This window comes from Ruminococcus flavefaciens MA2007 (assembly GCF_000621845.1).
Taxonomy (GTDB): Bacteria; Bacillota; Clostridia; order Oscillospirales; family Ruminococcaceae; genus Ruminococcus; species Ruminococcus flavefaciens_E.
Genome location: NZ_JHXF01000001.1, coordinates 1 through 55,223 on the forward strand (window position 1 = coordinate 1; position 55,223 = coordinate 55,223).

Genomic DNA, 55,223 nt, shown 5'->3' on the forward strand with positions numbered 1-55,223 from the left:
AGAGTGATAAATCTTTGATACACAGATCATGCGGTCCATGTATGTTATGAGGTATTACCATCCGTTTCCAGAAGCTATCCCTCTCTCCAAGGCAGGTTGCTCACGTGTTACTCACCCGTCCGCCACTAAGATATCCTAAGTAAACTCAAAATATCTCCGTTCGACTTGCATGTGTTAAGCGTGCCGCCAGCGTTCGTCCTGAGCCAGGATCAAACTCTTTATTAAAGTTGTATATTTAAATCTCTCGATTTAGATATCTGATCCAGTTCATAACGCTTGCGTTATTACTCGTTTTTAAAAGTGTTTTTTAGTCTTTTCTTGACTTTCTTTACTAAGTTCTTAAACTTAGCAAAGGAATCTCAAGGGTCGTTACTTTTTCTTCGCATTGTTCAATTTTCAAGATGCTGTTTCCACTATCTCTTTTTGAGACAGCTTTAATATTATATCACAGAAACTTTTCTTTGTCAATACCTTTTTGAAAATTTTCTGAGATTTTTTGTTGTCACTTTCGAGCGAGTTATCCATGCTGCGCCAGCAGGCTTACTGTTTCGCTCTCTCGTCCGACAGCTTTTATATTATAGCACCATTTTCAGCCTTTGTCAACTAAAAAAAGCGCCGTTGAATCGGGCGCTTTTTATGTATAATTTCCCATATTGTGTTTTTTATATATCGCTATAGTCTGTTAATGCAGGTACGAATATATAAATCTCCCTGCAAACAGCACCGCCATTGCCACAAGGGCTGCTGCTATGGTTATATGCTTTGTGACGTCTTCCTCGAACTTGAACTTCTCGGGCTCTTTGGGATCGCAGAGGATAAGGTGAGTCGAGCCCACCTTTAAGGGCTGTGTGTAGCCAGCCTTGTCCTGAACCTCGTAGGTCTTGCCGCCGATGTCGTACTTCATGATATGGACGTAGTTATCAACGCGGCTGCTCTTGAACGCCACACTTTCCAGAATAATGCCCTTTTTCTTTATTACCTCTTTGGCTTCAAGCACCTCGGCTTTTGCGATAACGCCGAACTTCTTATAATAAAGAAGCCGCGCAAGATAGACGCACCCTGCTGCGGCTGTTACTATGCCAATGCAGGCAAGTATTATATCTCTCATGTTTCACCTCATGGTCAGAATATGCTCTCGGGCTGTACATAGCCCTTTGCCTTTTCGGGATAAAGGCGCTCCGCATAGCGGTATATCTGCATTATCTCAAGCTTGCTGGACTCGCCGTCCATACATCTCCTGATATCCTCGCGGCCTATCTTGGTGTTGAGCTTGTAGCAGTCCTCAACGCCGTTCTCATTATAATGGAAGCACACGTCAAAGGAGTAGCTGTGGGCTCCTGCAAGATGAGAGCCTATGGAATAGGAAAAATTCTCGATATTTTCAAGGTTTATCTTCCATTTATAAAAGAGATATTTGCAGTTTATGACGCTTCCGCTGCCAAACTCCACCGTAGTGCCCATATTTGAAATGGCTACATAGGCGACGAGTCCCAGCAGTATGCCTACGGGCAGACCTATCTCGTCTGTGAAGTACACAACTGTACAGACTACAGCTGCCCATATCAGTATAGATATCTTTATCGCCAAAGGCGGTATATACGATACTTTCAGCTTTTTCATAATCTCCCCCGCTTTAATTACCAAAAGCAAACATTCCCTTACTGTTCCTATAATGAAATAATACCATTTTTGCGGCGATTTGTCAATAAAAAAGCGGATATCTTAATGATATCCGCTGAATTTTATTCACTTACATAATCCATTCGTAAGATTATCAAAGGACGCCCTCTCTTGCAGGGCGTCCCTCTTTCAAAAACAGTCCACTGGACTGTTTTTGAAATTCACCCTTGCGGAGCGCTTCGTAACTGTGGGGGCTTTGCCCCACACCCCACCAGAGGCGCCGCCTTTGGAATCCCGTTTATATGCTCAGCCGATTTTCAGCTAACGGCTCAGTTCGCCATGAGCTTTACCATTACTGCCTTCTGAGCGTGGAGACGGTTCTCAGCTTCCTCGAATATCTCGTTTGCGTGAGCCTCGAATACCTTCTCTGTTATCTCCTCCTCACGGTGTGCAGGGAGACAGTGAAGAACCATTGCGCCCTCGTTTGCCTGTACCATGAGCTCGTCGTTTATCTGGTAGCCTGCGAAAGCCTTCTTGCGCTTCTCGGCTTCGCCCTCCTGTCCCATAGAAGCCCATACGTCTGTGATAAGTACGTCTGCGCCCTTTGCAGCCTGCATAGGTACGTTTGTCATCTCGAACTTGTCGCCGTAGCCCTTTGCAAAGTCAAGTATCTCCTTTGGAGGCTGATAGTCGTCAGGACAAGCGATAGACACGCTCATGCCAACCTTTAAGCAGCCTACGATAAGGGAGTTTGCCATGTTGTTTCCGTCGCCGATGAAGCACATCTTCAGACCGTCGAAGCTGCCCTTGAACTCACGGATAGTCATAAGGTCGGCAAGTACCTGACAAGGGTGGCAGAAGTCTGTAAGACCGTTGATTATCGGGATAGAGCCGTATTCTGCAAGGTCCTCGACCTCCTTCTGCTCAAATGTACGTATCATGATACCGTCAAGGTAACGTGAGAGAACTCTTGCTGTATCCTGTACAGGCTCTCCGCGTCCTATCTGGAGGTCGTTTGAGGAGAGGAACAGCGGATATCCGCCCAGCTGGTACATACCTGTCTCAAAGGATACACGGGTACGTGTGGAAGCCTTCTGGAATATCATTCCGAGAGTCTTGCCTTTGAGGTGCGGATGCGGGATACCGTGCTTGAGCTCATACTTGAGCTGGTCAGCAAGGTTAAGTATCTCGATTATCTCTTCTGTGCTCAGGTCGAGCATTTTAAGTAAGTGTTTCATATTTTCTATCCTTTCTAATCAAAAAATCATCTGTTCATTTCTGTGAACGCCTTATCTATAGCCACTGCAAACAGCGGTATATAATCGTCAAAAGCCTTGTTATCCACGTTTATATGGAACTGCATCTCGCCGTTTACTCCCACAAGGCTCTGGATATGACCTACATTGTTTCCGTCGAGGATTATGTCGAATTCCTTTCTGTCCTTGCTGGATATCTCAAAGCGCATGGTCTTGTGTCTTACCTTAATGGTAGGATCGAGGAACATGGACGTACACTCCATTGTCATGAAAACGTTGTCATTGAGGATTATTGTGAAGCTCGGTCTCTTTGCGTCGCCTGTCTGAACGAGAGTATAGAGGTTGTAGTTGCTTGCGTCCATGAGATTATAACGGGCACCGAAGCCTTTTTTCTTGATATTATAGAGAAGGCGGTCATCTTTGTCTACTACAGTATATTTTGCGCCTTTACCGATTACTTTTAGCTCCATGATCATTCCTCCAGTATCTCTATCAGAATTTTCAGTCCGTCCTTTAGCTCGTCGTAGGATATAGTCAGCGGTGGAAGAAGTCTTACCTTTTCCTTGGCAGTGAGTATCAGAAGCCCTCTGTCAAGAGCCTTTTGTGCCACATCGTGAGCGTCCTTGCTTTTCAGCTTTATGCCTACCATGAGACCGATACCTGTAACAGCCTCTACCTCGCTGCACTTTTCAAGCTCAGTCCTGATAAGCTCGCTCTTTTTGCACACATCGTCGAGGAAGCCCTCGCTCTCTATCCTGTCGAGCACTGCAAGACCGCCTGCACAGGCGATAGGATTGCCGCCGAAAGTAGAGCCGTGAGTACCTGCTGTGAGAACTCCGCTGCATTTTTCATTGACGAGACAAGCTCCCATAGGCAGTCCGCCTGCGATGCCCTTTGCCAGAGTAGTGATATCGGCTTTTCTGCCGAAGTTATCTCCTGCAAGGAATTTGCCTGTACGTCCGACGCCTGTCTGTATCTCGTCGGCTATAACAAGTATATCCTTGGGAGCGCAAAGCTCATACACCGCGTCTACGAACTCCTTATCGAGCTTATTGACGCCGCCCTCGCCCTGAACGTATTCAAGCATTACCGCACAAACTGTCTTGTCCTCAAGCTTAGCCTTCAGGTCGCTGATGTCGTTTGCCTTTACGTTCACGAAACCGTCTACGAACGGAAAGAAGTAATTATGGAATACGTCCTGACCTGTAGCGGAAAGTGTAGCGATAGTTCTGCCGTGGAAGGAATTAACAAGGGTAATGATAGTATGTCTGCCCTTGCCGTATTTATCGAAGCTGTACTTCCTTGCCACCTTGATAGCGCACTCGTTTGCCTCTGCGCCGCTGTTGCAGAAGAACACCGACTTGTAGCCTGTGATGTCACAGAGCCTTTCGGCGAAATCTGCCTGAACCTTTGTGTAGTAGTAATTTGAGCTGTGCTGGAGTGTTCTTACCTGAGCGCATACAGCGTCAGCCCATTTTTCGTCGCAGTAGCCGAGGGAATTGGTACCGATACCGCTTCCGAAGTCAATGTATTCCGTGCCGTTTTCGTCCTTACAGCGTCTGCCGCTGCCCTGCTCCATAACGAGAGGGTAGCGTCCGTAGGACTGCATAACGTGCGAGTTGAATTTATCTATGGTATTCATAAAATTCCTCCTTGGGGCAGACTGCCTTGGAGTTACAGAACTTTTCAGACACACTATTATTATAGCGCTGAAAGGCAGTCGCAATCAATCAAACAATACTTATAATAAGTAAATTTTTTGTATACAAGTAAATAATTTTACAGAGAGTTGTAAATATAGAACCTAATTATACAAACTGTGTACCGATTCCTTCGTTGGAAAGTATCTCGATGAGTATCGAGTGAGGTACTCTTCCGTCGATGATAACAGTCTTGCTTACGCCGCGTCTTACAGCCTCTACGCAGCAGTCTATCTTTGGTATCATGCCGCCAGAGATGATACCCTGCATTTTCAGGAAAGGCACCTCGCTGACGTTTACCTCGGGGATAAGTGTGGACGGATCGTCCTTATCGCGGAGAAGTCCTGCGATATCTGTCATAAGGATAAGATTCTCTGCGCCAAGCTCGGCAGCTATTCTTGCAGCGGCTGTATCGGCGTTGATATTGTAGGTGTTGCCCTCCTCGTCGGTAGCAACTGTAGCTATTACGGGGATATTGCCGTTAGCCAAAGCGTCTGTGATAGGCTTAGTATTTACCTTTGTTATCTCGCCTACCCAGCCAAGGTCCTGACCGTCGTCGGTCTTTTTCTTTTCAGCCATGAGCATTTCGCCGTCGATACCGCAAAGACCTACTGCGCTGCCCTTGTGCTGTGCAAGAAGCTGTACCAGCTCCTTGTTGACCTTGCCAGAGAGCACCATTTTTACCACGTCAACAGTTGCGTCATCGGTGTAGCGCAGACCGTTCACGAAGCGGCTCTCGATATTGAGCTTCTTGAGCATATCGCTTATCTCGGGACCGCCGCCGTGTACCAGAACTACCTTTACGCCTACCAGCGAAAGGAGAACGATATCTGTCATAACAGCGTCCTTGAGCTCCTTGTTTGTCATAGCGTTTCCGCCGTACTTGATAACAAGTATCTTGTTATTGTACTTCTGGATATAAGGCAGGGCATCGATAAGCACCTGCGATTTATCGTTGTTTGAGATCTTTTCCATCTTTCTTTACTTCCTTTTTATTTTAACCTTGAGACAGGTTTGATTTATACTTTGCAACAGCGTCATCAATTATCGCCTTAACTCTGTAAGGATCATTGACCTTTGGGATCACATAACTATAATTTGTCGGCATGCCAAGATCACGGCAAGCTTTTATAACGATCTTTCCTGTATTATCGCTGTTCTGATAAACTATCGTATCGGTAACAGTCTTTAACGAGAACTGTTGTAAATTCTTATACTGTATAAACAGTACTCTTTGGTCGGTTATTACATAATTTACTTCATCACGACTTTTTGCGGAATATATAAGCGAGAATATTATCAATCCAATTACTACCAAAGGCATAGAACAAAATAAAACTGAAACTGTAAAACTTGCGATAATATCAGGTCGTGCTAAAGCCGCGCACAGTATGACACCTATAATGAACAGAACTAATATTGCTATTCTCAATATATAGGCTTTATACCTCACCTTCATTGCTTTATCACTTTTTAAAGGATCTTCCTTATCGCCTTTTCCGCTTCCGACAACGCAGACCACCTTTTCATTCCTTTTCAGATAAGGCTTGAACATTTCCAATATGTAGTCATTGCTTGAATATTCTTTGTAAAGGTATTCATCATCGGCGACCTGTCCATAGTTTTCCTTTTGAAAGTAGCCTTCAGTACCGATATATTCCCAGTTTTCTTCCTTTTTCTTTCCGAACATTCAGATCACCTGCCCTGAGTTCCATTTGCAATTGCGCCGTGAACGGCGTCCTGAAGTATCCTTTTGACTCTCTGGGGATCGTTTATGCCTGTCATGCCCGATCTGTACTGACCGTTCTGCATAGGCTGTCCTGCACGAACGGGACGTCTGGTGGAATAATTTATGTATCCCTTGTTATTGCTGCCTGTAACAGCACTGATATTGTATATCTCCGCAAGGAAAACGAACTGCGGTCTGTTGTTCTTGATATTGATGACTCTGATATCGGTAATGGCGTGGACTCCCGTCTGGAAGCCTCCCGACGCCGCGATACTTGTCAGCATGAACATCACAAGACCTATCATGAACAGCGGACACACCTTGATTCCTGTGACCATAAGCACAAATGAGATTGTTATCAGTATGGCATTGCGCTTTTTGTCGGCTTTCCGCTCCTGAGGGGGCTTGGGGGACAGCTTGTCGTATCCGCCCACCCAGAGCAGATGCTCGTTTGGTGCGAGATACGGCTGAAAGCGGCTTTCAAGAGAAGTATAGCTGTCGTAGGAGTGCTGTTCGGAGTCCGCGTCATTGTAGGTCTGTTCGTGACTGTGGTCACATTCCGCAACTGTATTTATATTGCTGTAGGACTGCTCATGGCTGTGTTCGCACTCCCTGCGGTATTCCTTTTTGGGAGCAATATAATCGTCGTCGTACTTAGCGGCGTACCTTTCATTATATTCATCGTAGTCCTCTTCTTTTCTTCTTCCGAACATCTATGCACCTCCTCCGCTTATTTTCTTCGTTTCATGCGACTTAAACGCCGTGAGCCATATGTATGCACCACTTTGCCTGTATCTTCGGGAACGATATCCTCCAGACCGTTGTCTCTTTTGACTATGGATATCTGCTTGCGGGCTATCCTGTCAGCCATGACAGGCGAATCTATCGCATAGAACTCAACAAGCTCTATTTTGTGCGCCGCAATATCAAATTGGGTAAAAAGTCTCAGCAAGCCGATGTTCTTTTCCTCGTTCAGCATATATATCTGAACGCTGAGTACGTCCTTCAGATAGACATATCTCGGACGTCCTTCATTTTCAAGAGAAATTCCGCGGATATTGGTTATGGCATATGCGCCCCGCTTATTGCCCGCAGAAAAGCCTGTCATCATATAAAGACCGACAATAATAAATATCATCATAAAGAAATAACAGATAGGATGATTATCATGGCTGAAAAGGTTTATCAGAATAAATATTATTCCAACTGCCACAAAAGACAGACCGCTTTTAAATTCTCTGTTCTTTGAGGGCGGCTCGATGACTCTTCTGTCGGTCAGCGAAGCTTTTTCAGAGGTGGGCTGACACCAGATGATGTACTCCCCGTCCATGAGATATCCGGAGAAAAGCGACTCGATATCTGTGCCGTAAAGCTTTTTCTTGTTCATAGAAGTTTTAGCTTCTGTAGTCTCCGTTTATCTTGACGTAATCATAGGTAAGGTCACAGCCCCATGCAATGGCTCTGCCCTTGCCGTCGCCGAGAGATACCAGTATCTTTATCTCCTCTTCCTTAAGGATACGCGCTGCAAGCTCCTCTGAGAACTCTATAACGCAGCCCTTTTTGCCAAGCTGGATAACTCCGCCGTCAGAAGCCATTTCGATATCTACCTTTGAGATGTCGAAGTCAGCGTCGGAATAGCCCAGAGCGCAGAATATTCTGCCTGCGTTGGCGTCTTCGCCGAATATCATAGCCTTGATAAGGCTTGAACCGATAATGGACTTTGCAACCTTTTCGGCTACAGCGTCTGTATCGGCGCCCTTAACTGCGCACTCGATGAGCTTTGTAGCGCCCTCGCCGTCACGAGCCATCATACGTGCAAGGTTCATCATGATAGCGTAGAGAGCGTGTCTGAATTTCTCGAAATCTCCGTCGTCGTTTGTGACAGGCTTGTTGCCTGCGTCGCCCGAAGCCATGATGCATACCATGTCGTTTGTTGAAGTATCACCGTCAACGCTTGCTCTGTTGAGAGTTACCTTTACGATATCGCTGAGGGCACGCTGTATCATCTCGGAGGAGATAGCGGCGTCAGTTGTAAGGAATGTAAGTGTTGTAGCCATATTCGGATGTATCATGCCGCTGCCCTTGAGCATACCGCCCATAGTGCAGGTCTTTCCGCCCAGCTCGAACTGTACGGCAATTTCCTTTTCGGCTGTATCTGTAGTCATGATAGCTTCGAGAGCTCTCTTGTTGCCGTCATAGGTAAGTCCCTCTGCAAGACCGTCCATAGCGTTTGCGATAGGCTCGATAGGGAGCACCTGACCGATAACGCCTGTAGAAGCTACTATAACGTCCTTCTCGTCGATACCAAGAGACTTTGCAGCCAGCTGACACATCTTGACAGCCTTTTCAACGCCGTCGGGATTGCAGGTGTTGGCATTTACCGAGTTCACGATAACAGCTCTTGCCTTTCCGTCGCGGATATGCTCCTTTGTAACAAGTATGGGAGCGCCCTTTACCTTGTTTGTGGTGTATACTGCGGCAGCCTCGCACATCTTATCTGCAACGATGAGTGCAAGGTCGTTTTTCTTCTTTGCTGCGGGGATAGCGTTGTTTGCAGCCGCATTAGCCTCTGCCATTTCGCCGAGAGGCTTGTGCGCAAGACCGCACTGTACGCCGTTAGCCTTAAACCCCTTGGCAGCGCAGACGCCGCCCTCAACAAAGGTTATGCCCTTAACTTCAACAAGCTTCATTATCTGTTTCCTCCTTGATCTTCTGCGCAAATTTCGCAATTATGTCCATATATTCGGTCCTCTCCTCCTCGGAGCCCCAGTGGTGGGACTTAGCCATAAGACCTGCGTTCTCCAGCATTGGTCTCATCTGCTGATAGAAGAGCTTGAGGTATTTTTCCTTTCCAGCATAGAGGTTGTACATCAGCTGTCCCTCGAACATCTCGCCGATAAACGGATCGTCGTTGAGGAACTCAATGGCTCTCTTTATAGCCACGCGTGAGCATATCTTCTGACGAAGCATACGGCTGACATCTGATACTGTAAGCTGATCCTTTGTTTTCGCCATGATAGTGTTGAACCACTCATCAACGGTGTAATCTATGCCGTCGTCCTCGATGAGGTCATACTCATAGATCTCTTTAAGTGTTTTGCTCATTTTACTTCCCCCCGATATAATTGAAATAACATCATACGGCTCAGACAAGTCCTGTTGTCTCGTCTATGCCCATCATTATATTAAGGCACTGTACTGCAGCTCCGCTTGCACCCTTCCCGAGGTTGTCAAGGCGTGAGCAGAGTAATATCTGTTCGTCGTTTCCGAATACGAAAACCTGCATTTTGTTCTGTCCGCTGAGAGTGTTTGAAGCAAGGAAGAACGCCTTCTGCTCGTCTGCGGACATAAGAGGCATTACCTCTATCATATTAGCTCCTGCATAATGCTTTGCGTACATCTCGTGCACCTGCTGTGCAGTCACTTTCTTGTCAAGCATTCTTGTCTGTATTGGCACGCTTACTACCATGCCGCTGAAATAGTCGCACACCATAGGGTTGAACATAGGTGTGTAGGTAAGTCCCGATACGGCTTTCATCTCAGGCAGGTGCTTGTGCTGCTGAGAGAGTGCGTACTGACGTGGACTGTTGAACTCGAAAGGCTTGTCGTCGCCCTCGTAAACTGCGATAGCCTTTTTGCCTGCTCCGCTGTAGCCCGAAGTAGCATAGGCGAATACTGGGAAATCAGCAGGTATGATGCCGTTGCTCACCAGCGGATAAACTATTGAAGCAAAGCCGCTTGCATAACAGCCGGGAACTGCGACTCTGTTGGACTTGATTATCTTTTCCCTGTGAGCAGGTGAGAGCTCGGGAAAACCGTAAGCCCAGTCTGGATTTGTGCGGTGAGCTGTAGAAGCGTCGATTATACGGACATGGTCGTTGTCCTTGTCGATAAACGAAACAGCCTCGATAGAAGCGGCGTCGGGCAGGCAGAGGAATACATAGTCTGCACTGTTTATAAGACGAGCACGCTCCGCAGGATCTTTTCTCAGCTCCTCGCTGATCTTCATTATCTCAAGGTCTTTTCTGTCCTTGAAACGCTCCTGTATTTTAAGACCTGTTGTACCTTCCTGACCGTCTATGTAGATTTTTACTGACATATTGTTTTCCTCCGTTTTTTCAAGAAGTTGGATAGCCCATGAACGGGATTCCAAAGGGACTGTGTTCCTTTGGCAGAGTCCAGAGGCAGCGCCTCTGGTGGGGTGTGGGGCAACGCCCCACAGTTACAAAGCGCCTCGCAAAGGGTGAATCGAAAAACAATCCGGTGGATTGTTTTTCGAGAGGGAACGCCTTGCAAGAGAAGGCGTTCCCTTATCGGGCGGATAATATCCGCCCCTACAAATTCTTAGTTCTTTTTGCGCTTATTGACCTTGCGCTCGTACTTGGCACGCTTGGGATCTTCAAGGTCTGAATTGTCCTCTATCATTGAGTGCCATACGCTTACGCCAAGGGTTATTATAACTATCAGTGCGAACCAGAATATATGGGCGCTGGGGACAACTGCAAGCCACAGTCCCATTACAAGCTCGCCCACAGCCCATATGACTCCCATAAGAATGGTAAGTCCTATGGTAAAGGTCACGTCTTTTTTCTTCATATCAGAGTCCCAGTGCCTTTTCTGCAAGAGCTATCTGCTCCCTGACAGCGTCAGGTGACGGACCGCCCTCGGACTTTCTCTCGCGGACGCAGGTATCAAGGCTGATAGCCTGATATACGTCCTCGTCAAAGAGTTCTGTCATTGCCTTATAATCGGCAATTGGCAGTGTTTCAAGAGTAAGTCCCTTTTCTATGCACTGAGCAACGAGAGTTCCTGTTATCTTGTATGCGTCACGGAAAGGCATACCCTTTTTAACGAGGTAGTCAGCACAGTCCGTAGCGTTTATGAAGCCTCTTGCTGCGGCGTTCCTCATGTTGTCCTTGAGAACGCGCATTGTTGCAAGCATGGGAGTGAATGTCTTTACGCAGAGCTTTACGTTGTCAACTGCGTCGAAGATAGCCTCCTTGTCCTCCTGCATATCCTTGTTGTATGCAAGGGGCAGACCTTTCATCATGGTGAGGAGAGTCATGAGGTCGCCGTTTACTCTGCCTGTCTTGCCGCGGATAAGCTCTGTAACGTCGGGGTTCTTCTTCTGGGGCATTATAGACGAGCCTGTAGCGAATGCGTCGTCGAGCTCAACGAACTTGAACTCCCACGAGCACCAGAGGATTATCTCCTCGGAAAATCTTGAAAGGTGTGTCATGAGCAGTGACAGTGCGCAGTTAAGCTCCACGCAGTAGTCTCTGTCGGAAACGCCGTCAAGGCTGTTGGGCATGGGAGCCGTAAAGCCGAGGAGCTCCGAGGTCTGCCTGCGGTTTGTTTTATATGTAGTACCTGCAAGAGCGCCGCTGCCGAGAGGGCAGTAGTTCATTCTCTTTGCGGTATCCTGTAATCTTTCCATATCGCGGAGAAGCATCCACACATACGCCATAAGGTGATGTGCGAGAGTTATTGGCTGTGCTCTCTGCAAGTGAGTATAGCCTGGCATTATGGTCTCGGTGTGCTCCTTAGCCATTTTCACCAGAGTAACGGCGAGCTCCTTTACCATAGCGTATATCTCGTCTATCTCGTCGCGGAGATAAAGTCTCAGGTCAACTGCCACCTGATCGTTTCTTGAACGTGAGGTGTGGAGTCTCTTTCCTACGTCGCCGAGGCGCTTTGTAAGCTCAGCCTCAACGAACATATGGATATCCTCGGCATTGGGATCGAGCTCCAGCTTGCCGCTGTCAATATCGGCGAGTATGCCTTTCAGTCCCTCGATGATCTCAAGGCTGTCCTCCTTGGTGATAATGCCGCAGTCTCCCAGCATAGTAGCGTGGGCGATACTGCCCTTTATATCGTGGCGGTACATACGTCCGTCAAAGGCAATGGAAGAGTTGAAAGCGTTTACGCCCTCGTCCACCTGCTTGGAAAATCTTCCTGCCCACATCATATCTGCCATGTTTTTCTCTCCTTGTTGTAGCCATTCGCTTTTGTAGGGGACGGCATCCTCGACGTCCCATAATTACGTTATTTATCAACGGGGCGATGTAGGCATCGCCCCCTACATTTACGGTTGTCCCGATTTATTGCTCACTGACGGGCGCACACTGTGCGCCCCTACAAGTTAATAATGCTTCTTATTCTTTATTGCCGCATACTCCTTGAATACCTCAAGGCATTCCTCACGGTGGAGCTCCTCCGAGATATCCTCGGGAGCTTCATAGAACTGCTTGTCACGGAAGCCGATACTGTCGGTATCGCTGACATTGCAGCCGTAGTATACCTTTCTGATATTCGCCCACATTATAGCTCCTGCGCACATGGGACAGGGCTCTGCGGTGGTATACAGCTCGCAGCCCGAAAGGTCGTGGCTGCCTGTCTTTTTGCAGGCGTCGCGGATAGCCATCATCTCGCCGTGACAGGTAGAGTCGTGCCTTTTCACGACTTCGTTGTGTCCCTGACCGATTATCTCGCCGTCTTTGACGATGACACAGCCGAAAGGACCGCCGTGACCTGCGTTTATGCCTGCTCTCGCCTCATCAATGGCGAGCTTCATGAATTTATCCATAGTTTTTATATTTCAATATATTTGTTGCGGTAATACAAGTCCTCGCGGACGGTGAAGCCCATATGCTCCCAGAACTGATTTCCGTTTTCGTTGTGTGTGAACACCACCAGCAGGACTTTCTGTATCCCCTCTTTTCTGAGAGCCTCCATAGCGCTTTCCACCAGCATTCTGCCGATGCCCTGTCCGCGGCGGTCGGGAGCTACTACAACATGGTGAAAGATACCGCGTCTGCCGTCGTGACCTGCGAGGATAGTGCCGATTATCCTGCCGTTTTCCTCGGCAACGAAGCTCGTTGCAGGATTGCGTCCGAGATATCTTGCGAAGCCCTCGGGACTGTCGTCCACGGGATTTGTGCCCTCATGCTCTTTCCAGCACTCGTTTACTCCGTCCCAGTCATTGACGGTCATAACTCTTACCTTTACCATGCTGCCCTCCTTTTTGGTTGAGAGTTTAGAGTTTAGAGTTGAAAGTTAAGGAGTCGCCTGCGGCGACATTATTCAGATCATGTGAGCGGAGCGAACACATTGATTCTCAACTCTCAACTCTCAATTCTCAACTTGAAAAAAATCGTAACAGGCAGGAGATAGGCTCCCCTGCCTGAAACTGCTGCTTATTCTGATGTCAAGAATGAATTACTTGTTGTTTCTCTTCTTGTCCAGCTGAGCTCTTACCTTTATCGGGAGACCGAAGAGGTTGATGAAGCCTGCTGCGTCAGCCTGATTGTAAACCTCGTCCTCATCGAATGTAGCAACTTCCTCATCGTAGAGTGTGTATGGTGAAGTTACGCCTGCATTGATGATGTTGCCCTTGTAGAGCTTGAGCTTAACGTCGCCTGTAACTCTCTCCTGTGTCTTGTCAACGAAAGCTGTGAGAGCTTCACGGAGAGGTGTGAACCACTGACCGTTGTATACGATATCAGCGAACTTGATGCCGAGGTACTGCTTGATACGTGCAGTTTCCTTGTCAAGAGTGATCGTCTCGAGAACCTCGTGAGCGTGATAAAGGATAGCACCGCCTGGAGTCTCATAAACGCCTCTTGACTTCATACCAACGAGACGGTTCTCAACGAGGTCTGCAAGACCGATACCGTTCTCGCCGCCAAGCTTGTTGAGAGCTGATACCATTTCAACGCCGTTGAGCTTCTTGCCGTCCAGCATTGTAGGAACGCCCTTCTCAAAGTGAATTGTGATATATGTAGGCTTGTCAGGAGCGTCGATAGGAGATACGCCCATTTCAAGGAAGCCTTTCTTCTCGTACTGTGGCTCGTTTGCAGGATCCTCAAGGTCGAGACCTTCGTGTGAAAGGTGCCAGATGTTCTTGTCCTTTGAGTAGTTTGTCTCTCTGTTTATCTTCAGAGGAATGTTGTGAGCCTCTGCGTAGTCGATCTCCTCGTCACGGCTCTTGATGTCCCATTCTCTCCATGGAGCGATGATAGCCATTTCAGGTGCGAAAGCCTTGATAGCAAGCTCGAATCTTACCTGATCGTTGCCCTTTCCTGTGCAGCCGTGGCAGATAGCGTCAGCGCCTTCCTCGAGAGCGATCTCAGCGATACGCTTTGCGATGATAGGACGAGCAAAGGAAGTACCGAGCATATATCTGTTCTCGTAAATTGCTCCTGCCTGAACTGTAGGATAAACGTAGTCCTGAATGAACTCTTCCTTGAGGTCAGCGATGATGAGCTTTGAAGCGCCTGTCTTGATAGCCTTCTCCTCGAGTCCGTCAAGCTCTGTGCCCTGTCCTACGTCGCCTGAAACAGCGATAACTTCGCAGTTATTGTAGTTTTCCTTGAGCCACGGGATAATGATAGAAGTATCAAGTCCGCCTGAGTATGCAAGAACTACCTTTTTGATATCCTTTTTGTTAGCCATTGTAATTACCTCCTGAATATAAACGCTGCTTTTCAAGCCGCGCGGATTTGCGATATAAGTATATTATACTACTTAACAAAATATTGTCAAGGGTATTTGCATAAATATTCATTATTTTTGAAAATATTCGCATTTATACGTATATTATTCAATCTACAGGTGAAGCGCCTATTTTTCGGAAATTGCCCTGCCAATTAGTCCCGAAGTTAAAAAGACTTGTTAAATCCTGCGGCGTTTTGTATGAATTTCCGATTTTTATTCTAATCCTGTTAATTTGCTTGATATTTTTTTATCTACCGTTTATAATAAGTTATACATATAGCTCTATAAAGTGCTAAAGAAAGATAAATAATGAATTTTGGCTTAATAAACTGGGAGGTTTACATTATGGCTGAGAAAAACGGAACAAAGATAACTATACTCGGCGCAGGCAACGTCGGCGCTTCTATTGCTTATACATTCGCTGTAGCAGGCACCTGCTCCGATATCGTTCTTGTTGATATAAACAAGGCTAAGGCTAAGGGTGAGGCTATGGATATCCGTCAGGGCGTTTCCTTCGGTGAGAACGTCGAGATATTCGACGGCGAGTACGAGGACGCAAAGGACTCCGATATCGTTGTTGTTACTCTCGGTATCGCAAGAAAGCCCGGTCAGACACGTCTCGACCTTGCACAGATAAACGTAAACATCATCAAGGAGGTAATGCCTCAGATAGCTAAGTATGCTCCCGACGCTATATACGTAGTTGTCAGCAACCCTGTTGACGTTCTTACATACACTATCCTCAAGTGCACAGACCTCAAGCCAAATCAGGTAATCGGCTCGGGTACAGCTCTTGATACTTCAAGACTCCGTTCCATCATCGCTGACCACGTAGGTCTCAGCCCTAACAGCATTCACGCTTACGTATTCGGCGAGCACGGCGATTCCTCATTTATCCCATGGTCTATCATGAACATCGCAGGAGTTCCTGTTGACGAGTACTGCGCAGATCAGGATCACGCAGACCTTGACGAGGACGAGATACTCGACGAAGTCCGCAAGGCAGGCGCAGAGGTCATCAAGAGGAAGGGCGCTACATTCTACGCTATCGCAATGAGCGTAAACAAGATATGCGACACTGTTCTCCGTGACTCAAAGAACATTCTCACAGTTTCTACAATGATAAACGACAGATACGGCATCAACGACGTATGTCTCAGTCTCCCATGCGTTATCGGAAGCAACGGTATCGAAAGAGAAGTTTCACCTAAGCTTTCCGACTCAGAGATAGAGAAGCTTCAGGCAAGTGCAAAGGCACTGAGAAGCGTTATCGACCAGATACAGTTCTGAGAAGCCGCAAATAAGCATTTACGCGGAGAACTCACTGTTCTCCGCTTTTTTGAAATAATAACTGAAAGGACATATAACCCATGAATTACGCAGAAGAATCACTTAAAAAGCACTATGAGTGGCAGGGCAAGATAGAAGTTATCTGCCGTGCTCCCCTCGAAACAAGAGACGACCTCTCACTGGCTTACACCCCCGGCGTTGCACAGCCCTGTCTTGAAATACAGAAGGACGTTGACAAGAGCTATGAGCTCACACGCCGTTCCAACCTCGTTGCTGTAGTTACAGACGGTACAGCAGTTCTCGGTCTCGGCGACATCGGTCCTGAGGCAGGTATGCCTGTTATGGAGGGCAAGTGCGCACTCTTCAAGGCATTCGGCGACGTTGACGCAGTTCCTCTTTGTGTTCGTTCAAAGGAAGTTGACGACATCGTAAATACAGTTCGTCTCCTTGCAGGCTCATTCGGCGGCGTAAACCTCGAGGACATCTCCGCTCCCCGCTGCTTCGAGATAGAGAAGAAGCTCAAGGAGTGCTGCGATATCCCGATATTCCACGACGACCAGCACGGTACAGCAGTTGTTACTCTCGCAGCTATGCTCAACGCTCTCAAGGTAGTAGGCAAGAAGCTGGACGAGATAAGAGTAGTTACAAGCGGTGCAGGCGCAGCAGGTATCGCTATCATCAAGCTCCTCATCTCTATGGGACTTAAAGACGTTGTTCTCTGCGACAGAAACGGCGCTATCTACAAGGGACGTCCCGAGGGCATGAACCCAATGAAGGACGAAATGGCTGAGATAACCAACCAGCAGATGAGAAAGGGCAGCCTTGAAGAAGTTATCAAGGGCGCAGACGTATTCATCGGCGTATCGGCTCCCGGCTGCGTAACTCCCGAAATGGTAAAGAGCATGGCTGACAAGCCTATCCTCTTCCCCATGGCTAACCCCACTCCCGAGATAATGCCCGACCTTGCAAAGGAAGCAGGCGCAGCAGTAGTCGGCACAGGCAGAAGCGACTTCCCGAACCAGATAAACAACGTACTCGCATTCCCGGGTATCTTCCGCGGTGCACTCGATGTTCGCGCAAGCGATATCAACGACGCTATGAAGATAGCTGCTGCCAAGGCTATCGCTTCATTCGTTACAGACGACAAGCTCAGCGCTGATTACATTATCCCAAGCGCACTTGACAAATCAGTAGCACAGGCAGTTGCAAAGGCTGTTGCTCAGGCTGCAAAGGATACAGGGGTTGCAAGACTTTAATGTCTGATCGGAGCATTGATTTGTGCATTGTGATAAATCTCTAAAAATTTTTCACAAAAATGTTGATTTATTGAATTAAAGGTGCTATAATAGAGCCGTACAGCTTTTGCTTTGCGGCTCTTTTGACCTGAAAGTCCACAAACGAAAGCTGACAGTTATGAAGTACTTTAACCGTTAGCTTCATCATAAAAAAACTATGATATAAGGAGAAAAGCATTATGAAAAACACATCTGTATTATTTCTGATCGCTTTGGTCGGAGCAATTGTAAGCGTTTTAACACTTATTGTTGCAATAGCTACAAAAAGCTACATACTGGCACAGGTAGCCTTCGGAATAGCTTGTGTATTCTGCGTAGCAACAGCTATAACTGCAAATAAAAAGATCAAAAAGAACTAACTTATTTTAAACAGCGAAAGATTTTCAGCTATGAATTGTCCGGAATGCGGAAAAGAATGCCGCAAAGGTTTTATCGAAGCAAAAGAGATCGGAAGCATCACACAGTTTTTCACATCGGTGATATGGTATCCCGAAGATGAAAAGGACAAATGGATAAGAAATAACACAGTACATCTTTCACTGCACGGCGAAGGATATTACTGCGATGAGTGTATGAAGGTATTTGCTGCTTTTGATGAAAAATAATAATCACGTATTTAATGAAACTCGGACGTTCAATTACAGTCCCGAGAAGCTAACGGTTCGTGGGCGGCGTAAAGCCGCCCTCTTTTTTGAACTGCAGCCGCCGCAGAGGAACAGTTTTTTGACCGCGAATATTGTCATTTTGAGCATTGTGTGATATAATTGAGCCGTGGAGCTTTTCGCTCTGCGGCTTTTTAAGTTGAGAATTGAGAGTTGAGAATTATGCAGATAAGGAAATACAAAACAGATGACATACAGCAAATGATAACCATATGGAACGAAATAGTTGATGAAGGCATTGCTTTTCCGCAGGAAGAGCTGCTTGACGAAACAACAGGAGAACAGTTCTTTTCGTCGCAAAGCTATTGCGGCGTTGCAGCAGATGAAAACGGAAATATTTTCGGACTGTATATCCTGCACCCTAACAATGTCGGACGCTGCGGACATATCTGCAATGCAAGCTATGCGGTCTCATCTTCATGCCGCGGACAGCATATCGGTGAAAAGCTGGTCAGGGACTGTATACGGAAAGCAAAAGAATGCGGATTTCTTATATTGCAATTCAATGCTGTTGTAGAAACAAACGCCCATGCAAGACATCTGTATGAAAAAATGGGCTTCAGGCAGCTCGGAGTTATCCCTAACGGTTTCAGAATGAAGGACGGACACTATGAAAACATATGCCCGTATTACATAGAGCTGTAATAACATGATCTATCGGGGCGCCGTCCCCTACTGAATAAAAAGGAATGATAAATATGAGTTTGAATGATACACCCTCCTCGGAGAGAATACACATCGGCTTCTTCGGACGGAGAAACGCAGGAAAATCCAGCGTTGTCAACGCTGTTACGGGACAGGAGCTGTCCGTGGTCTCCGACGTCAAGGGCACTACAACAGATCCCGTCACCAAGGCTATGGAGCTTCTCCCGCTCGGTCCTGTGGTGATAATCGACACTCCGGGCTTTGACGACGAGGGAGCTCTCGGCGAGCTGAGAGTCCGCAGGACAAAGCAGATACTCAACCGCACTGACCTTGCTGTGCTGATAGTTGACGGCACTGTGGGACTTACCGACACGGAAAAACAGCTCATCGGCATTTTCAAGGAAAAGGATATCCCCTATCTCACGGTATACAACAAGTCCGACATCGCCGAAAAGCGCGTCTGTCAGGACAACGAGTTTGAAGTCAGCGCCCTTACAGGCGAAAATATATACGAGCTGAAAGAGCGCATTGCCGCCCTTGCGAAGCTCCCCAAAGAGGAAAAGCGCATAGTGGGCGACCTGCTGAGTACAGGTGATATGGTCGTGCTGGTAACTCCTATCGACGAGTCAGCTCCCAAGGGACGAATGATACTGCCGCAGGTACAGACGCTCCGCGACGTCCTGGACGCAAACGCAATGGCAGTATTCACCAAGGAGCACCAGCTTGCGGAAACTCTCGGAAAGCTGAGCTCTCCGCCCAAAATGGTCATCACCGACAGTCAGGCTTTTGCAATGGTGAGCAAGATAGTCCCCGAGACCGTTCCCCTCACCTCTTTCTCGATACTTATGGCACGTTACAAGGGCTTCCTCGAAACATCGGTAAAGGGCGCAGCCGCAATAAAGACGCTGAAAGACGGGGATACCGTTCTCATTTCCGAGGGCTGTACTCATCACCGTCAATGCGGAGATATCGGCAGTGTTAAACTGCCTGCCCTGCTGAAAAAGACAACAGGCAAGGAGCTGAATATAGAGCTGAGCTCGGGACGTGAATTCCCCGAGAACTTGTCAAGATACAGCCTTGTGATACACTGCGGAGGCTGTATGCTCAATGAGCGCGAAATGACCTACCGCCGCAAATCAGCCGAGGACCAGAACGTGCCCTTCACCAATTACGGCATTGCCCTTGCCCTCATGAACGGCATATTAAAGCGCAGTCTGGGCATATTCCCACACCTTGCAGGAGAGATAGAATGAAAGCCCGTCTGCCCTATATCATCGGCTTTCTGCTCCTTGTGGCAGTGGAGGTCTGCATAGGCGTGTTCTATTTCAACTTCTTCATACGCGCTTATGTAGGCGACGTCATCATAGTATGGGTGCTGTACTGCCTGTTCCGCTCATTCATGCCCAAGAAGTTCGATTCATACGGCGTTGCACTGGGTATACTGGCGTTTTCATTCGCTGTGGAGTTCCTGCAAAAGGCTCATATCGCCGATATACTCGGCGTGAAAAACGAGCTTCTCCGCATAATCATCGGCACGAGCTACGCTCCCGAGGACCTATGGTGCTATGCCGTTGGAACTGCCGTTACACTGCTGGAGATATTCTTATACCGACAACTGAAAAAGAGGAAAACAAATGACTGAAAAACAAACCAAAAATGACTCTCATCTCGGCGCAATTGACGGTCTGAAAGGCATCGGCGCCTGTATCATAGCTTTTTTCTGGCACTATCAGCACTTCAAGCCACAGAACGGCTCCCCTTTCTTCTCGATATTTCCCATGTCATACAAACACGGCTCATTCATGGTGGAGCTTTTCTTCATGCTGTCGGGCTTCGGTATGATGCTGGGCTACTCGGAAAGGATAATCGGGCACAAAATAAGCTTCCGCGATTTCATCGTAAAGCGTCTGCGGAAGATATATCCGCCTTTCCTTTTCTTCACACTGGTCACAATTATACTTGAACTCGCCTATTATCACAGGTGCGGAACTACCTTTGTATACGGAAATTTCGACATTCAGCACCTGATATACAATCTCCTGCTCATGCAGGACGGCTTCTTCGGCAAAGACTGGTCGCTGGACGCTCCCTCGTGGTGCATAAGCATATGTATGCTGTGCTATCTGCTGTTTTACCTGATACTTTACCGCGTCAGGAACGAGCGCCACGGCTGCTATGTATTCTTCGGAGCAGCTCTTCTGGGCACGACTATCACTCTTTCGGGAGTGGACTATCCCCTGTGGAACAGTCTTGTGGGACGTGGTATCGCCTGCTTTTTCATAGGCGCTATACTCTGCACGTTATACAGGAACAGAGAAAAATTCAGATATCAGCGTCTGGGCTATGTTTGTCTGGGAGCTGTGATAATAAGCTACCTTGTGCTGCGCTTCAAGCCCGAATTCATGGGAGATTTCCGCATGGCGTTCATACTCGGTATCGCTCCTGCGCTGATACTTGCAGTGCTGTTCATACCGTGGCTGGGAGCTGTACTCGGCATACGTCCTCTGACGTATCTGGGCAGCCTTTCCATAGTGATATACCTTGTGCATTTCCCCGTACAGTGCGCAATACGCACCATAGACGAATACGCAGGGCTTGGACTTGATTATTCCACAAAGGCGGTATGGCTCAGCTATGCAGCAGCCGTACTCATATCGTCCGTGGTATACAGACTTGTGATCGCAAAGGCAGCAGAAAAGGCTGTATTCGGCTTTTTCAGCAAAAAGGAGACAGCTCCGCAGAAAAAAACGGCATGAGCAAAAGCTCTCCCGAAAGCATATAATGAAATGAAGTTGTATAAACTGAGCCCCAAGGGCAATAATAAAGTCATCAGCTGAAATTCATCATATATCGGGAGAAATACTATGTCAGTCAAACGCGGAGAAATATACTACGCCGACCTCAGTCCCGTTGTGGGTTCTGAGCAGGGCGGAGTCAGACCTGTACTTATAGTCCAGAACGATGTGGGGAACAAGCACAGTCCCACGGTCATCGCCGCGGCTATCACCAGTCAGCGCGACAAGAACCACCTGCCCACACACATCGAGGTAGAGGCGGACAAATGCGGACTTGCAAAGGACAGTATCGTGCTTCTGGAGCAGATACGCACTATCGACAAGCGCCGTCTCAAGGACAAAATGGGCGAGCTTGACCTCAACGCAATGGATAAGGTGGACACAGCGCTGTCTATCAGCTTTGGTCTGGAAATATAATACGCCAAAAGCCTTAGAGAAGCAGATGCTTCTTTAAGGCTTTTTATTTTTTAGTGAATAGTGATCAGATAATTCAAAGCATTTTACGGGCGGATAATATCCGCCCCTACAATCTTAGTTCTTAGCTCTTAGTTCTTCTTTCCGATCACTCCAAAAGAATATTTGTCCCACAATGGACATATCCTGTAAGGACAACATCTGTGAAAGGGTGAAAATATGGGACTTACAGAAAACGAAGCCGCAGAAAAACTGAAAACCGAGGGTGAAAACGTCCTCGCCGAAAACAGTCAGGCAGGTCCTGTGAAAATATTCATAGGACAATTCAAGGACATCATGGTGATGATACTCCTCGGCGCTACGGTAATATCAATACTCCTCGGAGAGATATCCGACGCCGTGACTATCATACTCATAGTGCTGCTCAACGCCATTCTCGGCTTTATACAGGAGTACCGCACCGAGCACACGCTGGAGGCTCTCCGCTCCATGACCGCTCCAACGGCTAAGTGCTGGCGTGATGACAAGCTGAAAGAAATCGAGGCTTCAAAGCTTGTTACGGGAGACATTATCGAGCTTGAAGCAGGTGACCGCATACCTGCGGACTGCGCCGTTTTAAAGGCGGCAGGCTTCTTCTCCGACGAAGCCATACTCACGGGAGAATCCGTGGCTGTCAGCAAGTCGGCAGGCTCTCCCGAGGATACCGACAATTCCCTCAACAAGCCCAATATCGTCTACTGCGGAGCCTCCGCCACCAAGGGCGTTTGCCGCGCAAAGGTCATAGCCACGGGCAAAAATACTCAAATGGGCAAGATATCGGAAATGCTCACCGATATAGACAGGGAGCCTACTCCCCTGCAAAAGCGGCTCGGGGAGCTTGGCAAAGCCGTCGCCGTGATATGCCTTATCGTCTGCGCCGCCGTTTTCGGGGCAGGAGTGCTCCGCGGCGAGAACGTGTTCGATATGCTGATGACGGGCATAACCATTGCCATTGCCGCTATCCCCGAGGGACTGCCTGCAACGGTGACTATAGCTCTTGCTCTTGCAGTCAGCCGTATGCTGAAGCAGAAGGCTCTTGTGAACAAGCTCCACAGCGTTGAGACTCTGGGCTGTACCTCGGTGATATGCTCCGACAAGACGGGCACTATCACCGAAAACAAAATGACCGTCACGGAGCTGTCTACTGTCTCGGCGGACTACTATTTCAGCGGCATGGGCTACCGTGTCAGCGGAGCAGTCACAAAGGGCGATGACAATATTGCCGTGAATCCAACCGCCGAAAAGGCTCTCACGGAGGCTCTGCGGTGCGGAGTTCTCTGCTCTACGGCGGAGATAAGCACTCAGGAAGTCCCCAAAAGCCGCAACAGAGGAGCTCTTGCAGGCAGGGGCGAATGGCAGGTGACGGGAGACTCCACAGAAGCGGCTCTGCTCATTGCGGCGGCAAAGGCAGGCATAACAAGGGAGTCCCTTTCGGGGAGCTGCCGCGTTATCGGGGAGCACCCCTTTGACAGCGAGACTCGTTTTATGGCGGTGCTTTGCTCCTGCGGCAGCGACAAGCGTATGTATTTCAAGGGCGCCGAGGAAGTCCTCCTGCCGCGCTGTTCTCAGTATATCAGCGAAAACGGTGCTCCCGTGCCTATGAGCTCCGCTGTACGTCGGGAGCTTGCCGAAAAGGCGGCGGAAATGTCAGACAGGGCGCTGAGAGTTCTTGCGCTGGCGATGTGCAGCTCCGATACTCTTGAACCCAACCGCGGAAATCTGGTATTTCTGGGCTTTGCAGGCATGACCGATCCGCCCCGAGAAGAAGCCAAAACTGCCATTCGCAAGTGCGCGGCGGCTTCGGTGAAAACCGTCATGATAACAGGCGACCACAAAAACACCGCCGTGGCAGTTGCAAAAAAGGCAGGTCTGCTCAAAGGCGGCTTGGCTATGACGGGTGCGGAGCTTGACGCACTATCCGACGAGGAGCTTGACCAAGTTATCGGCAAATACACGGTGTTTTCCCGTGTCGAGCCCGTACATAAGCTGCGTATCGTGCGGAGCTTCAAGCGCCGCGGCGAGATAGTCACCATGACAGGCGACGGCGTAAACGACGCTCCTGCGGTGAAAGAAGCCGATGTTGGCGTAGCTATGGGAGTTACAGGCACCGACGTTACAAAACAGGCTGCCGACGTGATACTCATGGACGACAACCTTGCCACACTGGTCAGCGCCGTTGAGCAGGGGCGCTGCGTTTATGCCAATATAAGGAAGTTCGTGCGGTATCTGCTGTCCTGCAATATAGGCGAGGTGCTGACCATGTTCCTCGGCATACTCATGGGTATGCCCGTGGTGCTGCTGCCCGTACAGATACTTCTGGTGAATCTTGTCACAGACGGGCTCCCTGCGGTGGCTCTCGGTATGGAGCCGCCCGAAAAGGACATAATGAACCGACCGCCGCGGCGCTCTGCGGAGGGCTTTTTCTCGGGCGGTCTCATGTGGAAGATAGTCATTCGGGGCGTGTTCATAGGGCTGTCAACGCTGGCAAGCTTCACCACGGTCATGCGGCTGGGAGGCTCCCTTGAAGCCTGCCGCACCGCCGCTCTCATAACACTGGTGGTGTCGCAGCTGATACACGTTTTCGAGTGCCGCTCGGAGCACCGCAGCCTGTTCCGCATGAACCCATTCGGCAATATGAAGCTGGTCATCGCAGTGGTGATATCCGCCGCAGTCCTTGCCGCCGCAGTGATTCTGCCACAGCTGCAAATGGTGTTCAGCACCGTAGACCTCAGCACACCGCAGCTGCTGACGGCGTTGGGATTCAGCGCGGCTGTGCCTGTGATAAGTTCGATTTTTAGCAAGAAGTAATATGTAGGGGCGGCGTTTCGCCGCCCGTTTTCATATGTTATATTGGGATAATGTAGGGGGCGATGCCTACATCGCCCCGTTTGGTTTGGAAATATTGTCGGGCTGATGTGGGCATCAGCCCCTACATATGGTCATTTGGAGTTGTTTCGTTAGACTCGGGCGGCGAAACGCCGCCCCTACATTTATAGCTTGTCTTTCTGCTTGAACAGCAGCGAAGCTATAAGCCCGAACAGCAATGCCGCTGTCACACCGCCTGCGGCGGCGGTAAGCCCCCCTGTGAATATGCCGAGGAATCCGTCCCTGCCTATGGTCTTTCTTATGCCCTCCGCAAGCAGATGACCGAAGCCCGTCAGGGGCACTGTAGCTCCTGCTCCTGCAAACTCGGCTATGGGCTTGTACAGTCCCACCGCCGATAATACTACTCCCGTAACAACGTAGCCTGTGAGTATCCTCGCAGGCGTTAATTTTGTGAAGTCGATGAGGACCTGTCCCACGGCGCAGAGCAGTCCTCCCACTAAAAATGCCTTTAGTATATCTATTATCATGCCTGCTCCTTTCTCAGATGAACCAGATGTGATATCGAGGGTATGCTCTCGCCCTGCTGCAATGACATGGGCGACATGAGCGCTCCTGTGGCGGCAAATAGTATATTTTGAGCCTCGCCGCGCTCCAGCATTGGCAGGAAATTACCGCAGAGCACGCTTGCTCCGCAGCCGCAGCCCGAACCGCCGCAGTGCATATCCTGCTTCTCCACGTCGAATATCATAGCTCCGCAGTCACGGTGCTGAGCGGTTATATCCACGCCCTGCTTCAGCAGGAAGTCCCTGAGAAGCTCGCTCCCCACCACGCCAAGGTCACCTGTGACGATGTAGTCATAGTCCTCGGGAACTGTCCCCGTTGCCGACAGATAGCGCATTATGGTGTCCGCAGCCGCAGGCGCCATAGCGCTGCCCATATTGTTGATGTCGGTTATCTCAAGGTCGGATATCTTGCCGATACAACCGCCAGCTACGCCGATATTTCCGCTGTCACGGGAGACTATCACTGCTCCCGAAGCGGTACAGGTCCACTGCGATGTGGGAGTTCGCTGACCGCCGTAGGACAGAGGAAATCGGAACTGCCGCTCTGCCGTGGAGAAATGTGATGAAGTCACCGCCGCAGCCTGCTCCGCGATACCGCTGTCCGTCAGCACAGAAGCGATGAGAAGCCCCTCTGCCATAGTGGAGCAAGCTCCGTAAAGTCCCAGAAAGGGCACGGCAAGCTCCCTGACGCTGTATGCCGAGCCTATGCACTGATTGATGAGGTCTCCTGCGCATATCACGTCGATATCCTCTCTTTGCAGACCTGCCTTGCGCAGTGCAAGTCCCACAGCTTCAAGCTGGAACTGCGTCTCCGCCTGCTCCCATGTGTCCTTTCCGAAGTGGCTGTCCGTCACCACCTCGTCGAAGCATTCCCCGAGAGGTCCCTCGCCCTCCTTTTCGCCTACTACTGCGGCGTAGCTCCTTATTCTTACGGGAGTATCCGTGCGGAAAACTCCCCTTGCTATTCGTTCTGCCATGCTGATACCTCGCTTTCGGAGATATTATGCGGCATTTTTACGGGAATATACAAAAAGGCGTGTCATTAATCATAATACTTATATAGAAGTTTTATGCTTATTATTGAGAGAACCCCTTTTGAAAAAGGGACCCTCTGACGGAGGACGTCCCCTCTGTCACTGCGTGACATCTCCCCGCACTGCGGAGAGTCACTCTCAAACTCTCTCCCTAAAACTTTCGTTTTGTTTTTTCTCAGATAGGGCGCTTCATAAAATAAAAAAAACCTGCAAAATGCAGGAGCGCCCTATCTGAGAAAAAACCAGATAAAAGTCTTTGGAAAGGGGTATGGGGAAGAACCTTTCCTCAGAAAGGTTTTCCCCATAATTAACTATAAACTTCTGTATAAGTGCTGTGGTTAGTCACGCCTGTGCCTTATTTTCCTTTGTAGCTTGCCTCATAGAGCTCATGTACGCCGTCGATATAGAGGTCCATAAGGTCAGTGTCCTTTCCTGCTCTTTTTACCGAGCCGTCGGCGCTGTATTTCATACCAGCCTTGTTTACCGAAGGATAAGTCCCGATAATGCCCTTATTATCGTTCCATTTGTCGGAAACGGCTAAATATTCCGTTTTTCCGTCATTTATAAAGATAAAATAGCACTTGTCGGAATACTTCGTATCCTCAGAAAAATACTTCCTGAACTTGTCGGCATCGAATGAACATATATAGCCGTCGATAGCCTCGTTGCCCGAGGTTATGATATTGACGCCCCTTATCTCCTCGCCGTCGGCTTTTACCCTTTGGAGAGCCTTATCTGCCGCTTCTGTCATCTCCTTAGCAGCCTTTGTAAGCTCTCTCTGCTTTCTCTGCTTGCCAATGCCCGACGATACAGGCAGAAGCGCCAGCGCGATAACAATGGCGATAACACAGAGCAGGGGTATGCCTATTGCAAACAGCAATGTATAGCTTTTCTTTTTCGCAGGTGGCAGGGGCTGTCCGTCATAGGCACAGCCCTGCGGATAGGGCGGCGGTGCTGACTGCATACAGCCGCAGACCTCGCCGTCATTGAGCGGTCTTCCGCATTTATTGCAGTATTGCATTTCAGCGCTCCTTATCGACATATGTGGCAAGCTTGTATAAAGCGTCCTTATACAGGTCATAAAGACTTGCCTTTTCACCTGCGCTACCGCCTATGCCGCCCGGATTATACTTCGTTATGTTCCTTGCAGTTCCGCCGGGATATGTACCCACATAGCTCTTCTTTGTCCAGCTTTCGGACAGAGCCGTATATTCTGCACAGCCGTCATTAATGACGATGAAATAATCATAATCCTTGACATCAGAAAAATATTTCTCGAGACCTTTATAAAACTCGCCTGTATCAAAGGGAACTCCGCTGTTTTTGCCCTTATCGGAGCATATGATATAGCGTCCTTTCACATTGATACCGCCATTGGATTTTTCATCGAGCTCAATCATCACTGTATTAGCCGCCTTACAAAGCGTATTTGCCTTTGAATGTAAGGACGACTGCTTTGAACGCTTGGTATAGCCCAGCATTGAAGGCACTAATATTGCGGCTAATATGGCTATTATCAGCAGAACAGCTATTCCCAGCGGGATAACTATAGCCAGTATCCACGCATTGCTCTTTTTCGGGGGCTGTGCCAGCTGCTGACCGAAATAAGGCGCAGGATAGCCCTGTGGATAGGGCTGGTTCGGATAGGGCTGTCCGTTATATGGATAGGGCGGCGGAGGCGGCTGCATTCCGCCGTTATAGAACTGACCGCCCTGTGGTGCAGCGCTGTTTGGCTGCTGCATGGGAGCTCCCTGTGCATTGGCAGTACAATTGCAAACCTCGCCCTCCTGTAAAAACCTTCCGCAATTTATGCAATATGGCATTGTCACCACTCCTTGTAATTTCGTTTTTTGATGTCGTCCTTGAATTTTTCTACAGCGTCATTGTAAATCTCATTCAGGGTATCGTTCTTTTCTATATGCTCTTTTTCGCCCTTCGGAGAATACTTCAAAGGTGAATAAGCTACCGCCGAGCCTGTATACTCGGCAGGATATGTGCCTATCCTAACCTTTTTGTCGTTCCAGCTCTCAGCGGCAGCCGAATATACTGCATGACCGTCCCTGATAACTATGAAATATTCCAGTTCATCGACTTTATCGAAGTAACGCTTCTCTTTTTCGTAGAATTTCTCCACGTCATAGGGAACTGCGATGCTCTTTGAGCTGTCAGAGCTTATGATATAATCGCCCTTTGTATCGACATCGTCCGAATCGAGGTCTACCAAGGAGGAATTTGCCCCCCTGTAGATACTGCTTGCCTTGTTGTTTATGCTCGTCTGCTTTGATTTCTCCTTGTAGCGCGAAAGCGACGGCACGAATATCGCCAGAAAAATCCCCATCAGTACAAGAGTTACTACGACAAAGGGTATGATTATGGCAAGTATCCACTTGCTGCTGGGCTTTGGCGGAGGCGGCAGAGCCTGTCCGTCGTAGGCAAACTGATAGTTCGGCTGATATGGGGAGGGCTGATTCGGGTATGGCTGTCCGTTCTGAGGATAGCCGCCGTAGGGCTGCTGCCCATAGCCCTGCTGTGGGGGTATCGGCTGAGGGGGCGGAGCCTGCTGCACGGGAGCTCCCTGCGCAGAGGCGGTGCAATTGCATACCTCGCCGTCATCGAGCTTTCTTCCGCAGTTTGTACAATAAGGCATTTATGTCACTCCTTTTTGAAGTTGTTTTCTTGAAACATAGCAAACGACAAAAATTTTTGGCGTTTGCTATTTGCCGATACGCACGGAGCAAACGTAAGTTTGCGAATGTGCGAGGCAATTTTTATCATTTATTATAGTGAACGTCAAATTTTTTTGATGTTCACTGTAATTATATATCATTTAGCAGTAAAAAGCAAGTGCCGATAAAATAAAAAGCGGACAGTTCATCTGTCCGCTTATATTATATGTTTCAGAAATTCTCGCCGTTCCATTAAGGGACGCCCTCTCTTGCAGGGCGTCCCTAATCGGGCTCGGCACCCTCTGTCAGCTTTGCTGACATCTCCCTGCACAGCAGGGAGTCACCCTCTCGAAAAACAATTCACTGGATTGTTTTTCGATTCACCCCTTGCGGAGCGCCTTTGTTTCTTTGGGCTCTGCCCAAACCCGCCAGAGGCGCTGCCTCTGGACTTCGCCAAAGGAACATAGCCCCTTTGGAATCCCGTTCGTGAGCTCGGCAAAATTCATCATCGCCCATAATCAGATATAACCTAATGATTTCAGCAGGAACAGCCAGCCCGTCAGGGTGAATGCGCTCAAAAGCGTGGTCAGCATTACCGCAAATGCCGTGATTACGCCCTTGTGTCCCAGATTCTTCGCCATTACAAAGCAGCTTCCCGTTGTGGCGCTTCCAAGCATTACCAGTATGGCTATGAGCTTCTCGCCGCGGAATCCAAGCTTTATTGCTATTGGCAGGAATATTCCGCAGAACAGCAGCAGCTTTATAAAGGCTATGCCCACCGTTGCAGGCAGCTTGTCCTTGGCTTCGCCGAATCTGAATGAAGCTCCCAGCGCTATCAGGGATAAGGGAGTCGCCATATTTCCAAGATATGTCACAGATTTCGACAGTATCACAGGCTGAGGTATCTTCAGCAGCGACCAGCCTATTCCCACGATTATTCCCAGTATTATGGGGTTCGTGGCTATGCTTTTGAATGTGCTGAGGAAAAGAGCCTTTTTGCCCCTGCTCCTGTCCTTGTCGGGAGATGTCAGCGCAAGAACTGTCACCGCCGCTATATTGTAAAGTGGCACAGTTCCCACTATCATAAGCGCCGCCATGGTGGAGTGTCCGTATATGTTGTTGACAAAGGCTATGCCCAGAACAGCCGCACTGCTCCGATAGCTCGCCTGTATTATCTCGCCCCGTTCTGCCCTGTCTTTGAACAATAAGGAGTACAGAACCGCTATGCCTACGCTGAGAAGCGTCGCGCATATGCAGAACAGCACGAATCTGCCGTCCCATACTGCACGGAAGTCCGCTGTGGACAGGTCCATGAACAACAGCGCAGGCAGAAGCGCTCTGAATACGAAGCGGTTTATCTGCGCTGTGGCATTGTCGTCAAGAAGCTTTATCCTGTGTACGAACCAGCCGAATACCATCATCAGAAATACGGGAACTGTGGCATTAAGGCTGAATATAAGATTTTTCAGAAACAATCTATCACTACCTGTTTATTTTATCGTCGAGCCGTGAAAATAGCAGTCGTATATCACAGCTCCCCTGTATTCTATGGTCTCATAGCCCTGAAACCACTCAAAATCTCCGCTTACTTCGCATTTGTAGGTATAGTCCCCGTAGGAATGCTCCTGCGGTCCGCGAAAGGGCTTCTCAAAAGGCACACGAAGAAGAGCTTCTTTGAGAAAATCGCCGCTGAAAGGAGTCCCTGTGACTCTGCCGACGTAATTCATGCTCCAGTAGGGAACGTCCCCTATCCAGAGGGCTTCTTCTCCAGCAAAGCGCTCGCCGCCGAGGAATGTGTCGAGGTACATGAGGTCGCCCTCTCGGTACTCAAGGTCGTGAGAGCTCGGGCGCGAGGACGCGGTCTCAGCTCCCTTGCCAGCGTATGTGGCGCGTTTGGCTCTCATGAGAAACTGAATTATTTCATCTCTTGTCATGATTATAGCTCCTGTTTTTGGTTTGATACTTAATTTTACTCCTTTTTGCCCGTCTTGTCAATACGGTCAGGCTATAATTTCACCAACAAGAGTCCCGTTTGTATGTGATAAATTGTGCGTGTCAACAAATTTCAGTGCATTTTTCTTTCTGTACTTGACTTTTTCATCGTTTTGTACTATAATAATTTAGTCGCAGGTGACGCCTGCTTATTTGTGGCGGCATAGCTCAGTTGGCTAGAGTACTCGGTTCATACCCGATTGGTCGTTGGTTCGAATCCTACTGCCGCTACCACATGGCCCGTTGGTCAAGAGGTTAAGACATCGCCCTTTCACGGCGGAATCATGGGTTCAATTCCCGTACGGGTCACCATGTCTATTTTACAAAATAGATATTTCACAAAAAATCCCCGATTTTTCGGGGATTTTTTGCATTCTTAGAGCCTGAAAATTTTTTCAATTTTCATAGATATATTTTCTGAAAAACTCCGATGTTACGGGAAGTGAACTCTTGAAATCAGCATTTCAGATGAGTTTGATCCCATTTTGGCATAAAAACAGCTTCAAAATCCATTGTTTATTTTTAACGAAGTTTTGTTTACTTTCTTATTCAATATGCCAACTAAATATATGATAAAAAGGCTGGATTTTTATGAGTCCAGCCTTTTTTATTATGGACTATTACTTTTTCCTGCGCTCATTGTCAGCTTCAACAGAACACTTCCAAGCCTTATTGAGTCCCTTTTCGGCTCTTATACTGCTTACAGCACAGTCAACGGCTTCGTAAAGAACTTCCGTACCGCAGCAGTCAGCATGATAATCAACTGCGTGTTCCGCGCTGATACCGATAGAGCCTGCTGTCTCAGCAGCATCGATATTGGCTCCGAGGAATATGAACTCCCAGCCCTTTTCCTCCTGCGCTTTTTCAATGAGCTTCTTCACGTCCTTGTGGCTGTACTTTCTGCTGGCGTTCTCCATACCGTCCGTTGTGATGACAAACAGCGTCTTTTCAGGAACATCTTCCTCACGGGCATACTTATGGATATTGGCGATGTGATGAACAGCGTCTCCCACTGCATCAAGAAGTGCAGTACAGCCTGAGGGCACATAGTCCCTGTCTGTAAGCTTGGGAACGTCTTCCAGCTTCACCCTGTCATGTATCACCTTGGAGCTGTTGCTGAAAAACACCGTTGATACAAGAGCTTCGCCCTCTTCTTTTTTCTGCTTTGCTATCAGGGAATTGAAGCCGCCGATAGTATCAGCTGTAAGTCCGCTCATTGAGCCGCTCTCGTCAAGAATGAATACCAGTTCAGTTAAATTCTTTTTCATAACAATACCTCCGTTTTGATGTTTTCTGCGGAACCGCTTTCGCGTTTCCTTTACTGTAATTACAGTATACATCATCACGGAGGTGTTTTGGTCGCTTTTAATGCGACAAATTATGAACCTATGAGACTCTGGTCAAAAGCAAACAGTGCTTCGTTTATCTCATAGATATTATAATTGCTGCGTTCAATAAAATAGCGGATTATCAGGTCAAACTTCAGGCTGTCTGACAGAGCAAAGCCCGCTTTTTTCAGCAGTTCCTCTGTTTCACCGAGGTCAAGTTCAAGGGCTACTGCAAAAGCAACTGCGGTCTGCTTTTTAGGCTTGTAGTTCTTGTCACTGCGTATTTTTGAAAAGAGCTTGCGGTCAATATTGGCTTTTTTATAAGTCTCCACATCGGTCATGCCTTTTTCATCTATGAGCCTGAGCAGGGCTTCCGAAAAGGATTCATCATGGGTTTTCAGCATATTTTCAAGGTCGGCGCTGGTTTCACAGCAGATATCTTCTTCGGGCATGATATTTGCGGAGCTTTCTTTCATGCTTTCCTTTTTTCTGCCGAATAATCCAATTGGTTTTGCGCCTGCAAGCTGGTACGTTCCGATTACCGAGGCGCCGCTCCTGTTTCTTCTGTCACGGTCAGCACATTTCTTTGCATAAGTATCGCTTATATACTGCCTTATCTCGCCGACTATGCCTGAGCTGACCTCAAAGGAGTCCTTATCGAATATGACAAGTGTGATATCCATATCATTTTCGTCAAGGAAGCTTCTGAATTCGGAAACAGCCACATCAAGAGCCTTGTCCTTCGGATAGCCGTATATTCCCGACGAAATAAGGGGGAAAGCCACGCTTTCACAGTCATTTTTCTTTGCAAGCTCAAGGGAATTCCTGTAGCATGAACGCAGGAGCTCTTCCTCACAGCGATCACCGCCGTGCCAAACAGGACCTACAGTATGTATGATATATTTACAGTCGAGAGCATATCCCTTTGTAAGCTTTGCTTCTCCTGTTTTACAGCCGCCGAGGGTTCTGCATTCCGCCAGCAGCTCCGGACCTGCTGCATGATGTATAGCGCCGTCAACTCCGCCTCCGCCCAGCAAAGATGAATTTGCAGCGTTAACAATAGCATCGACTTTGACCTTGGTTATATCGTTCCTGATTATCCTGAATGGCATACGAGCAACCTCCCCTTCACTCTTATTTATAAAATTATACCATACCTTATGCAGATTATCAATACTTACATAAAACAGGCTTTTTTGATCTGAAAGGGGGATATAAGTGAAAGAGCTTTCAAGTCAGGCAATACAACGCTATAAGGATATGTATCCTCCCGGAACAGGTATCTGTGTTGATAATATGCCAGAGGATCCAAGACCTATAGCTTCCGGAACCAAGGGTAAAGTTATAGCCGTAGATGATATAGGTACAATACACTGTGTTTTTGAAAACGGAAGACAGCTTGGGCTTATACCTGGTGTTGATACTTTCCATACTGTAAAAGAGGAACTATCCGAAACCCAGAATATTACAGAAGAACCGGAATTACAAATGAATATGACATAGTCCATATACGCCGTATTGTTTGATCAATACGGCTTTTTACATATATAAGGAAGGAGTTGTTGCCTACTGATAAAGTATTTCAATATATAAAGGAAATAGACGAGGAGATGAAAAATGCCTAATCATGTAACAAATGTAATTTCTTTCTCTGGCAATAAAAGCCGAATTTCAGCGATGCTAAAGGAAATACAAAATGACGAACACGGTATAGGTTCGGTTGATTTTGAAAAAATACTACCTATGCCGGATACCGTTTACAACGGCTCGCTGGGAATACGTGAAAGAGAGCTTTATGGCGAGAATAACTGGTATGACTGGCGAATTGGGAATTGGGGAACCAAGTGGAATTCCTATGGATATACTGAAAATACAACCTTTCAAGATGGTAAGATCAAATTCCTTACGGCATGGTCTGCTCCGCATCCAATACTGCAAAAGCTGTCAGAAATGTTTCCTGATGTTAAAATGGAGCATGAATGGGCTGATGAAGATATCGGTAGGAATTGTGGGCGTTACGTTTATTACGATGGTGAGCGCGTAGAAGAATACTTCCCCAAAAGTCAAAAAGAATGCCTTGAATTCGCCGCAAAAGTAATGGATGTAAGTCTTGAAGAGGATTACGCCTTATATCTGAACGCCAGTGAAACAGGATATGTCAATATCGAGTATGACGATGAATATGAGCTTATTGAGATTGAGGATCTGCCTGCTTTATTCACAAATGAGCGTATCACAGATGCTGATATCCCTAAAGGAATGTACTGTTATAATCTGAGACACGACGATAACGGTAACTTCTGCGCTATTGAAAAGAATGTTACTGTAAACCACGCAGGCTCTATCATAACTAAGGAACCTATAGAACTAGGAGAACAGGGATATATCTCTCTGAATCAAGACAACAGCCCCAACTTTCTCGGAGAAAATATGTCGATATATATGTTTAGGGAATATGATCCCGAGCAGTCAGAAGAAATGAGTATGGGAATGACGGAGGTATAATATGGGAGAAAAAAGGATAATAACGCAGGAGGAGCTTGATAATGCATGTTTGCTCCATAATAAATGGAATGAAGAAAATGAAGGTGAACGTGCAGTATTCGAAAACTGTATCTTTGACAGGCTAAATTTCGCAGGGAAACAGTTTAATGGCGCTATATTCAGAAACTGTGATTTCAAGTTATGTGATATCACAGACGCAGGTATGTGTTTTGCAGAACTTAAGAACATAAGTTTCACCTGCTGTGATTGTCATTTGCTTATTGCCGAAGAGGCAGCTCTCAGAAATATAGCCTTTGAAAACTGTAATCTCAAAAGCACTATATTCACCCATAGTTCACTGCGAAACGTCCAGTATCATAACTGTGATAAAAATGATATGAGTCTTGAAAGGTGCTATGAGCTCCCTGAAGCCGAAATAGTAAATATAAGTCCGGAAGATCTAAGAAATATGAGTGACAAAGAAGGACTGATATTACAAGGCTGCGGCGGAGATATTCAGGAATGGGCAGATGGCATAAATACTACACTGACAGACTCGGAAATACTGCTAAACGGCAGTATGTTCAGTAAACTGTATGTTTTTGAGACAGATGGACATACATGTATAATGTTCCCGTTTGAAGATATAGATCTGAATATCGGAAAGCTCGCAATATGGCGATTACAGACGTATGACCAGTTCAATGGTACATGGCTTTCCGACTACGTTCCTAATAAATTCGGAGGTTTTATAGAAAAAGAACAGTCGCAGGATCATAAAAAACCTGATTGTCCATTAATCGGTCAAGACGGGAATATCTTTAATCTCATGGGAATAGCATCAAAAACGCTTCGCCATAACCATATGGCTACAGAAGCAAAGGAAATGTGTGAACGCATAACTTCATCCGGCAGTTATGAAGAAGCACTTGGTATAATCGGAGAATACGTCAATATAACTTCAATTTATGAAGAAGAACCATCAGAAGAAATGGGAATGGAGATGATGTGATATGACCAACCTTTTCATCGGACTGCTGATAGGTATCCTTATCGGAGCCGCAGTAGGTTCCCTCGGAGTAGCAGTTCAGGCTCTTCGTCATGAAATACACAGACTCAACAAGGAACTAACGGAGGCACAAGATGAAAAAGAAACCTAACTACAGAGATATCTACAGACTGCCCGGTGGAGATATAACGGTAATACTACGCAGTACAAAGCCTTTACTGTCACAAAGACAGTATAAGGAACTGCTTAGGAAAGTAAACCTGTCGGGAAGCTATGAAAGCAAATTCAGAATCATATCAGAATATATTGAGAAACTCCTCTATAATGCATCATAATTAAGGTCGTTTTGCCGGCAACAGAAACCACTTCTGTTATCAGCAAAGCGGCTTTGCACTAGGATACTTTCTGTTGTCGGCGACAACAGAAAGGAACTCCAATGAACAGTTTTATGAGTTGGGTAGGCGGTAAAAAAGCACTTCGTGATGCTGTGCTGGCGCGTTTCCCTCCCTATTATGAACGGTATATAGAAGTATTCGGCGGTGCAGGCTGGATCCTGTTCCATAAGCCACCGGATATGGATTTTGAAGTATATAACGACTTCAACAGCAATCTGGTCAACCTGTATCGCTGTGTCAGGAACAACCCGAACAAGCTGAAATACAAGCTGAGATATGTTCTTAATTCCCGTGAGGACTTCGACTGGATATCAATGCTCCATAAAAAGCAACTTTTTCCTAAACTCAGGGATTACGACAGAGCTGCCAAATTCTATCAGCTGGTACGATACAGCTATGCAAGCGGGCTTGACAGCTTCGGCAGCCAGCCGCACTCTATATGGTCAGACTTTCCGATGATTGATATGGCAGCAAGGCGGTTGCAAAAGGTAATTATAGAAAATAAGGATTTTGAGAAGCTGATAAGGCAGTATGACCGCCCTGTCAGCTTTTTTTACTGCGATCCGCCATATTTCGCTACAGAAAGCTACTATAAGGATGTTGGATTCACCGCAAAAGACCATATAAGACTCAGAAATACGTTGCTCGAATGCAAGGGGAAGTTTCTTGTGTCATATAACGATTGTCCAGAGATAAGAGCATTGTGGGATAAACCGGATATAAAAATAGAATCTATCAGCCGCATAAACAATCTTGCACAGCGTTATGACAACGGTTGCATGTATGAAGAAGTGCTTATAAGCAATTACGATACTGCTGAAAGAAGAAACATGAACCGTCAACTGTCGTTTCTCGACAATGATATTTGTTTTCAGGAGGAGGAATAAGAATGAAGAAAAACACGATTCATACTAAGGGATATATCGATGATGACGGAAAAATCGCTGTCCCGGGAGTCTTTCTAGAAGACGGAGCTAAAGTTGAGCTTGAAATTACCGTTGTCCCTGGCAAATTTGAAATAGCAATGTATCCTTCAGAGGAAGGTAAAACTCACAGTGGAATATGTTATGACTGTGGTATTTCTGAAGAAGAGATCAACAACTGCTGCAACGCACACGATGACTGCGATGATTGTCCACTTAAAAATAATTGTATGGAGGATGATGATAATGAATAAGATATACCGATTTTTCGGCAAAAGAGGCCGTACTACAATACCACTTCCTATTCGCCATGCACTAAATATGCATACCGGTGACATTATCAGCTTTTCTATTAAAAAAGGAAATGTCGTAATTACAAAAGAAAAAATATGTGATAATTGCGGCATTAACAACGGTATCATTGAGCTTGCAGAACAAATGACAGAAAAAGAATGCGAGCAGATGTTAAATTATCTTATCGACAAAAGGAAGAGGAGAAAAGGTTCATGAGAATAAGGATATTCCAACCAAAGAGTGTTTATGCTATTGAAAGAAGAGATCCAAAAGACTACAATCTGGTTTACGGAGGAAAAGTTGAATGTAAGTCAATTGATGATATAGTATCTATATGTAATTCTGAATTCTCTCAGCCGCCAGGATTCTGCGGAGAAGCCGTTACAAATGGATATATCATAGAAATATGTGATGGAAGTCCTCTTAAAGGAACTTATCTTCTTAATGCAAACGGTTATGACGCCATAGACTTTAATACAGAAATGGCTGATAAAAGCAATACGATGACCGTTATGATCTTGGAGCCTTTGAAGAAACCATATACCGCTGAGATAAAAAATGACTATAAGGGTCTTCAATCTGTAGTTGGCGGCCTTATAGAGCCTGTTTATTTTGAACCTGCCAACGATGCTGTTATCTTCTGTAACGAGGAATTCCTGCTTAATGGCTCATTCCCTAATCGAATCGTAGGTGGAATTTGTATTCACGGAACATTCTGCATAACAGGCAACGGAATAAATGATTATGGAGAACAGGACTCATGTTCTCTGACAAATGAGCAGATCAGTAAATATACGGATCGATTTTCAAAAAATATGCTTATAACACCAATGAGCCTTATAAATGGTGAAATTGATCAGATAATGGATGATTCAGAGGATATGACCATGATGATGTAGGAGGCAGCTAAAAATGAATATAAAGGACAAATTCAGAAAAAAAGTAGCCGAATGCTATCAGAAGTATAAACAGGAATGGGAAAATGAAAGTAACGAATATCTTATCGCCAATGCTGAAAGAATAGCCGTGATAAATAAGATAGTAGAAATGTTGCCTGATATAACAAATGATTACGAAATGAATTATCTTATCAGATTCAAGAACCCGTTGACTGTAATAGTAGATGAACTTGTAACCTGGTACGGTCTGAATACGCAAGTTCTGAACGAAAATCTAGGCAGGGTACTATTTACTATCGCAGATAGACAGGATCTTGATAGCGATTATGATATGGAGCTCTCTGATTTTTCAGAGGATAACTTTATAGCGATGGGAGGTGATGTATTATGAAGATTTCCGCAAAAATCAACAGAATCGTAGATAATCCGGAATATGCAACAAAGGCATATGCAAGCGTTACGCTTGACGGTATGTTTGCAGTTCATGGTATCCGCGTAATGGATGGCGAAAATGGTCTTTTTGTAAATATGCCTTCAACCAGCTTCCAGGATAATGATGGCAACACAAAATACCGTGATACTTTCCATGCTATAACAAAACCTGCACGTGAAGCTATCTCTAAGGCTGTTCTGAACTCATATAACTATGCTATTGAGCAGTCACAGGTAACAGAGATCGAGATTGAGCAGACTGAGGGTGAAGAAGAGGATATCGAGGAAGACCTATCGGAGAATTTCGAGCCTGTGATGACATGACGTAGTAAATCTGCTGAAAAGTGACTGTTCAAGTTGTAATAAAAAGAGAATTTCTGTGTAAAGTCTGGATTTTTTCTGAAATATATGGTATCGTAGAATAAAACCTGAAGAAGGGAGCGATACCATGAAAAAGATCATAACAATACCGGTTATGTGTTCTGTTATGCTGACAGGCTGCGGACAAGCAGATATACCTGATAACACACCTGATACGCAGATTGTTACTATGGTAAAAGAGACAGAAACTGCCGACACTGAAAATAAACAGGTTAACACTACAGTAGCCGGAAGCACCTCAAACAAAGCTAAAGTAACCAGTTCAGATATGGTATCTTCGGGAACTAAAGCTACAACTATAAGCACTAGCTCTCAAGAGAATAAAAGTAACAATTCTGTTGTAACAACCATTTCATCCAATAATTCCTCATCAAATGGCAACAATAATCATGACAGAGTCGGCATAAACCAAACAGGATCTCAGAACCAAGACGTATCCCAGAATAAGGTTACTCAAAAAACTGCAGAAATTCAAACAACTGCATTATCGCAGATAAAGACTGCATCCACAACTAAAACAGTCACTACCCGGCAGATAACGACTGTTACAACCGTCACAACTGCTCCTCCACCTAAAACAACCGAGCCACCCACACCTAAGCCTCAGATTCTTGATTATGACAGACTTGATGATCAGATGCAAACCTTTATAGATGGCTATGATATAGATTATAACTGGCTTTATGAGAAGGGGGCTAATCTTACACATGACGGTACTGACTATGGTAAAGCTGTAGCTATATGTAATGAGACTGAAGCTATGGGCGGAATAAATTGTATAAACTACGCTATAAATGCGTATTTTATGTCAAAAGGTGCTGGTTTAGAATGCTATATAGCTCGTTCTTCGGATTATGACTGGTATGGACATGTGGCGAATATTATCAAACTTGATGGTAAGTATTACTATATGGAACCTATGGGAGATGTAGTTGGAGCTCCTACTACATGTCCAAGTGGCGATCTACCTTATCCAAATGGTCTTGATATAGTCACAGATATTTATGATAACAGGATAAATGTAACTGTTGAAAATAACTGGTACAGATAAATATATCATAGAGCCGAAAGTTTCGGCTCTTTTTTCATTAATAATGAAAAGGAGAATAGAATGATCAATATAAAAAAGAATATAAAGAAACTCGGCGCAGGACTTATGGCTAGTCTCTGCGCTTTTTCTATGCTCAGCACATCAATGAGCACAGTTATTCCTGCAAAAGCAGCAATAACAACAGAAAATGCTGCATTTCCAACTTCTGATGAAATAATAGCTCAAGCCTCTACGTTGCTTGGTTCTCCATAAGAGAAGTAGAAATTAAATATCCACAGAAAAGAAATGAAACTGTTCCACCGTCTGAAGAAGAATATGAAGATTTTTCAGAAATGGAACCACCTGATATAAAGACTGGAGGAATGTAAATTGCTTGTATCCAGAAGGATATATGATTTAGGGTTACCGCATAGAGCTGTCAGCGTTTACTGTTATTTATGTGACAGAGCTAACAAGAACGGTGAATGTTATCCATCGGTACGAACTATAGCCAGTGATCTGAGCATATCCAAAAAAACTGTCTTCAGAGCGTTAAAAGATCTTGAATTAGCAGAAATGCTGAACAGGACCCATCGCTGGCGTACTCATGGAGGGCGAAGCACAAATCTATACAAACTGGAGGTGATGTGAATTGTTTGATTGGATAAGTGATGTCATAGATTATATAGGCGGAGGAATATCGTCCGCATGGGATAATACAGTAGGTGTTATTACTAGTGAAACTGCCAGAGTAATATATGATGCTATGTTCGATTGGGTATTCATAACCATATATGACGCTATCGCTTCCCTACAAAAACTCCATAAATGTATTGAACCAAATACAAGCAGGGGTGAGTTCACCGAGAAGATATTAAAACTGATTGTAATAGCGGTATTGATATTACTGCGTACAAAGACGAGTTACCTCCGCGAATACTGGTACAGGTAAAGAGTCAGGATAGTGATATCAAAGAAACAACAATTCAGTCCTTAAAGGGGGCTATGCGTGAAGGCGACTATGGCTTGTTTGTTACACTATCAAATTACACAAAAAAAGCAAAGCAGTATCTTGATAATACCCCGATTATTCGTGGAATTAATGGTACTGAACTTGTAGATCTTGTATTAAAATATTATGATAGCCTAAGCGAAAAATACAGAAAAATGATCCCATTAAAGATGGTATATATTCCAGTAATCAGTATCGTTTGAAAGACTATGACGAGTACGTTGATCATTAAATTGTTGAGGTGAAAAATGCAACACTATTTGCACTTCGCTCTAAGCACTACAATACGCAATGTAAATCTCTCTCTGCAACAGTATAATGTGCAGGCTTGAGATAACTGTACTATATTAGTTTGAAAAAATCAAGTTTTCATATCTTACTACGCTCACAGTTTCAAAAAACGTATACAATAGATTCAGTAATAGTCAATTAGATGAAAATATAGTTTGTATTTGTACTCAAAAATAGACAATCCATATTGATTTTTAATGTTTTCTATGTTATAATCAAAAATGAGGAGGTGTAAGCATGAAATACAAAAAGTTTAAGCTTTTTAGTAAAAGCAACAAAATTGAAACTATTTTTTATGACGAAACCTCTGAGTACTATTCTTTTTTGAAAAATCAATTTGATCAAGGATATCGACAAGTAATTATTTCTACATCTTTGATCATATCGTTGTTAAAAGAACTATCAACTCGCTATGGAATGCAGGTCTACAAAATAGAATTCAATGAAGATGATGAAGAACTCACCGAGGAAATGCTCCAACTTATTCAATCAATTCAAAAGAATCCAGCTTACATCTGCTTATTGTGTGAGCGACTTGAGTTCCTATCAGATGATTCTTCTATCGATATCAGTAGGATTTCTTTTAAAGGTAAAATAGAAACAATACATGTTGATATAAAAATACAATCAAATGGTATTGTTATAATTAATGAAGAAGCTAATAATATTGTTGATAGTATAATTAAGCCAATGGTAGAGCGAGGGGTATTCGGATGATTTCAAATACTCTGAGATTTCTATCTAAACTGTTAAAGGTTTTAATGCCGTTTTTGAGTGCATTTGTCGGAATAAAGCTTTTTTATACTTATAATATCTTTGAAAAGCTTATTTCTGATCCGGACATAGCAAATGATGTTGGTATTTCTGTTTATTTTGCTTCATCAGAGATAGTGCTAAATTGTATAGCAAACTTTTTTGAAACAAGAATAAAAAAACAAAGAATAGAAGTTGTTTTTTACCGAGGAAAAGAAAATCCCAGTATTATGAATACTCCAACTTTAAGGATTAATGGTACAACTCCAGAAAGAATTAGAGTTGATATCAGTGTATCAGCTTATCAGAGCAAATGCAAAGACCTGAGGATTATAAGTTCTGCATCACCGTTTTACACTATGCAATTATCCAACCCAAGTAATGTTGCAGGAATTGATTCCAATGGAAATTTTGTTGTTTACATAGACAAAATGTTTAATGCACAAGCTGCAATTAATACAAAAATCAGTTTGGACATAATGTTTATCAAAAATCAAGACGTTCAAGTCAAATCCGAATTATGTTGTGAATTGAATAAAAACAAACTTTTTACTGAGTTTACCTCTAATAAAGCAATAATAGAAATAAGGTGAAATATGTGTCAACCACAAAATGGAAAGATAATAAAACATCTGACATTAACGAAGCAATTTCTTTACTCACTGATGAAATTCCTGATGATGATAACGATAATGGAATATCGAGAAGAAATTGGAGAATAGAAAAGTGTTTTCAAGACAATTTGATGGCCTCATTCCTAAAAACAGCCGTAGAATATAATCTAATAAGTTTTTCATATGACAGAGTTTCAAATACTGGTTCAGAGGAGAATATCGTACCTCAATCTGGGTTTATTGTAGTATATACAACTGGTACAGGTGTCAACTACATTATCAACAAGAAATCCGATGCTAAATTAGTTTTGAGAAAAATGCTTTCATATAGTGGAAAAAATGAATTAGATAATAGCACATTTAATCTGAACAGTGATTTCTTTTTATGGTTAGTAAATAGACTTTATTATACTAATAACAAAATTGATGTTAACGAAGATGAATTATGCATTAATGCAATAAAAGGGTTTAAAGGTGATACAGAAGATAGTCAAACTAAACTGTCTGCTTCAGGAGAATCAGTAATGAATGTTATAAGTGCATTGTCATTCTTCCTAGAAAGTAAGCAATTGAAAAACGTCGAAATTGAATTAAGCTACGGAAGTCACACTAAAATTGATGTTAGCATTAAAAGTAATGTCTTAGATGTAAATCTTTTATCGTATATAGGCGAGTTTGATAAAGATGCACATGAGGAAATGAAAGCTAAACTAAACTTATTGGTCTTTTTGGAAATCATTCCATTATTAATTCAGGAGTATCAAACTGACAAAGAAAACGATGAATGGAATAATAAGTGTTATCTTGATTTTATCTCTGATATCGCTGATACAATAGCAGAAAAAATTGAGAGAAAAAAAGAATCCTTACAAGAAAACACACCTGAAATTGCTTCTGATAGTGTTAACTAATTGCTTTTATAAATGCATCGTTCGAATAAGGAAAAAGCTAGGCAACCCAATTGGGTTGCCTTTCTTGTCATATATTGTTATACATAAATAAGGCTCTCACAGCCGAAACTGTGAGAGCTCTATTTGTTTATTCAGATAAACACATTAACGTGAATATCACGCCAACTTAGTATCCTACGCTTCGTAGACTTTGCGTAAAGGTATTCTTTAGCATCGTCCAGATTCAGCGTAAAATAGCCGATCTGAGTATATTTTGGAATTACTTTCCTTCGTTGATTGCAGCCTGTGTAGCAACCAGTGAAGAAGTAAGTATCATATCGCTATCTACACCATAGAGCTGCACGGTAAGAACGTAATTTTTTAGTTGTATTATTACTGGCCGCCCACTGGGCGGTTCGGCTGTTATACAGTGATTTTTATATTATACCCATTTACTTCTGTGCTTAGATGTGGTATAATATAAGCACCAAAATGTGGTTAAGCTCGTCTCCGTAGAAGCAGAAATAGTTTGCATATAATTTAATATTATGGATAAATATACAGTTCCGTTTTTGTACGCTATTTGTACGCTATTGTTAAGAAAAAGCACTAAAAAACAGAAAAAAGCGTTTTCCGTAAATTGCTTCAAAATTGCGTAATATAGGCAAAATCGCACAATCACAAGAAGCAGGAAAACGTCTGTTTTGACTTTCAATTCCCGTACGGGTCACTTCTGTAAGAGCTCGGAAACAGCGTAATATCGCCGTTTCCGAGTTTTGCTTTTTATGTGAAAATGCAATTTGTTCTTTGTTTGTTCTTTATTTCAAAAAACGTCGTTTTCCGAGCCGGAGGTTATTCACCTTCCGGCTCTTTTTTACTGCCTGAAAAATCAAGTGCTGCACTGACCGCTTCGGAGACTTTCGCCTGTGCTTCTTCCAACATATGACAGTAGATATTACTTGTTGTAGAAACTGTCGAATGTCCTAACGCTCCCGAAACAGTCACTATGTCCACACCATGATTGACGAGAAGCGAAGCGAACAAATGTCTGAAACTATGTAAGCCATAGAACGGAAGATCGTGCTTCTCACAGAATTCACCGAGCCAGAAGTATGGAGTGCCGTTTTGCATGGGCAGTCCGTTCCACTTGGTGTAGAGCCTGTCAGTCTCAACCCACTTGTCACCGCATTTGAGAGCCTGCATATCCTGTTCGTCCTTGTACTCACGGAGCATATCCATTATCTCCTGCGGAAATTTCAGCGTTCTCTGGGACTTCTTCGTTTTGGTGGTACAGATAAACGTAGTGGATAGTCATTTCGGAGAGCACTTTCTTTGTGTTGTGATCCATACAAATGATAAACACCGTCTGTATGCAAGCAGGCGGTGTTTTTGTTTTCATAATACAAGGAAAGGAGTTGCTCACGATGCCAATTATCGATGTAAAGGCAACAGGTAATAATATCAAAAATATCATAAAATCCAAAGGTTTCAAAATATCCGATGTTCAGGCAAGATGCGGTTTCAATACACCGCAGGCTATACAGTCGGAGCTTTTTTTATGACTTCATGTATTTTTTTGTGATATGCGAAGCTGTATTGCTGCACAGGCTATAGATGAAAGAACGCCTATTATAGCTCCTGCGGAGACATCGCTCAGGTAATGCGCTCCGAGTAACATTCTTGTGAACATTATGATGATACAGAAAATAAAGCCTGCAACGAAAAGCTGCATCTGCTTATTTTTCAGCTTAGGAAACAGCCATGCAAGAGAGGGAAATATGCACGTTGACAGGCTGCTGAATATACTGTGGCCGCTGGGAAAGGAGCGGAATTCGTCGGCATTGATACCGTATGCAGCAACGTATTTCTCAGCGCCTGTAAACGGTTTGTACCACGGAACAAATGTTATCCCCTCATATCCGAGGACTGCGGTGCGGTATCGCGGACGGTCAAAAAAGTTTTTCATCACCTGCATGGATATAAATGCGAAAAGCAGCACAATGAAAAGTCCGAATATTCTTTGTGTAAGCAGCTTGTCATCTGATTTTTTTGCGTAAAAATATCCTATAAAAAACAGGGGATATTCAAGTATTGCACTGATTATTATTATCACGGGAAGATTTCCGATGAATGACGGAAATATTTCTCCTAAGTTGTTTCTTGATGCAAGGGTTTTTCCGCCGTTGAATCCTAAGAATAACGCTGTAAGAATAAAAAAGGTGCATATAACCATTTTGAACTGCTTGCTTTTTGACGAATGAAGGGTCCGTTCGTAAAGGGCTCCGTAAAACAGTACCTGTACCGCATATATAGGGTAGACCCCTGTTGACGTTATGACCTTAATAAAAGTATTATCTGGAGAGAAAAGCGTTTCCGCCGCAGCCCTGTCGCAGAATGTTCCCGTCAGGAACAATAAGATAAGTAAAAGCAGAGCAGCTATGAGCAGCTTTATCATCTTCCTGTATTTATTTGTATCGTTGATCGCTTTTTGTGTCATTATCGGTACTGATTTCCTTTCCTGTTGCTGCTTCACAAAGCAGCTGAATGATATAGCTCCTTAATTTTAGCATACAGCTATGTATTAGTCAAGTCAGCGTTTCGTAAGTATTTACCCTGTTACAAAGATATTTTTGTGACAAATTATATATTTTCGCGTTGACTATGTTTGAAAAATGTGCTATATTATAAGTGCTATGATAAAGAGAGGAGGGTTCTTATGAAACCAAACAAGTTTTTTGCGGCAGTTACAGCTATAATGCTTGCCGCAGCAAATTCAGCAATTCTTACACCAACATTTTGTGCAACGGCAGAAGAGGGAACGTCTGTTGACATGTTTTGGGGCTCAGGAGAATGCACTGTGACCATATCCGTTGTGGATATCGACACAGGCAAAAACATTGAGGGAGTTGAGCTCTGGTTTGAGCAAAATCCCCATGGTACAGGGTTGGGATCCGGGCCGTGGAATACATCTGACGAACCTGTTAAGACCTTTGAAGGCCTTGATGAAAACTACCTGTACGCTATCCATTTCAGTGATACTCCGGAAGAATACGATCTCCCTTCTGAAATGGATTTCAGGTTTGATAATGAGGGAGAGAACAAGGAAATAGTCATCAGAGGCGTTCCGAAAAATGCCAAAAGGGGCGTACGCTTTTTCGCAGATAACTGGACAAACGCCGTTCCTTCGGAAGATGGCAGATATATGGCGGGGACAAAGGAGTATAATGATTTCCTGTATGCATATGTATATGATGAGGACGGTAAACGCTTTACATCTAAGTCACTGGGCTGGGGCGTATATGATATGTATCTTCCTGACGGCAAGTACAAGATAAAAGTAGTTCCAAGTGACAGCGATTATGAGGTGATAACCGAGGATTTAGATATCGCAAAGACCGCTATGGATATGGAGTTCATAAAAGATTATCTGGAATTTCCCGATAAGGACGGTTTTATGGATATCGAGGTAGTAGGCGGAAAGCTTACGAAGGAAATCACATATTATATACGTATGAAGCCTGAGGTGGTTGAATATACCAAGGACGGCTGTAAGGTAAATGTATCTATAGTTGATATGTATACAAACAAGCCTGTAGAGGGCGTAAAGGTAAAGTTCATAACCGATATCTTCACCGCGAAGGGCAAAAAAATCGACGAGTGGGATACAACAGATGAGCCCGTAAAACATATTAAGGACTTAGCTGCTCTCCGGTGGTATTCAGTTGAAATAGTGGATATGCCTGAGGGATATCATATTGATAAGAGTACTTCTTTCAATTTTTCAAAGCTTGGCGATACAAAAGATATTGTGATAAGGGCAGTTCCGATCGAAGAGGATAAGAAGCCAAATATAGACATAACCGTTTATGACTGGACAGATCTTGTTGTGGATCCCGCAGACGGAACCTATGAGGGCTACAGGGTAATGGATCAGTGCGAGTATACTCTGCAAGTATATACCGATGAGTACGGAAGCTTTGATGCTACAGCAAGAGATATCCACTTACCTGACGGAAAATATAGTTACCAGGTATTTTTCGGCAAAAATGATTATATGCAAGTTGATGAACAGGGATATAAGGCAAGAGCGGTACGCAAGATATTCGGAAAGGATTTCGTTATCCCTAAAGAAGATGAAGCTTTATCACTTGAGATAAAGGACGGCGTTACTGTAGGTCAGCCTTGTCTGTTCGTTGAAAGCTGGAACAAGTCAAAAACTAACTGTACACTTGATCTTAAAGTGATTGACGGTGTAACAGGAAAGCCTTTTAATGGTGCAGAGTATAGAGTAGTTCGTCTTACAGAGGAGAATGAGGAAAAGGCTGATGAGCTTGGCATTGAGGCTACCAACGGCGGTTTGATACCTGCGGAAGGATATGGAGTAGTGCCCGAGAGCGGAACAGTTACCGTTAATGGGCTTGAACCGTATGTAAAGTATGCTGTTATCGCCAATTCAGAAAATATGTCTATTATCAATCCTGCGCCCAGATTTATAACATTTGACAAGGACGGCGATAAAAAGGAAGTTACCTTGAAGCTTTACCATGTTAGTGAAACAGAGGGCTGTTCTGCGAAGATATCTGTGCTTGACGCAGAAACAGGCAAGTCCCCGTATACAAAATTCAAGGTAATGCGTATTCCTGAGGAGTATGCAGCAAAAGCAGAGGAACTCCATATATCCGATATAGAAAAGATAGGAGTAAAGTGTATAGAGGGTGATACCACTGCCGAAGCAGGTACTATTGAGGTAAATCTTGAACCGAATGCAACATATGCAGTTATACTTACTGATTTTGAAGAGAAATACACCGGTGTAACTCCGGTTATCGTGCGCTTTGATGGTACAGCTTTACAGAAAAAGGAAGTAAATATTACGCTCACACCTTTCTACTATATGAAGGGCGATGCTAACTGCGACGGTCAGGTTGATATGTCAGACGTTGTACTTATCATGCAGTCACTTGCAAATCCTGATAAGTACGGTGAAAACGGTACAGCAGAGCTTCACATTACCGAATATGGCAAGAAAAACGGAGATACAGACGGCGACGGACTTACAGTCGGCGACGCACAGCGCATACAGCTTTATCTCTTGAACAAGGTAGGCTCATTGAGTTAATAACAGAAAAAGCTCCGGCTATATTGCAATATAGTCGGAGCTTTTATTTTGAATTGATCTGTGTTAAATAAAAACTGTTTCACAGAATACAGTGTTCTTAATCAACAGGAAGGATAGGAAGGTCTATTGAGCCGTCGGGATTGACCTTTACATCGTTGTTTTCAGGCGTTACAGTCTCCTGGTCGGTTCGGGGGCTTCTGTTGCAGGGACGGTGGCTTCCTCTTTGCTCTCTTCTTTTTCACTTGTTTTTTCTGTTGCCTGCGAAGTCACTGAGGTTGCTTTCTCGGACTGCTTTTCATCAGTTTTGCTCGTTGTGACTATTTCAGAAGTGGTTTTTTCAGTGCTGGTGATATTTTTTGCTGTTGTCACTTCTGTTGAAATAGCAGCAGAGGTTGTGACAGCCGCATCGGAAGGCTTGTTATTCTTATCTGTATTGCCGTTTCCGTCTTTACAGCCTGTCAGCAGCAGAGATGCTGCAAGAAAAATAGGTATAAGCTTTTTCATAATTCTCCTTTTACTGCAACAGGCAGCCTCATTAGCCTCGATACTCATATAGGAGTTATGCACTGATTATTGAGAGAACCCCCTTTTGAAAAAGGGCGGGGGAAAGCCTTTCTTCAGAAAGGTTTCCCCCGATAAATAGTATAAGTTTCTATATTAGTATCACGGTTATTCAAGTGGATGCGTGGAGACGCTGTTCCTACCATTGACAACTTGATTATACTTGCGGATATGTTTGATGTGCCTATAGATAATATAATAATCGTCACCCGTATTTAAGTGACGATATATGGCGGATTCGTCTAACAGATCAGGACAAGAGGCTTTCAATCTCTAAATAGTGGGTTCGATCCCCCTATCCGTCACCACAAGCTCACTTTGTATGTAAGCGTTACTTTGCTTTCGCTTACGGATAATAATATATTTATGGTGGTCGTCGTCTAATGGAAGGACGTCAGATTGTGGCTCTGAAAATGAGAGTTCGATTCTCTTCGATTACCCCATATGGGCAAGTATGCATAGCGGCGATTGCAGCGGACTGTAAATCCGTGACTTTGATACACCGTAGGTTCGACTCCTACCTTGCCCACCAATAATAATCTCTGCCCGGTTTTGAGCGAAGACATATGGCGGATTTGTCTAACAGGTCAGGACAAGCGGCTCTCAACCTCTAAATGTCGGGTTCGAACACCACATCCGTCACCAGTGGTCGCATAAGCCTAACTGGTAAGGCAGCAGTTTGCTAAACTGTGAGTAATCGGAGCATTTCGGTGTCTGAGTTCAAATCTCAGTGCGACCACCACATATAATTGAACTGTTGCAAAAAACGCAACAGTTCACTCTTAAACGAGTTATCGCATATTTTGTGATAACTGAAAACAGCTCTTTTCAGCTGATTGACCTTTCCGTTCCAGTGTGGTATAATTATCTTATATTCTGCTTTGCTTAGGAGTGATACGATATGGCAGTCTACAGTATTTTGAAATTTGAAGATTTCTTTCAACCTCAAAAAGATGAGGAATATACAATAATTACATTTTTCGATAATATGATCAGAAGAGATTTTCTTTATATCTTACGTCTGATGGCAGACGGAAAAGGATGTATGCTCTGTGATTCTGTGGGTTACGATCTTCCTGATGAAGATGATGAAGAGAATGAGTTAAAGGACTGCATTGAAGTTTGGGAGGATTGTGGGGGTGATATAAATAGCTGTTGTCTTAGCTACACGCAGTTTATTGAACTCCTGGAAATTGCCGGCAGGATATGGTTGAATAATAATATGATAAAGAATAATTGCAGAGCCATTAACAAATTTGATGAAGAAACGATTAATCTGTTCCTGAATTCAATAAAAAAACGGTATTTAGGCTGAGAGATCGCAGTTTGCACTCTGCCTTCATCGGCGGTCAGTCTGTGGGTATTATAACCATCACCAACTTTCGTGCTTATATTATACCTGAAATAAGCACAATAGTCAAAGTCGGTTTTTACTTTTTTTAAACGTCAATTTTGTTCTTTATCAAACATGGCGAACTATGATTTTTGCATCGCAGGAAAGGCACGCTGAAACAAAATCTTGTTCTTTATTGGTGCAAAAAAGCAAGAAAAAATGGAAGATTTCAGTTTTTTCGAATTGCTCTGAAATGCCGTAATTTCGGTGTTTTCTCAATACTACGACAAGCTTAAAAAAACGGCTGGGGACTTTCAATTCCCGTACGGGTCACCATTTCTATTTTACAAAATAGATATTTCACAAAAAATCCCCGATTTTTCGGGGATTTTTTGCATTCTCAGGGTCAAAAAATTTTTTCAATTTTCATAGATATATTTTCTGAAAAACTCCGATGTTACGGGAAGTGAGCCCTTGAAATCATCATTTCAGACGATTTTGAAGCCGTTTCGGCATAAAAACGGCTTCAAAATCCATTGTTTATTTTTTACGAAGTTTTGTTGCGTTTCTTATTCAATATGCCAACTATATAATGATATAAAGGCTGAACTTTTTACTCGTTCAGCCTTTACTTTTTTAATAAGTATAATATCATAGCATTAAAATATCCTTCTAGAGGGTGAATAACTATGAATAATACCATTGGCTTTCATTTACCAAGTGAACCATATGGCTTCCTAAGCAACTGGTATATTGCTCCATTCACATTTGCTCATAAAGAATATTGTTGTATTGAACAGTATATGATGTTTCAAAAAGTTGCTTTGGGAAGAAGATATGATCTCGCAGAAAAAATAATGAATACCTCCGATCCGGCAACTATGAAAGAATATGCTAGCAAAGAATATTATGATAATTATTCAACAGTTGCTACTACATGGGAAAAAATCAGAAAAAATGTTGTAAAACGTGGTATTAGAGCCAAATTCCAACAAAACTCAGAATTATTAACACAATTGCTAAACACAGATAACGCTCTACTCGCCGAATGCTCTGCAAGCGATACCATATGGGGAATAGGCATCAATTTACATGATAAAAAATGGAAAGATATTGAAAACTGGCGTGGCAGTAATCTCCTTGGAATTATTTTGATGGAACTATCATCTTCTCCGCAGATACAAAAGCCTTCCAGATCAGACTTTACACGCTCTAATGTCTGAGCCTGCAAAACAACATTATTGGTTGTAAGTATCAGAAATGCAGGAAAGCCTAAATCAGCGGCTTTGCATAAGATACCAAACATCTGTCCTGTTTTGCCTGATTGAACATTTCCGAAAAGAAGTCCGATCTCATGACTTGTAAATGAAAATGTGCTGATATAGCTCTTTCCAATATCCTCTGCCGTTTTTGAGATAGACTCTGCGAGTTTCTCGTTTCCCCTCGCTATAATTTTGTTCAGGTAGGTTTTAAGATACTGCATATATTATTCCTCGTCTTTGGAAGAAATAAACTCAACGATCCATAGCGATTCATGGACGAAGCTCTAAACTTGACAATCCGCGCTATTAATGCTATCATTCTATGGTAAAATATTAAAAAACCTGAGGTGAATGTAATGAAAATCGGATTTATAGGTGCTGGGAAAGTCGGCTTTTCTCTGGGAAAATATTTTGCAGAAAACGGTTTGGAGATATCGGGATATTACAGCCGCTCGGAGAGTTCTGCCCTTGAGGCTGCCGTATTTACAGGCTCGGAGCTGTTTGTGTCCGCGGAGGAGCTTGTTTCCGCAAGTGACGCAGTTTTTCTCACAGTTCCCGACAGCGCCATAAAAGAGACTTACAGTGCCCTGCCAAAGGAGCTTCTTTGCGGCAGGCAGATATGCCATTGCAGCGGAGCGATGTCAGCGGAGGAAGCATTCACGAATGTAGCAGAATACAGTGCAAAAGGCACATCAATACACCCTCTTTTCCCAATAAGCAGCAAAACGGAGTCCTACAGGGAGCTCCACAATGCTTTTTTCTGCATAGAGGGCGGCTGTGCTGCGGAATGGAGCGCTATACTCTCGGATATGGGCAATCCTACGCGCATTATCCCAAGCGATATCAAGAGCCGATATCATGCGGCTTGTTCTGTTGCAAGCAACCTCGTCTGCGGACTTATGGCGGAAAGCGCAGAGCTCCTTGAACAGTGCGGATTTACTGAAGAAGAAGCTCTTTCAGCTCTTGAACCTCTTGCAATGAGCAATATGAAACGTATCTTCACAGTGGGACCGACTGCCGCCCTTACAGGTCCTGTGGAGCGCAACGACGTATCTACGGTTAAAAAGCATATCGCCTGCATAAACGGCGGGAATGACTCCGATATCTACAGAGCGGTCTCAAAAAAACTGACAGAAATGGCTAAGGAACGTCACCCACAGGCAGATTATACAGAAATGGAGAAGCTCCTTAGGTAATTGTCACCAAAGAGAAAACTCCTGTTCACATTTTATTCACATTTATATGTTATACTTCTTCTTGTATCTTATCCAGGCAATGGAAAGGTAACATCTTTTAAGGAGAAAATTGAATATGAAGAACACTGTTTCAACCCTTCTGAAGCAGAAGCAATCAGGTGACAAGATCACGATGCTTACTGCTTACGACTACACAACAGCGAAGATCATCGACGAGTGCGGCGTAAATGCCATACTTATCGGCGATTCACTGGGCATGGTAATGTTGGGCTACGAAAACACGCTCCCCGTGACTATGGAGGATATGATACATCATACCGCCGCAGTTTCAAGAGGTGCGGAAAACGCTTTCATCGTAGCCGATATGCCGTTCATGTCCTATCAGGTCAGTGTACAGGAGGCTGTTATCAATGCAGGCAGACTTATCAAAGAGGGCGGCGCCAATGCTGTAAAGCTTGAAGGCGGAGCCGAGGTCTGCGAGCAGATAAGAGCTATCGTGAATGCGTCCATTCCTGTTGTTGCACATCTGGGACTTACTCCACAGTCTGTAAATGCCTTCGGCGGCTTCAAGGTACAGGGCAAGAGCCTTGACAAGGCAAGAAAGCTCATTGACGACGCGCTGAAGATACAAGAGGCAGGCGCTTGTGCAGTAGTTTTAGAGGGTATCCCCGCAAAGCTTGCGGATATCATCACAAGGAAGCTCTTTATCCCGACTATCGGTATCGGCGCAGGAAAAGGCTGCGACGGACAGGTACTGGTATATCAGGATATGCTTGGACTTACTACAGGTCATACCGCTAAATTCGTAAAGCGGTTCGCTGATGTGGGCTCGGTGATGCGTCAGGGTATCGCTGATTATATCAGTGAGACCAAAGAGGGAGCATTCCCTGCCGAGGAGCATACCTACGCTATTGAAGATGATGTTATCGAACAGCTTATGAGGGAGGAAAAGTGAAATGAGAGTAGTTAAAACCATAGATGAAGTCCGCACACAGGTAAAGGAATGGAGAGCACAGGGACTCACCGTGGGACTTGTCCCTACAATGGGCTATCTCCATGAGGGACACGCAAGCCTTATCGACGCTTCTCACAGAGATAATGACAGAACTGTGGTGTCCGATTTTGTAAATCCGATGCAGTTCGGCCCAACAGAGGATCTTGAAAGCTATCCCCGTGATATCGACCGCGACGCAAAGCTCGTTGAAGAACATGGCGGTGATATCATTTTCAATCCCGAGCCCTCCGAGATGTACCATGAGGGCTTCTCTTCTTTCGTTGATATGACCGTGCTCACACAGGAGCTCTGCGGTCTTAGTCGTCCCGTTCATTTCCGCGGCGTATGCACAGTAATATCCAAGCTTTTCAATATCGTAAAGCCCGACCGTGCATATTTCGGCAAGAAAGACGCACAGCAACTTGCAGTTATCCGCCATATGGTCGACGACCTGAATATGGATATCGAAATAGTCGGCTGTCCTATCGTCCGTGAAGCAGACGGACTTGCAAAGAGCTCACGCAACACCTACCTTAACGAAGCTGAAAGAAAAGCTGCACTTGTACTCTCTAAGGCAGTATTTCTTGGCATGGATATGGTCAGAAAGGGCGAAAAAGACTGCTCTGCAATAATCGGAGCTATGAAAAAGCTCATAGAAGCCGAGCCTCTCGCACATATCGACTACGTTAAGATAGTCGACTGTGCAACAATGCAGCAGATAAAGGCTCTCGACCGTCCTGCGCTATGCGCTATGGCTGTATATATCGGCAAAACACGCCTTATCGACAACTTCTTCACCGAAGACGTATAAGGAGGCTGCTATGGAAATATCAATGCTCAAAAGCAAAATACACCGCGCCGTTATCACTCAGGCGGAGCTCAACTATGTTGGCAGCGTCACTATCGACGAAGAGCTCATGGAAGCCGCAGGGCTTTATGAATACGAGCGCGTACATATATCAAACGTAAACAGCGGAAGTCGTATTGAGACCTACGTTATC

At 44.9% G+C, this 55,223-nt stretch carries 67 protein-coding genes, 7 tRNA genes and 1 rRNA gene (1 of these 75 running past the window's edge); 44 read left to right on the forward strand and 31 right to left on the reverse strand.

Annotated elements, in window-relative coordinates; all coding sequences use genetic code 11:
* The 18 genes from T497_RS15265 to T497_RS0100085 form a co-directional block, all read right to left on the reverse strand.
* A 16S ribosomal RNA gene (locus tag T497_RS15265) occupies positions 1–225 on the reverse strand; the annotation flags it as partial.
* A gap of 457 nt (positions 226–682) precedes the next feature.
* Positions 683–1,108, reverse strand: coding sequence for a hypothetical protein (locus T497_RS0100005; protein ID WP_028513853.1), 426 nt, complete (start codon positions 1,106–1,108; stop codon positions 683–685).
* Between the two features lie 14 nt (positions 1,109–1,122).
* Positions 1,123–1,620, reverse strand: coding sequence for a hypothetical protein (locus T497_RS0100010; protein ID WP_028513854.1), 498 nt, complete (start codon positions 1,618–1,620; stop codon positions 1,123–1,125).
* Between the two features lie 329 nt (positions 1,621–1,949).
* On the reverse strand, positions 1,950–2,858 hold the full coding sequence (gene argF, locus T497_RS0100015) for an ornithine carbamoyltransferase (protein ID WP_028513855.1): 909 nt from the start codon (positions 2,856–2,858) through the stop codon (positions 1,950–1,952).
* Positions 2,859–2,884: 26 nt separating this feature from the next.
* On the reverse strand, positions 2,885–3,346 hold the full coding sequence (locus tag T497_RS0100020; RefSeq protein WP_028513856.1) for a hypothetical protein: 462 nt from the start codon (positions 3,344–3,346) through the stop codon (positions 2,885–2,887).
* Between the two features lie 2 nt (positions 3,347–3,348).
* Positions 3,349–4,518 (reverse strand): aspartate aminotransferase family protein, encoded by a 1,170-nt coding sequence (locus tag T497_RS0100025; protein WP_028513857.1) that lies wholly within the window; start codon positions 4,516–4,518, stop codon positions 3,349–3,351.
* Between the two features lie 166 nt (positions 4,519–4,684).
* On the reverse strand, positions 4,685–5,551 hold the full coding sequence (argB, locus tag T497_RS0100030) for an acetylglutamate kinase (RefSeq protein ID WP_028513858.1): 867 nt from the start codon (positions 5,549–5,551) through the stop codon (positions 4,685–4,687).
* A 22-nt stretch (positions 5,552–5,573) separates the two neighbouring features.
* Positions 5,574–6,266, reverse strand: a complete 693-nt coding sequence (locus T497_RS0100035; RefSeq protein ID WP_028513859.1) for a hypothetical protein — start codon at positions 6,264–6,266, stop codon at positions 5,574–5,576.
* Positions 6,267–6,271: 5 nt separating this feature from the next.
* Positions 6,272–7,018, reverse strand: coding sequence for a hypothetical protein (locus tag T497_RS0100040; RefSeq protein ID WP_028513860.1), 747 nt, complete (start codon positions 7,016–7,018; stop codon positions 6,272–6,274).
* 17 nt (positions 7,019–7,035) lie between these two features.
* A complete protein-coding gene (locus tag T497_RS0100045) occupies positions 7,036–7,692 on the reverse strand; it encodes a hypothetical protein (protein WP_028513861.1) in 657 nt (218 codons plus the stop codon).
* Positions 7,693–7,699: 7 nt separating this feature from the next.
* On the reverse strand, positions 7,700–8,995 hold the full coding sequence (gene argJ / locus T497_RS0100050) for a bifunctional glutamate N-acetyltransferase/amino-acid acetyltransferase ArgJ (protein WP_028513862.1): 1,296 nt from the start codon (positions 8,993–8,995) through the stop codon (positions 7,700–7,702).
* Positions 8,982–9,410 (reverse strand): contact-dependent growth inhibition system immunity protein, encoded by a 429-nt coding sequence (locus T497_RS0100055; protein ID WP_028513863.1) that lies wholly within the window; start codon positions 9,408–9,410, stop codon positions 8,982–8,984. The genes argJ and T497_RS0100055 overlap by 14 nt, the downstream gene beginning before the upstream one ends.
* 40 nt (positions 9,411–9,450) lie before the next feature.
* Positions 9,451–10,404: an N-acetyl-gamma-glutamyl-phosphate reductase gene (gene argC, locus T497_RS0100060; RefSeq protein WP_028513864.1), complete on the reverse strand. Its 954-nt coding sequence runs from the start codon at positions 10,402–10,404 to the stop codon at positions 9,451–9,453.
* Between the two features lie 245 nt (positions 10,405–10,649).
* Positions 10,650–10,901: a hypothetical protein gene (locus tag T497_RS0100065; RefSeq protein ID WP_037324107.1), complete on the reverse strand. Its 252-nt coding sequence runs from the start codon at positions 10,899–10,901 to the stop codon at positions 10,650–10,652.
* A gap of 1 nt (position 10,902) precedes the next feature.
* Entirely contained in the window at positions 10,903–12,282 is a 1,380-nt protein-coding gene (gene argH / locus T497_RS0100070; protein WP_028513866.1) for an argininosuccinate lyase, read from the reverse strand.
* A 165-nt stretch (positions 12,283–12,447) separates the two neighbouring features.
* Positions 12,448–12,891: a nucleoside deaminase gene (locus T497_RS0100075; RefSeq protein ID WP_028513867.1), complete on the reverse strand. Its 444-nt coding sequence runs from the start codon at positions 12,889–12,891 to the stop codon at positions 12,448–12,450.
* A gap of 5 nt (positions 12,892–12,896) precedes the next feature.
* A complete protein-coding gene (locus tag T497_RS0100080; RefSeq protein ID WP_207640323.1) occupies positions 12,897–13,316 on the reverse strand; it encodes a GNAT family N-acetyltransferase in 420 nt (139 codons plus the stop codon).
* Positions 13,317–13,523: 207 nt separating this feature from the next.
* Positions 13,524–14,759, reverse strand: coding sequence for an argininosuccinate synthase (locus T497_RS0100085; RefSeq protein WP_028513869.1), 1,236 nt, complete (start codon positions 14,757–14,759; stop codon positions 13,524–13,526).
* Between the two features lie 387 nt (positions 14,760–15,146).
* On the opposite strand from T497_RS0100085, the gene T497_RS0100090 reads away from it, so the two are divergent.
* From T497_RS0100090 to T497_RS15275, 10 genes are all read left to right on the forward strand, one after another.
* A complete protein-coding gene (locus T497_RS0100090; protein ID WP_037324109.1) occupies positions 15,147–16,091 on the forward strand; it encodes an L-lactate dehydrogenase in 945 nt (314 codons plus the stop codon).
* A gap of 80 nt (positions 16,092–16,171) precedes the next feature.
* Positions 16,172–17,347, forward strand: coding sequence for an NAD(P)-dependent malic enzyme (locus T497_RS0100095; protein ID WP_028513871.1), 1,176 nt, complete (start codon positions 16,172–16,174; stop codon positions 17,345–17,347).
* Positions 17,348–17,565: 218 nt separating this feature from the next.
* A complete protein-coding gene (locus tag T497_RS17170; protein WP_051530378.1) occupies positions 17,566–17,745 on the forward strand; it encodes a hypothetical protein in 180 nt (59 codons plus the stop codon).
* 30 nt (positions 17,746–17,775) lie between these two features.
* Entirely contained in the window at positions 17,776–17,991 is a 216-nt protein-coding gene (locus tag T497_RS17175) for a PF20097 family protein (RefSeq protein WP_051530380.1), read from the forward strand.
* A gap of 219 nt (positions 17,992–18,210) precedes the next feature.
* The gene (locus tag T497_RS0100105; RefSeq protein ID WP_028513872.1) at positions 18,211–18,693 is read left to right on the forward strand and encodes a GNAT family N-acetyltransferase; all 483 of its coding nucleotides are present in this window, start codon (positions 18,211–18,213) and stop codon (positions 18,691–18,693) included.
* Between the two features lie 53 nt (positions 18,694–18,746).
* Positions 18,747–19,946 (forward strand): [FeFe] hydrogenase H-cluster maturation GTPase HydF, encoded by a 1,200-nt coding sequence (gene hydF / locus T497_RS0100110; protein WP_028513873.1) that lies wholly within the window; start codon positions 18,747–18,749, stop codon positions 19,944–19,946.
* A complete protein-coding gene (locus T497_RS0100115; protein WP_028513874.1) occupies positions 19,943–20,335 on the forward strand; it encodes a DUF2809 domain-containing protein in 393 nt (130 codons plus the stop codon). Before hydF ends, T497_RS0100115 begins: the two co-directional genes overlap by 4 nt.
* Positions 20,328–21,449 (forward strand): acyltransferase family protein, encoded by a 1,122-nt coding sequence (locus T497_RS0100120; RefSeq protein ID WP_028513875.1) that lies wholly within the window; start codon positions 20,328–20,330, stop codon positions 21,447–21,449. The genes T497_RS0100115 and T497_RS0100120 overlap by 8 nt, the downstream gene beginning before the upstream one ends.
* Positions 21,450–21,557: 108 nt before the next feature.
* Positions 21,558–21,905 carry a type II toxin-antitoxin system PemK/MazF family toxin gene (locus T497_RS0100125; protein ID WP_028513876.1) on the forward strand — a complete coding sequence of 116 codons (348 nt, stop codon included), beginning with the start codon at positions 21,558–21,560 and terminating at the stop codon, positions 21,903–21,905.
* A 216-nt stretch (positions 21,906–22,121) separates the two neighbouring features.
* Positions 22,122–24,749 carry a cation-translocating P-type ATPase gene (locus T497_RS15275; RefSeq protein ID WP_037324111.1) on the forward strand — a complete coding sequence of 876 codons (2,628 nt, stop codon included), beginning with the start codon at positions 22,122–22,124 and terminating at the stop codon, positions 24,747–24,749.
* A 182-nt stretch (positions 24,750–24,931) separates the two neighbouring features.
* Here the strand turns inward: T497_RS15275 and spoVAE are convergent, their stop codons facing one another.
* From spoVAE to T497_RS0100165, 7 genes are all read right to left on the reverse strand, one after another.
* A complete protein-coding gene (gene spoVAE, locus T497_RS0100135) occupies positions 24,932–25,288 on the reverse strand; it encodes a stage V sporulation protein AE (protein ID WP_028513877.1) in 357 nt (118 codons plus the stop codon).
* A gap of 2 nt (positions 25,289–25,290) precedes the next feature.
* Positions 25,291–26,307: a stage V sporulation protein AD gene (locus T497_RS0100140; RefSeq protein WP_028513878.1), complete on the reverse strand. Its 1,017-nt coding sequence runs from the start codon at positions 26,305–26,307 to the stop codon at positions 25,291–25,293.
* A 412-nt stretch (positions 26,308–26,719) separates the two neighbouring features.
* On the reverse strand, positions 26,720–27,385 hold the full coding sequence (locus T497_RS0100145; protein WP_028513879.1) for a type II secretion system protein: 666 nt from the start codon (positions 27,383–27,385) through the stop codon (positions 26,720–26,722).
* A 1-nt stretch (position 27,386) separates the two neighbouring features.
* Positions 27,387–28,187 (reverse strand): hypothetical protein, encoded by an 801-nt coding sequence (locus tag T497_RS15280; RefSeq protein WP_037324116.1) that lies wholly within the window; start codon positions 28,185–28,187, stop codon positions 27,387–27,389.
* Between the two features lie 2 nt (positions 28,188–28,189).
* Positions 28,190–29,011, reverse strand: coding sequence for a hypothetical protein (locus tag T497_RS17180; protein ID WP_028513880.1), 822 nt, complete (start codon positions 29,009–29,011; stop codon positions 28,190–28,192).
* Positions 29,012–29,548: 537 nt separating this feature from the next.
* Positions 29,549–30,505 (reverse strand): AEC family transporter, encoded by a 957-nt coding sequence (locus T497_RS0100160; protein WP_347491209.1) that lies wholly within the window; start codon positions 30,503–30,505, stop codon positions 29,549–29,551.
* Between the two features lie 15 nt (positions 30,506–30,520).
* A complete protein-coding gene (locus T497_RS0100165; RefSeq protein WP_037324118.1) occupies positions 30,521–30,964 on the reverse strand; it encodes a DUF5680 domain-containing protein in 444 nt (147 codons plus the stop codon).
* A 215-nt stretch (positions 30,965–31,179) separates the two neighbouring features.
* Here T497_RS0100165 and T497_RS0100170 point away from each other — a divergent pair.
* Positions 31,180–31,256: transfer RNA gene (locus T497_RS0100170), tRNA-Met, on the forward strand.
* A gap of 3 nt (positions 31,257–31,259) precedes the next feature.
* Positions 31,260–31,334 (forward strand) — tRNA-Glu (locus T497_RS0100175).
* Between the two features lie 308 nt (positions 31,335–31,642).
* Here T497_RS0100175 and T497_RS0100180 read toward each other — a convergent pair.
* Positions 31,643–32,290: a vWA domain-containing protein gene (locus tag T497_RS0100180; protein ID WP_028513883.1), complete on the reverse strand. Its 648-nt coding sequence runs from the start codon at positions 32,288–32,290 to the stop codon at positions 31,643–31,645.
* 110 nt (positions 32,291–32,400) lie between these two features.
* Positions 32,401–33,462 carry an O-acetyl-ADP-ribose deacetylase gene (locus T497_RS0100185; protein ID WP_028513884.1) on the reverse strand — a complete coding sequence of 354 codons (1,062 nt, stop codon included), beginning with the start codon at positions 33,460–33,462 and terminating at the stop codon, positions 32,401–32,403.
* A gap of 106 nt (positions 33,463–33,568) precedes the next feature.
* Between T497_RS0100185 and T497_RS0100190 the strand changes: the two genes are divergently transcribed.
* The 19 genes from T497_RS0100190 (at position 33,569) to T497_RS0100275 (ending at position 43,778) form a co-directional block, all read left to right on the forward strand.
* The gene (locus T497_RS0100190; RefSeq protein WP_024861311.1) at positions 33,569–33,853 is read left to right on the forward strand and encodes a DUF4314 domain-containing protein; all 285 of its coding nucleotides are present in this window, start codon (positions 33,569–33,571) and stop codon (positions 33,851–33,853) included.
* Between the two features lie 114 nt (positions 33,854–33,967).
* Positions 33,968–34,855, forward strand: coding sequence for an LPD28 domain-containing protein (locus T497_RS15290; protein WP_051530383.1), 888 nt, complete (start codon positions 33,968–33,970; stop codon positions 34,853–34,855).
* 1 nt (position 34,856) lies between these two features.
* Positions 34,857–35,846, forward strand: a complete 990-nt coding sequence (locus T497_RS18995; RefSeq protein WP_080693246.1) for a pentapeptide repeat-containing protein — start codon at positions 34,857–34,859, stop codon at positions 35,844–35,846.
* A gap of 1 nt (position 35,847) precedes the next feature.
* Positions 35,848–35,994 carry a hypothetical protein gene (locus T497_RS18195; RefSeq protein WP_155266828.1) on the forward strand — a complete coding sequence of 49 codons (147 nt, stop codon included), beginning with the start codon at positions 35,848–35,850 and terminating at the stop codon, positions 35,992–35,994.
* On the forward strand, positions 35,978–36,178 hold the full coding sequence (locus T497_RS0100210; RefSeq protein WP_028513885.1) for a hypothetical protein: 201 nt from the start codon (positions 35,978–35,980) through the stop codon (positions 36,176–36,178). The genes T497_RS18195 and T497_RS0100210 overlap by 17 nt, the downstream gene beginning before the upstream one ends.
* Before the next feature lie 113 nt (positions 36,179–36,291).
* Positions 36,292–37,125, forward strand: a complete 834-nt coding sequence (locus T497_RS0100215; RefSeq protein ID WP_028513886.1) for a DNA adenine methylase — start codon at positions 36,292–36,294, stop codon at positions 37,123–37,125.
* Positions 37,126–37,127: 2 nt separating this feature from the next.
* Positions 37,128–37,415, forward strand: a complete 288-nt coding sequence (locus T497_RS0100220) for a hypothetical protein (protein ID WP_028513887.1) — start codon at positions 37,128–37,130, stop codon at positions 37,413–37,415.
* On the forward strand, positions 37,408–37,671 hold the full coding sequence (locus T497_RS15300; RefSeq protein WP_037324121.1) for an AbrB/MazE/SpoVT family DNA-binding domain-containing protein: 264 nt from the start codon (positions 37,408–37,410) through the stop codon (positions 37,669–37,671). Before T497_RS0100220 ends, T497_RS15300 begins: the two co-directional genes overlap by 8 nt.
* On the forward strand, positions 37,668–38,354 hold the full coding sequence (locus T497_RS17185; RefSeq protein ID WP_051530385.1) for a DUF3846 domain-containing protein: 687 nt from the start codon (positions 37,668–37,670) through the stop codon (positions 38,352–38,354). The genes T497_RS15300 and T497_RS17185 overlap by 4 nt, the downstream gene beginning before the upstream one ends.
* A gap of 13 nt (positions 38,355–38,367) precedes the next feature.
* Positions 38,368–38,745, forward strand: coding sequence for a hypothetical protein (locus tag T497_RS0100235; protein WP_028513888.1), 378 nt, complete (start codon positions 38,368–38,370; stop codon positions 38,743–38,745).
* Positions 38,742–39,110 carry a SpoVG family protein gene (locus tag T497_RS15310; RefSeq protein ID WP_051530387.1) on the forward strand — a complete coding sequence of 123 codons (369 nt, stop codon included), beginning with the start codon at positions 38,742–38,744 and terminating at the stop codon, positions 39,108–39,110. The genes T497_RS0100235 and T497_RS15310 overlap by 4 nt, the downstream gene beginning before the upstream one ends.
* 124 nt (positions 39,111–39,234) lie before the next feature.
* Entirely contained in the window at positions 39,235–40,218 is a 984-nt protein-coding gene (locus T497_RS0100245) for a hypothetical protein (protein WP_028513889.1), read from the forward strand.
* A 60-nt stretch (positions 40,219–40,278) separates the two neighbouring features.
* Complete coding sequence (locus tag T497_RS0100250) at positions 40,279–40,470, forward strand: hypothetical protein (RefSeq protein WP_028513890.1); 192 nt, start codon at positions 40,279–40,281, stop codon at positions 40,468–40,470.
* Positions 40,471–40,587: 117 nt separating this feature from the next.
* Positions 40,588–40,848 (forward strand): helix-turn-helix domain-containing protein, encoded by a 261-nt coding sequence (locus tag T497_RS17855; RefSeq protein ID WP_080693248.1) that lies wholly within the window; start codon positions 40,588–40,590, stop codon positions 40,846–40,848.
* A 1-nt stretch (position 40,849) separates the two neighbouring features.
* Positions 40,850–41,149, forward strand: a complete 300-nt coding sequence (locus T497_RS0100255) for a hypothetical protein (RefSeq protein WP_028513891.1) — start codon at positions 40,850–40,852, stop codon at positions 41,147–41,149.
* Complete coding sequence (locus tag T497_RS17860; protein ID WP_242839952.1) at positions 41,137–41,412, forward strand: restriction endonuclease; 276 nt, start codon at positions 41,137–41,139, stop codon at positions 41,410–41,412. Before T497_RS0100255 ends, T497_RS17860 begins: the two co-directional genes overlap by 13 nt.
* A 325-nt stretch (positions 41,413–41,737) precedes the next feature.
* The gene (locus tag T497_RS0100265; RefSeq protein ID WP_028513893.1) at positions 41,738–42,217 is read left to right on the forward strand and encodes a hypothetical protein; all 480 of its coding nucleotides are present in this window, start codon (positions 41,738–41,740) and stop codon (positions 42,215–42,217) included.
* Positions 42,214–42,846: a hypothetical protein gene (locus T497_RS0100270; RefSeq protein WP_028513894.1), complete on the forward strand. Its 633-nt coding sequence runs from the start codon at positions 42,214–42,216 to the stop codon at positions 42,844–42,846. Before T497_RS0100265 ends, T497_RS0100270 begins: the two co-directional genes overlap by 4 nt.
* A gap of 5 nt (positions 42,847–42,851) precedes the next feature.
* Positions 42,852–43,778 (forward strand): hypothetical protein, encoded by a 927-nt coding sequence (locus tag T497_RS0100275; protein ID WP_028513895.1) that lies wholly within the window; start codon positions 42,852–42,854, stop codon positions 43,776–43,778.
* Positions 43,779–44,609: 831 nt separating this feature from the next.
* On the opposite strand, the gene T497_RS15315 is transcribed toward T497_RS0100275, so the two are convergent.
* A complete protein-coding gene (locus T497_RS15315) occupies positions 44,610–44,996 on the reverse strand; it encodes a tyrosine-type recombinase/integrase (protein WP_431602416.1) in 387 nt (128 codons plus the stop codon).
* The gene (locus T497_RS19000; protein WP_431602417.1) at positions 44,980–45,105 is read right to left on the reverse strand and encodes a hypothetical protein; all 126 of its coding nucleotides are present in this window, start codon (positions 45,103–45,105) and stop codon (positions 44,980–44,982) included. The genes T497_RS15315 and T497_RS19000 overlap by 17 nt, the downstream gene beginning before the upstream one ends.
* A gap of 76 nt (positions 45,106–45,181) precedes the next feature.
* On the opposite strand from T497_RS19000, the gene T497_RS15320 reads away from it, so the two are divergent.
* Positions 45,182–45,319, forward strand: coding sequence for a hypothetical protein (locus T497_RS15320; RefSeq protein ID WP_242836481.1), 138 nt, complete (start codon positions 45,182–45,184; stop codon positions 45,317–45,319).
* A gap of 2 nt (positions 45,320–45,321) precedes the next feature.
* On the opposite strand, the gene T497_RS0100290 is transcribed toward T497_RS15320, so the two are convergent.
* A complete protein-coding gene (locus T497_RS0100290) occupies positions 45,322–46,254 on the reverse strand; it encodes a phosphatase PAP2 family protein (protein ID WP_024859461.1) in 933 nt (310 codons plus the stop codon).
* A gap of 219 nt (positions 46,255–46,473) precedes the next feature.
* Here T497_RS0100290 and T497_RS0100295 point away from each other — a divergent pair, with 219 nt between their 5' ends.
* On the forward strand, positions 46,474–48,876 hold the full coding sequence (locus T497_RS0100295) for a dockerin type I repeat-containing protein (protein ID WP_028513896.1): 2,403 nt from the start codon (positions 46,474–46,476) through the stop codon (positions 48,874–48,876).
* 168 nt (positions 48,877–49,044) lie between these two features.
* Here the strand turns inward: T497_RS0100295 and T497_RS0100300 are convergent, their stop codons facing one another.
* The gene (locus T497_RS0100300; protein ID WP_028513897.1) at positions 49,045–49,380 is read right to left on the reverse strand and encodes a hypothetical protein; all 336 of its coding nucleotides are present in this window, start codon (positions 49,378–49,380) and stop codon (positions 49,045–49,047) included.
* Positions 49,381–49,668: 288 nt separating this feature from the next.
* Here T497_RS0100300 and T497_RS0100305 point away from each other — a divergent pair.
* The 11 genes from T497_RS0100305 to panD all read left to right on the forward strand — a co-directional run.
* Positions 49,669–49,745 (forward strand) — tRNA-Glu (locus T497_RS0100305).
* A gap of 61 nt (positions 49,746–49,806) precedes the next feature.
* Positions 49,807–49,880 (forward strand) — tRNA-His (locus tag T497_RS0100310).
* Between the two features lie 3 nt (positions 49,881–49,883).
* Positions 49,884–49,969 (forward strand) — tRNA-Tyr (locus T497_RS0100315).
* A gap of 36 nt (positions 49,970–50,005) precedes the next feature.
* Positions 50,006–50,082: transfer RNA gene (locus tag T497_RS0100320), tRNA-Glu, on the forward strand.
* Between the two features lie 2 nt (positions 50,083–50,084).
* A tRNA-Ser gene (locus T497_RS0100325) sits at positions 50,085–50,179 on the forward strand.
* Positions 50,180–50,338: 159 nt separating this feature from the next.
* Entirely contained in the window at positions 50,339–50,752 is a 414-nt protein-coding gene (locus T497_RS0100330; RefSeq protein ID WP_028513898.1) for a hypothetical protein, read from the forward strand.
* Positions 50,753–51,459: 707 nt separating this feature from the next.
* Positions 51,460–51,993: an NADAR family protein gene (locus T497_RS15325; RefSeq protein WP_051530389.1), complete on the forward strand. Its 534-nt coding sequence runs from the start codon at positions 51,460–51,462 to the stop codon at positions 51,991–51,993.
* Positions 51,994–52,379: 386 nt separating this feature from the next.
* On the forward strand, positions 52,380–53,228 hold the full coding sequence (locus tag T497_RS0100340) for a Rossmann-like and DUF2520 domain-containing protein (protein ID WP_278244723.1): 849 nt from the start codon (positions 52,380–52,382) through the stop codon (positions 53,226–53,228).
* A 115-nt stretch (positions 53,229–53,343) separates the two neighbouring features.
* Complete coding sequence (panB, locus tag T497_RS0100345) at positions 53,344–54,183, forward strand: 3-methyl-2-oxobutanoate hydroxymethyltransferase (RefSeq protein ID WP_024859354.1); 840 nt, start codon at positions 53,344–53,346, stop codon at positions 54,181–54,183.
* A gap of 1 nt (position 54,184) precedes the next feature.
* Positions 54,185–55,033, forward strand: a complete 849-nt coding sequence (panC, locus tag T497_RS0100350) for a pantoate--beta-alanine ligase (RefSeq protein WP_028513900.1) — start codon at positions 54,185–54,187, stop codon at positions 55,031–55,033.
* 10 nt (positions 55,034–55,043) lie between these two features.
* Positions 55,044–55,223 carry the beginning of an aspartate 1-decarboxylase gene (panD, locus tag T497_RS0100355; protein ID WP_028513901.1) on the forward strand. 204 nt of this gene lie beyond the right edge of the window, so only the first 180 of its 384 coding nucleotides appear in the window; the start codon lies at positions 55,044–55,046; its stop codon lies beyond the right edge, outside the window.

What these genes read in the sequence shown, in the direction of transcription:
- T497_RS0100005 (WP_028513853.1), bottom strand. Translation starts at nt 1,108, where the DNA reads ATGAGAGATATAATACTTGCCTGCATTGGCATAGTAACAGCCGCAGCA.
- T497_RS0100010 (WP_028513854.1), bottom strand. Translation starts at nt 1,620, where the DNA reads ATGAAAAAGCTGAAAGTATCGTATATACCGCCTTTGGCGATAAAGATA.
- argF (WP_028513855.1), bottom strand. Translation starts at nt 2,858, where the DNA reads ATGAAACACTTACTTAAAATGCTCGACCTGAGCACAGAAGAGATAATC.
- T497_RS0100020 (WP_028513856.1), bottom strand. Translation starts at nt 3,346, where the DNA reads ATGGAGCTAAAAGTAATCGGTAAAGGCGCAAAATATACTGTAGTAGAC.
- T497_RS0100025 (WP_028513857.1), bottom strand. Translation starts at nt 4,518, where the DNA reads ATGAATACCATAGATAAATTCAACTCGCACGTTATGCAGTCCTACGGA.
- argB (WP_028513858.1), bottom strand. Translation starts at nt 5,551, where the DNA reads ATGGAAAAGATCTCAAACAACGATAAATCGCAGGTGCTTATCGATGCC.
- T497_RS0100035 (WP_028513859.1), bottom strand. Translation starts at nt 6,266, where the DNA reads ATGTTCGGAAAGAAAAAGGAAGAAAACTGGGAATATATCGGTACTGAA.
- T497_RS0100040 (WP_028513860.1), bottom strand. Translation starts at nt 7,018, where the DNA reads ATGTTCGGAAGAAGAAAAGAAGAGGACTACGATGAATATAATGAAAGG.
- T497_RS0100045 (WP_028513861.1), bottom strand. Translation starts at nt 7,692, where the DNA reads ATGAACAAGAAAAAGCTTTACGGCACAGATATCGAGTCGCTTTTCTCC.
- argJ (WP_028513862.1), bottom strand. Translation starts at nt 8,995, where the DNA reads ATGAAGCTTGTTGAAGTTAAGGGCATAACCTTTGTTGAGGGCGGCGTC.
- T497_RS0100055 (WP_028513863.1), bottom strand. Translation starts at nt 9,410, where the DNA reads ATGAGCAAAACACTTAAAGAGATCTATGAGTATGACCTCATCGAGGAC.
- argC (WP_028513864.1), bottom strand. Translation starts at nt 10,404, where the DNA reads ATGTCAGTAAAAATCTACATAGACGGTCAGGAAGGTACAACAGGTCTT.
- T497_RS0100065 (WP_037324107.1), bottom strand. Translation starts at nt 10,901, where the DNA reads ATGAAGAAAAAAGACGTGACCTTTACCATAGGACTTACCATTCTTATG.
- argH (WP_028513866.1), bottom strand. Translation starts at nt 12,282, where the DNA reads ATGGCAGATATGATGTGGGCAGGAAGATTTTCCAAGCAGGTGGACGAG.
- T497_RS0100075 (WP_028513867.1), bottom strand. Translation starts at nt 12,891, where the DNA reads ATGGATAAATTCATGAAGCTCGCCATTGATGAGGCGAGAGCAGGCATA.
- T497_RS0100080 (WP_207640323.1), bottom strand. Translation starts at nt 13,316, where the DNA reads ATGGTAAAGGTAAGAGTTATGACCGTCAATGACTGGGACGGAGTAAAC.
- T497_RS0100085 (WP_028513869.1), bottom strand. Translation starts at nt 14,759, where the DNA reads ATGGCTAACAAAAAGGATATCAAAAAGGTAGTTCTTGCATACTCAGGC.
- T497_RS0100090 (WP_037324109.1), top strand. Translation starts at nt 15,147, where the DNA reads ATGGCTGAGAAAAACGGAACAAAGATAACTATACTCGGCGCAGGCAAC.
- T497_RS0100095 (WP_028513871.1), top strand. Translation starts at nt 16,172, where the DNA reads ATGAATTACGCAGAAGAATCACTTAAAAAGCACTATGAGTGGCAGGGC.
- T497_RS17170 (WP_051530378.1), top strand. Translation starts at nt 17,566, where the DNA reads ATGAAAAACACATCTGTATTATTTCTGATCGCTTTGGTCGGAGCAATT.
- T497_RS17175 (WP_051530380.1), top strand. Translation starts at nt 17,776, where the DNA reads ATGAATTGTCCGGAATGCGGAAAAGAATGCCGCAAAGGTTTTATCGAA.
- T497_RS0100105 (WP_028513872.1), top strand. Translation starts at nt 18,211, where the DNA reads ATGCAGATAAGGAAATACAAAACAGATGACATACAGCAAATGATAACC.
- hydF (WP_028513873.1), top strand. Translation starts at nt 18,747, where the DNA reads ATGAGTTTGAATGATACACCCTCCTCGGAGAGAATACACATCGGCTTC.
- T497_RS0100115 (WP_028513874.1), top strand. Translation starts at nt 19,943, where the DNA reads ATGAAAGCCCGTCTGCCCTATATCATCGGCTTTCTGCTCCTTGTGGCA.
- T497_RS0100120 (WP_028513875.1), top strand. Translation starts at nt 20,328, where the DNA reads ATGACTGAAAAACAAACCAAAAATGACTCTCATCTCGGCGCAATTGAC.
- T497_RS0100125 (WP_028513876.1), top strand. Translation starts at nt 21,558, where the DNA reads ATGTCAGTCAAACGCGGAGAAATATACTACGCCGACCTCAGTCCCGTT.
- T497_RS15275 (WP_037324111.1), top strand. Translation starts at nt 22,122, where the DNA reads ATGGGACTTACAGAAAACGAAGCCGCAGAAAAACTGAAAACCGAGGGT.
- T497_RS0100140 (WP_028513878.1), bottom strand. Translation starts at nt 26,307, where the DNA reads ATGGCAGAACGAATAGCAAGGGGAGTTTTCCGCACGGATACTCCCGTA.
- T497_RS0100145 (WP_028513879.1), bottom strand. Translation starts at nt 27,385, where the DNA reads ATGCAATACTGCAATAAATGCGGAAGACCGCTCAATGACGGCGAGGTC.
- T497_RS15280 (WP_037324116.1), bottom strand. Translation starts at nt 28,187, where the DNA reads ATGCCATATTGCATAAATTGCGGAAGGTTTTTACAGGAGGGCGAGGTT.
- T497_RS17180 (WP_028513880.1), bottom strand. Translation starts at nt 29,011, where the DNA reads ATGCCTTATTGTACAAACTGCGGAAGAAAGCTCGATGACGGCGAGGTA.
- T497_RS0100165 (WP_037324118.1), bottom strand. Translation starts at nt 30,964, where the DNA reads ATGACAAGAGATGAAATAATTCAGTTTCTCATGAGAGCCAAACGCGCC.
- T497_RS0100180 (WP_028513883.1), bottom strand. Translation starts at nt 32,290, where the DNA reads ATGAAAAAGAATTTAACTGAACTGGTATTCATTCTTGACGAGAGCGGC.
- T497_RS0100185 (WP_028513884.1), bottom strand. Translation starts at nt 33,462, where the DNA reads ATGCCATTCAGGATAATCAGGAACGATATAACCAAGGTCAAAGTCGAT.
- T497_RS15290 (WP_051530383.1), top strand. Translation starts at nt 33,968, where the DNA reads ATGCCTAATCATGTAACAAATGTAATTTCTTTCTCTGGCAATAAAAGC.
- T497_RS18995 (WP_080693246.1), top strand. Translation starts at nt 34,857, where the DNA reads ATGGGAGAAAAAAGGATAATAACGCAGGAGGAGCTTGATAATGCATGT.
- T497_RS18195 (WP_155266828.1), top strand. Translation starts at nt 35,848, where the DNA reads ATGACCAACCTTTTCATCGGACTGCTGATAGGTATCCTTATCGGAGCC.
- T497_RS0100210 (WP_028513885.1), top strand. Translation starts at nt 35,978, where the DNA reads ATGAAAAAGAAACCTAACTACAGAGATATCTACAGACTGCCCGGTGGA.
- T497_RS0100215 (WP_028513886.1), top strand. Translation starts at nt 36,292, where the DNA reads ATGAGTTGGGTAGGCGGTAAAAAAGCACTTCGTGATGCTGTGCTGGCG.
- T497_RS0100220 (WP_028513887.1), top strand. Translation starts at nt 37,128, where the DNA reads ATGAAGAAAAACACGATTCATACTAAGGGATATATCGATGATGACGGA.
- T497_RS15300 (WP_037324121.1), top strand. Translation starts at nt 37,408, where the DNA reads ATGAATAAGATATACCGATTTTTCGGCAAAAGAGGCCGTACTACAATA.
- T497_RS17185 (WP_051530385.1), top strand. Translation starts at nt 37,668, where the DNA reads ATGAGAATAAGGATATTCCAACCAAAGAGTGTTTATGCTATTGAAAGA.
- T497_RS0100235 (WP_028513888.1), top strand. Translation starts at nt 38,368, where the DNA reads ATGAATATAAAGGACAAATTCAGAAAAAAAGTAGCCGAATGCTATCAG.
- T497_RS15310 (WP_051530387.1), top strand. Translation starts at nt 38,742, where the DNA reads ATGAAGATTTCCGCAAAAATCAACAGAATCGTAGATAATCCGGAATAT.
- T497_RS0100245 (WP_028513889.1), top strand. Translation starts at nt 39,235, where the DNA reads ATGAAAAAGATCATAACAATACCGGTTATGTGTTCTGTTATGCTGACA.
- T497_RS0100250 (WP_028513890.1), top strand. Translation starts at nt 40,279, where the DNA reads ATGATCAATATAAAAAAGAATATAAAGAAACTCGGCGCAGGACTTATG.
- T497_RS0100265 (WP_028513893.1), top strand. Translation starts at nt 41,738, where the DNA reads ATGAAATACAAAAAGTTTAAGCTTTTTAGTAAAAGCAACAAAATTGAA.
- T497_RS0100270 (WP_028513894.1), top strand. Translation starts at nt 42,214, where the DNA reads ATGATTTCAAATACTCTGAGATTTCTATCTAAACTGTTAAAGGTTTTA.
- T497_RS15315 (WP_431602416.1), bottom strand. Translation starts at nt 44,996, where the DNA reads ATGGATATGCTCCGTGAGTACAAGGACGAACAGGATATGCAGGCTCTC.
- T497_RS19000 (WP_431602417.1), bottom strand. Translation starts at nt 45,105, where the DNA reads ATGGATCACAACACAAAGAAAGTGCTCTCCGAAATGACTATCCACTAC.
- T497_RS15320 (WP_242836481.1), top strand. Translation starts at nt 45,182, where the DNA reads ATGCCAATTATCGATGTAAAGGCAACAGGTAATAATATCAAAAATATC.
- T497_RS0100290 (WP_024859461.1), bottom strand. Translation starts at nt 46,254, where the DNA reads ATGACACAAAAAGCGATCAACGATACAAATAAATACAGGAAGATGATA.
- T497_RS0100295 (WP_028513896.1), top strand. Translation starts at nt 46,474, where the DNA reads ATGAAACCAAACAAGTTTTTTGCGGCAGTTACAGCTATAATGCTTGCC.
- T497_RS0100300 (WP_028513897.1), bottom strand. Translation starts at nt 49,380, where the DNA reads ATGAAAAAGCTTATACCTATTTTTCTTGCAGCATCTCTGCTGCTGACA.
- T497_RS0100330 (WP_028513898.1), top strand. Translation starts at nt 50,339, where the DNA reads ATGGCAGTCTACAGTATTTTGAAATTTGAAGATTTCTTTCAACCTCAA.
- T497_RS15325 (WP_051530389.1), top strand. Translation starts at nt 51,460, where the DNA reads ATGAATAATACCATTGGCTTTCATTTACCAAGTGAACCATATGGCTTC.
- panB (WP_024859354.1), top strand. Translation starts at nt 53,344, where the DNA reads ATGAAGAACACTGTTTCAACCCTTCTGAAGCAGAAGCAATCAGGTGAC.
- panC (WP_028513900.1), top strand. Translation starts at nt 54,185, where the DNA reads ATGAGAGTAGTTAAAACCATAGATGAAGTCCGCACACAGGTAAAGGAA.